The sequence below is a fragment of the Streptomyces sp. NPDC088124 genome, from assembly GCF_040685895.1.
Lineage (GTDB): Bacteria > Actinomycetota > Actinomycetes > Streptomycetales > Streptomycetaceae > Streptomyces.
Genome location: NZ_JBFBJB010000020.1, coordinates 1 through 56,920, shown reverse-complemented (window position 1 = coordinate 56,920; position 56,920 = coordinate 1). Strand labels below are relative to the sequence as shown.

Below are 56,920 nucleotides of genomic sequence, written 5' to 3'. Positions count from 1 at the left end.
CGGCGCGCGCCACATCGCGTACGTCGACGAAGTCGCGCTGCACGCCGAGGCCGCCGAGCTTCAGCTCGCCGTCGCCGGACTGCATGGCCCGGCGCATCGCCTCGGCGAGCCGGCCGAGCGGGGAGCCCGCCGGGGTGCCGGGGCCGACGGGCGAGAAGACCCGGAGGACGATCGCGTCGAGCCCGGAGCCGAGGACCAGCTCGGACGCGGCGAGCTTGGAGACGCCGTACGGGCCGCCGGGGCGGGGCACCGCGTCCTCGGCGGTCGACGAGCCCTGCGGGGAGGGGCCGTACTCGGAGGCGCAGCCGAGCTGGACGAGCCGGGCGCCGCAGCCGCTGCGGCGCAGGGCCTCGCAGACGGTGGCGACGGCGACGGTGTTGTGCCGGGTGAGTTCGCGGGCGCCGCCGCGGGTGGCTCCGGCGCAGTTGATGACCACTCCGGGGTGGACGGCGTCCAGGAAGCGGGTGAGCGCCCCGGGACTGCCCCCGGCGAGGTCGAACCGTACGTCGGCGTCGTCGCCGCGGCCGAGCGCGGTCAGGTGGACGGCGGGGTCGGCGAGCAGCCGGTCGGCCACGAAGCGGCCGAGGAAACCGTTGGCGCCGAGCAGCAGGACCCTCATCGCGCGCCCCCTTTGCGCGGACGGGCCGTCGCGGGGGCCGGTACTGGGGATTGCCGGGTCATGTCGTGCGTCTCCTTCTGTCCCTGGATACAGGGCTTCTGTCGGGGCGGGGTGTGTGAGAGGGGCGGGGTGTGCGGGCTGGTGTGCGGGCTCAGGTGTGGGCCGAGGCCCGGGAGAGGGCGACGGCGGCGTGGACGAGGAGGCCGAGGGCGGCGGCGCCGCAGGCGAGGGCGGGGACGGCGGCCGGGCCCGCGGCCTGGACGAGCCCCCGGACGGGCACGGCGAGGGCGTCGCAGCCGGGGATACGGCCGGCGAGCACGGACGCGCAGGCCAGGACCTCCAGGGCGCAGGCGGTGGCGAGCCCGGTGGCCGCGGATTCGGGGAAGCCGTGGACGGTGAGGAGCCGGGCCAGCAGGAACAGGGTGCCGAGGGTGACGGTGGGGGCGAGGGCCCCGTGCTCGGCGTGGAGCAGATTGGTCAGCGGGGTCAGCACGGCGAGGACACAGGCGTACAGCCCGACGACGCCGAGGAGCAGCGGGCGCGCCCGGGCGGCGAAGTCGGCCAGATCCCGGCTGGCGGTGAGTCCGCGGCGCGCCCGCACGGAGAAGAGGCGGGCGCACCAGGCGGCGGGCGCGATGGCGACGGCGAGCGTCACCAGGGGCGTCGCGGTGGCGGGCCAGGGTCCGTGGGGCCCGCCGTCGAGGAGCGCGGCGAGGAGGCCGTCGCCGCAGAGCAGATAGCCGAGCAGGGCATACGTCCAGAGCCCGGCGGCGGGTACGGTGCGGCCCGGGGCGCGCAGAGGGCCGCGGCGGAGGCAGACGGACACGGCGCCGGAGAGTGCGAGCGTGCCCGCCAGTGCTGTCGCGAGCTGCCCCTGCCCGGTGCTGTGCTCCAGACCGGCGAGGGTGAGGGAGGCGAGGGCGCCGGGCAGCAGCACGACCCCCGCCCACCCGGCCCGGGCGGCCCGCCCGCGGCTCTCGGTACCACCGCCGAGGCGGCTCGACGTACGGCTTTCTGTACGGCCCGCGGTACTGCCCTCCGTAAGGCCTTCCGTACGGCCCTCCGTACGGCTCCTGGTACGACTGCCCGTCAGGCCCTCGGCAAGGCCCCCGACGGGACGATCCGCGCCGTGCCCGTGGTCGCCGTGGTCGCCGTGATGCCCGTGGCCGGCGGCGTCCCGGTGGCCGGCCCGGCGGCCGGTGTCCTGCGGGACGCGTGCGTACAACTCCTCGGCGAGTGAGAAGACGTCCCGGTGCCGGAAGCGCGCGGCCGTGCGGTCGGTGATCCCGTGGGCTTCGAGCCCGGCGGCGATCTCCAGCGGATCGACGGCCCGCTCGCAGAGCCCGCGGTGCCGGTGCAGCAGCGCCTTGACGGGGTCCGCGGACCTCCGTCGTCCGGCTCCCTTCCCGCTGTCCGTACGCGGGTGGCCGGTGTCAGACATCGTGGTCCCCCGCTCCGGCGCCCGCCCCTACCCGTTCCGCCGGGGCGGACGGCCCGTCCGGTCGGCGGCGGACCGCCGTCCAGTGGCCCGGGACACGGGTCTCGGCCGGATGGGCGAAGGGGACGGGGGCTCCGTCGGCGTCCACCGAGTCGGCCGGGCGGCGCCCGGGGGCGTGCGAGATGAGTTCGAGGTAGAGCGCGCGGAACGCCGCCAGGTTCTGCTCGACGGTGAAGAGTTCCAGCGCGCGGGCGCGGGCCGCGGCCCCCAGGCGGGCACGGCGCTCGGGGTCGCGCAGCAGCCCCACGCACGCGTCCGCGAGCGCCCGCGGATTGCGCGGGGGGACGACGAGACCCGTACCGCCGATGACCTCGACGACCGCCCCGACGTCCGTCGAGACCGTCGCGCGCCCGCAGAACATCGCCTCGATCAGGCTGATCGGGAAGCCCTCGACCACGCTGGACAGCACGACCAGGCCGGCCGAGGCGTAGACGTCCGGCAGGTCGGGTGCCTCGGGGCCGCCGATCTCCTCGAAGGAGACCGGGTTGTCGCCGACGGCGTGCGCGTCGGCCGCCTCGTCGGGGAAGAGGTGGGCGGCCAGTCCCCGGCAGTGCGCGAGGTACGCCGCGCCCTCCGCGTCCCGCACCGGGGCGCTGACGATGCGCAGCCGGGTGCCCGGCTCCGCCCTGCGGATCGCGGCGAAGGCGTGCAGGAGCGAGATCAGGTCCTTCGCGGGTTCGATCCTGCCGATCCAGACCAGCGTCGCCGGATCGCCCGCGCCGTCGGGGTCGTCCGCGACCGCCGCGAACCGCTCCGCCTCCATCCCCGGGTAGACGGTCCGCAGCTTGGCGCGGTCGGCGCCGCACCGCTCCTGCCAGCGGCGGGCGTGCAGGTTGCCGGGGGTGATGGCGCCCGCCTGGCGGTAGGTCTCGGCGGCGAGCCGCCGGTGGAACGCGGCGAGCAGGGCGCGTACCGGCGCGCCGGAGGCGGTGTCCGCGTCCGCCGTCGCCAGGTAGTGCGCCCGCAGCCGCACGCCGTACTCGGTGAGGAGCAGCGGCACCCCGAAGAAGCGTTTGGCCAGCAGCCCCGGCAGGGCGGCCGGGCCGCCGGAGGCGGCGTGGCAGAGGTCGACCGCGCCCAGCCCGTCGTCCTCGCCGTACCAGTCGAGCGAGAGGGGGCGCAGCGCGCGCTCCAGATGGTCGGCGAAGGCGAGGAAGTCGGGCACGGTCGCGGTCCCTGCGCTCCGGCGTGCGCCGGGTGCCCGGCAGGCCGACTCCAGCAGTCGTACGGCGGTCTCCGAGCGGAGCGCCGCGTAGAGCCCGCCGCGCTCCCGGCCGAGGTCGGCCAGCCCGTACAGCCCCTCGGCGAAGGCCTCTTCGCTCCCCGTGCCGTCCGGACCGCCGTCGGCGCAGATCGCCTCGGCCAGCCGCCCGAAGTGGAGCGCGAACCGGCGCCGGTCGCGCCGTCCGTAGCCGTGGCCGTCGTCGGCCGGCGCCCAGAGCGGGGCGGTGCGCACCCGCTCGGCCGGAACGTGGGACGGCAGCAGGACCCAGCCGCTCCGCTCCTGCCGGGCGCTGCGGCTGAGTGCGTAGATGTGGAACTCGTGCGGTGCGAGCCCGCGTACGAGCCGGTCGCACCAGAGCCTGGACTCACCGGTCGCATACGGATAGCCACCGTCCGTGAGCAGTCCGATCCGCACGAGCGCACCCCCGATCTCCCTTGTGGGCGGCCGCCGTTGATCGGCGGCACGCAGACGGGACGACCGTAAACGGACAACCGGGTGGTACGACGGACGGTTGTCCGTCGCACCACCGGAAGGGGTGAATGCACGTAACTTTCTCGTAGCGGTGGCGTTCTGTGGCGCTACGAAAACGGATGCTTACGTACGGCGAACCTCGTGGGTCGGGTCAGCGCGGCTTCCCCGCGGGTGCGAAACGGAACCTCACGGGTCAGGCAAGGGCCGCCTCCCCGGCGGGCGCGACGGGTGCCGGAAGCTCCCTGCGGGCCGCTCGGCGGGCCGCGGCGAGCCCCGGGTCGAGCGCCGGGACGGCGGCCAGGAGCTGCTTCGTGTACGCCTCGGAGGGCGCCCCGTAGACCTCCTCGACCGTGCCCTGTTCGACGATCCTGCCGTCCTTCATGACGGCGATCCGGTCGCTGACCTGCCGTACGACGGCGAGGTCGTGCGCGATGAAGACCAGCGCGAGGCCCAGCTCCCGCTGGAGCTCCGCGAGGAGCGCGGTGACCTGCGCCTGGGTCGTCACGTCGAGCGCGGAGACGGGCTCGTCGCAGACGATCAGCCGGGGCTCGGCGGCGAGCGCGCGGGCGATCCCGACGCGCTGGCGCTGTCCGCCGCTGAACTCGTGCGGGTACCGGTCGTACCGGTCGGGGTCGAGCCCGACCCGCTCCAGCAGCCCCCGTACCCGCTCGACGGTCTCCCGCTCGTCCAGCACCCCCGCGGCCCGCAGCGGGTCCGCGACGGACTCGCCCACCGAACGGCGCGGGTTGAGCGACGAGACCGGGTCCTGGAAGATCATCTGGAGTTCGCGGCGGTAGGGCCGCAGCTCCTTCTCGGACGCCGTGCCGATCTCCGTGCCCCGGTAGCGCAGGGTCCCGGCGGTCGGGTCGAGCAGCCGTACGAGCATCCGGCCCAGCGTGGTCTTGCCGCTGCCCGACTCACCGACGATGCCCAGGGTCTCCCCCGGCGCGACGGTGAGCGAGACCCCGTCCACGGCGGTGACGGTCCGACGGCCGCGCCGGAACTCCCGGCGCAGGCCCGCCGCTTCGATCAGCGGCCCGTCTTCGATCAGCGGCCCGCCGGTGCCCCGGGCGGACGCACCGCCCGGCGCGCGCTCGACCGGCGCGTCCACCCGGGGCACCGCCGAGAGCAGGGTGCGGGTGTACGTGTCCTTCGGCGCGCCCAGGACGTCCGCGACGCCCCCGCGCTCGATCTCGCGCCCGTGCCGCATCACCAGCACCTCGTCGACGCTCTCCGCCGCGACCCCCACGTCATGGGTGACCAGCAGCAGCCCCATGCCCGTCTCGCGGCGCAGGTCGTGGAGGAGGTCGAGGATCTGCGCCTGGACGGTCACGTCGAGCGCCGTGGTGGGTTCGTCCGCGATCAGCAGGCGCGGCTCACAGGCCAGCGCCATCGCGATCAGCGCGCGCTGGCGCATTCCGCCGCTGAACTCGTGCGGCCGGGAGCGCGCGCGGCGCGCGGCGTCGGGGATGCCCACGCGGTCCAGCACCTCGACCGCCCGCGCACGCGCCGCGCGCCGGGTGGCGTCGGTGTGGACGCGGTAGACCTCCGCGATCTGGTCGCCCACCGCGTAGTACGGGTCCAGCGAGGAGAGCGGGTCCTGGAAGACCATCGCGGCCACCGCGCCGCGCAGCGCGCGCAGTTCGCGGTCGGTGGCGGTGCCGATGTCCGTACCGGCGACCCGGACCGTACCGCCGACGCGCGCGCCGGTCCCCCGGTGCAGCCCGAGGAGCGCGCCCGCGACGGTGCTCTTGCCGCTGCCGGACTCGCCGACCAGGCCGATCGCCCGGCCCGCGGTGAGCGAGAAGGAGAGCCCGTCCACGGCGCGCACGGTGTCGTCGGCGCCCGCCGTGAAGTCGACGGTCAGGCCCTCGACGAGGACCAGCGGCTCCGTGGCGGAAGCCCCGGAAGCCCCGGGAGTGCCGGAAGCCCTGGGAGCCCCGGAACTGCCGGAAGCCCCGGGGGTCGCAGAAGTCGTACGCGTCACAGGAGAGCCACCCTTCGGTCGGCCACGGCGTACAGCAGGTCCGCCACGACATTGGCCAGTACGACGGCCGCTCCGGTCACCAGCACCACGCCCACCACCACCGGCAGATCGACGTCCCGCACCGAGTCGATCAGCGTCTTGCCGACACCGGGGATGCCGAACAGGGTCTCGGTGAGCACCGCGCCGCCGATCACCGTGCCGAAGTCGTTCGCGTTGAGCGCGATGACCGGCGGCAGGGCGCCGCGCAGCGCGTGCCGCCCGACGACCGCGCGCTCCCCGACCCCGTAGGCGCGGAAGGTGCGGATATGGTCCTCGGCCAGCGTCTCCAGGGTCGAACTCCGCGTCAACCGCGCGTATTTCGCGCTCTCGAACAGCCCGAGCGTGAGCCAGGGCAGCAGCATGTTCCACGCCCACTGCTCGGGGTCGTCGCTCAGCGGTACGTACGACGGGAACGGCAGCCACTGGAGGTACGCGCAGACCACCATCAGGAGCAGCAGGCCCAGGATGAAGACGGGCGTGCCGGTCCCGGCGAGGGTGAGCACGGTCAGCGCGCGCTCGGTGATCCCGCCGCGCCGCAGCGCGGAGAGCAGCCCGGTGCCGACCCCGATGACCAGCCAGACGACCATCGCGCCGACGGCGAGGGAGACCGTCGCGGGCAGCCGCTCCAGGATGAGCTGGGTGACCTGCTGGTCGGTCTTGTACGAGAAGCCGAGGCAGGGCGCGTCGCAGTGGAGCACCGAGGTGCCGGTGGAGTAGTCGCGCCCGGCGACGATGCCGCGCAGGAAGTGCCCGTACTGCGCGAAGACCGACTGGCCGAGGCCGAGGCGTTCGCGCACCTGGTCGACCTGCTGGGTCGAGCAGCGCTCGCCGCAGGCGAGCCGGGCCGGGTCGCCGGGCGCCAGGTAGAAGAGCGCGTAGACGGCGATCGACAGCACGAGCAGGACCAGGAGCGCGCCGGCGAGCCGTTTGATCAGATAGCGCGTCATGAGGCGGTGTCCTTGAGGGGGGTACGGGTCTTCCCGGACGTACGGGCCTTGCCGGACGTACGGGTGCGCTCACGCGTCCCGACCCGGAGCCGGCTGGCCTCGCGCGGGTCGAGCGCCGTACGTACCGCGTCGCCCAGCACGGTGAAGGCGAGCACGGTCACGAAGAGCAGACCGGCGGGGAGCAGGACGTACATCGGGTCGGCGCGGAACCAGGTCTGCGCGGTCGACAGCATCACGCCCCACGACGGCGTCGGCGGTTTGACGCCGACGCCGAGGAAGGACAGCGACGCCTCGATGACGATGTTGGTGGGGAGCAGGATCGCCGCGTACGTGATGACGGGCGCCGCGAGCGAGGGCAGCAGTTCGCGACGTGCCACGCGCAGCCGCCCCGAGCCGCCGAGCCGGGCCGCGGCCACGAAGTCGAGCTGCTTCAGGGTGAGGGTCTGCGCCCGTACGATCCGCGACGTACCGCCCCAGTTGAGCAGGCCGATGACGAGGATCAGCAGCAGCGGGCGGGGGAAGTCCTGGGGCACGACGGCCGTCAGGGCGATGGCGAGCACCAGCATCGGCAGCGCGATCATCACATCGGTGACCCGGCTGAGAAAGCTGTCCAGCCACCGGTTGCCGAGACCGGCCGCGAGGCCGACGGTGACACCGATCGCCACCTGGACGACGGTGGCACCGACGGCGACGAGCAGCGAGATCCGGGCGCCGTAGAGCAGCCGTACGAACAGGTCGCGCCCGGTGCCGGGTTCGACACCGAGCCAGTGGTCGGCGCTCACCCCGCCGAACGAGCCGTGGGGCACGCCGCCGCGCGCCGAGTCGACGAGCGAGTCGTGGTACGTGTTCGGGTCCTGGCCCTCCAGCGCGGCGAGCAGCGGCGCGGCGAGCGCCAGCACCACGAGCAGCACGAGGACGCCCCCGGCCACCAGGGCCGAGGGGCGTCCGCGCAGCCGTCGCCAGACCTGGCCGGCGCCGGAGGAGGGAGCGGCCGGGGCGGGGGCCGAGGTGCCCGCCGCCCCCGCCGCCACCGGATCGGGAGCGGTACTCACTTGACCGCGACCTGCGAGATGTCGAGGACGCCGGTCCAGTCGCTGATCACGATGTTCTTGACGTCCTTGCCGTAGAGCCGCTTGTAGACGGGGTGGAAGAGCGGCACGTCGAGGGCCTGCTCACCGATCTTCTTGTCGAGCGCGCCCCAGCGCTTCGCGGCGGCGGAGAGGTCGGTCAGCTTGTTGATCTCGTCGATCTCCTTGTTGACCGCCGCGTCGTCGAACTGCGCGTGGTTGAAGTTGGAGCCGTCCTTGACGATCTGCCGTCCGTCGAAGATCGGCGCCAGGAACGGGCCGCCGGACGGCCAGTCGGCGCCCCACCGGGAGAGGAAGAAGCCGGGCGCGTTCTTGACGCTCCAGCGGGCCTCGTTGAAGGCGTTCGGCTCCAGTCCCACGAGCTTGACGGTGATGCCCGCCTTCTTGAGCCCTTCCTGGACGGCAGTGGCGACCTCGGGGCTGGTCTCGCGGTTCTGCGCGGTGGAGTGGATGAGGGAGATGGTCAGCCCGTCGGGGTGGCCGGCCTCCTTCAGCAGCTCCTTGGCCTTGGCCGGGTCGCCCGTCTTGCCGGCCGGGAAGTGGTCGTACGGCGTGTAGCCGAACGCCTTCTGCTCGGGCAGGAAGGTGGTGGCGGGCTCGGCGAGCGCGGAGCCGCCGGCCGCGTTGATCACGCTGGTGCGGTTGATGGCGTACGAAATCGCCTGGCGCACCTTCGGGTTGTCGAACGGCTTCACCTTCGGGTTGAAGGCGAGGTAGTTCGTGTAGCCGAAGTGGCCGGTGCCGACGCGGGCGGCGAGCGCCTTGTCGCTGCCGACCTCGGCCAGCTCGGCGGGGCCGAGGTTGGTGTCGGTGGTGATGGCGGCGGCGTCGGCGCCCGAACTGGTGGCGAGCCGCTGGTTGATGACGGCGGAGTCGAGTCCGGCCTTGACGTCGATCTTGTCGGGGTAGGCGTGGCGCTGGTCGTCGGTCTTCTCGGACCAGTGCGGGTTGCGCTCCAGCACCATGTGCTGGCCGTCGCCCTCGTTCTTGACAACCTTGTACGGGCCCGAGGAGAACGGGTGCTCCTCGTACTTGGCGCCCTTGTCCTTGGCCTTGGGCACCGGCGCGAACTGCGTCTGGGTGGCGACGAAGGGGAAGTCGCCCTCGGGCTTGTTCAGCTTGAAGACGATGGTGCGGGCGTCGGGCGTCTCGATCGAGGCGAGCCCCTTAGGGTCCTTGTACGGACCCTGGTACTCGGCGCCGCCGATCAGCCAGTCGCGCAGGTAGGGGGCGCCGCCGGAGAGTTCGGCGGCGAAGGAGCGCTCGATGCCGTACTTGATGTCGGCGGTGGTGATCGGAGAGCCGTCCTCGAACTTCAGCCCCTCTTTGAGGGTGTACGTCCACTCGGTGGCGTCGGCGTTGGGGCGGCCCGTGTCGGTGGCGAGGTCGGGGACGACCTTGGTGCCGGCCGCGCCGTCCTCCCGGTTGCGGGTGGTCAGCGTACGGAAGACCAGCGAGGGGACGTTGCCGCCGCCGGAGGTGTAGAGGCGCGCCGGGTCGAAGTCGGCCTGCGCCTCGGTGTTGAGCACCGAGAGCGTGCCGCCCTTCTGGGGCTTGCCCTGGGCCGAGCCGTCGCTCTTGGCATCGTTGTCCTGGGGGCCCGCGCAGGCGGCGGCGCCCGCTGTCACGGCCAGGGTGACGGCTGCCGCGGCCACGCGGCGGGTGATGACGGACGGTTGACGCATCGGAAGAAGCCTCTCGGTGGGCTGCGCGCACGGCGTGCACAGAGTGACGGAGTGCACAAGGGTGACAGGAGCGGGCGGGACGGGAACAGAGGGCGTGGAGCGCCCGGTGTCCGCGCAGGCGGCAGCGGCGGAGAGGAGAACAGGGAGATCAGGACGCCGCGCCCGCATACGGACGGCAGTACGCCCGGGCACACCGGTCCACCGCGGTGTGTGCGGTGGAAGGGGGCGCGCTCGGGCGGCGTCAGCTACAGAGAATGTCGGCCACGCACAGCGGCGTCACGCCGATGAGCGCGAGCTCAAAGACGGCGTGACGGTAGGCACGTGCGGAGGCGGACGACATGCGGAGAAATATGGATGAGGCAGTGTTCGAATGTCAACGCGGAGTGAGACAGCTCTCTCACCATACGGACGATCACCGAGCCCGCACCGGCGCTCGGCGGGTCTCGCGGGTGCTCTCCGGGGCGGGCTCGGGGCCCCCGGCGCTCCCCGCGGGGGCCGGGGCCGGGGATCACTCGTCCGGGTAGACCCAGGGGTTCGGCCGGCACTTCACACCGTCGATGTCGAGCGTCTTGGTCTGCTGCTGCATCACCGGCGCGAGGGCGCCCGGCGTGCGGCAGTTCACATGGCTGTGGCCGAGCCGGTGGCCGATCTCGTGGTTGATCAGCATCTGCCGGTAGCCGAACATCGCCTTGGCGCCGAAGGTCTCCGCGCCCTGGGCCCAGCGGAAGGCGTTGATCATCACGCGGTCGGTCGCGGCGGAGTCGCAGGACACGTTGTCGATGCTCGTGTCGAGTCCGGACTTCGCACACCAGACCGCCGTGGTCCCCGGGCTCGCCAGGGTGATGACGAAGTCGGGCTCGCCGCTGGAGATGCGTTCGAAGGCCATCTCGCCGTTGTGCGCCCAGCTCCGCCGGTCGTTCAGGGTCTTCTGGACGGCCTCCGCGAACAGCGCCCCGTCCAGGCCGAGTCCGTTCTCGATGTCCACGCGGTAGCGGACCTTCTGACCCTTGCCGGGCGCCTTGGCGAGGCCCGGCACGGCGGTGAAGGTGCCCGCCGCCTCCAGCTTCGGATCCAGCGGGAACTGACGGGCCATCATCTGTTCGTACGTCACCCTCGCGGCCGGGGGCTTCGCGTCGCCCTCTCCGGTCTCGGGGGCGTTCCGGTCGTCGGAGCGCGAAGCGCCGTCGCCGTTCTCGTCCGCCCGGTCGATCCCCTCGGCCGCCCGCGCGCCGGACGGGTCGGAGCCCGAGCCGGTGACCTGCCCGGCCACCACGACCGCGAGGACGGTGGTCACCGCGGCGGCGGCGATCCCGGTGAGCGCACGGCCCCAGCCGCCTCTGGCGGGCTCCTCCGCGTCCGGCCCCGCCTCGGAGCCTTCAGTGTCGTCGGTGGCATCGGGGCCGCCGCGCGCCGCGCCCGTACCGTCGCCGCCCCGGGCGCCGGGCTTCGGCACGGGCCGGGGCACCGGGGTGGCGGCCGGAGCGGCGACGGCGTCGAACGCGTCCACGAACTCCTTGCGCGGGCCCGGGATCAGCGGCGTCGACGTACCGCCCACGCCGCGCGGCGCCGCGCCCCGCGGGTCGCCGTAACGGCGTTCGCCGCCCCAACCGCCCCCGGACTCACGCTGCTCGGGATGGCCGCCCCGCACCTGCGGGGCGCCGTGCGCGGGGGTGCCGTACACAGGAGTCCCGTGTACGGGGGTGCCGTGCGCGGGAGTTCCGTGCTGCTCCTGCTCCTGCGCGTGGTCCTCGCCGGGGCCCCGGCGGCGGCCCTTCCCCGGCCCCTCCCGGTCCTGCCCGGGTCCACCTGCCGCGAGGTCGCCCGCACCCGGCGAGCCCTGGGGTACGGGGCCTTTGCGGCTGTGTCGTCCCACGCCCCGGATCAGCTCCTGCCGTGTTCGTCGATCGTCTCTGCATCCGAGCCGGATGCCGAATCGGATGACGGCCCCGGTTCCGATTCGGTTCCCGGGCCGGTCTTCGGGCGGTTCTCGTCGATGAGGTCCCGGCACGCCTGGGCGACCTGCCGCGGGTACTCCATCATGGCGACGTGCCCCGCGTCGGGGAGCGTCAGGAGCCGCGAGTCGCGGAAAGCGGCCGAGGCCCGGCGGGCCATACGGTACGAGACGAGCTGATCCCGCCCGCCGTAGACGAGCAGGGTCGGTGCCAGTACCCGTTCGGCCTGCCGCCACAGCGCGTGCTGTCCGCCCAGTGTGTACGCGTCGACGATACCGCGCGCGGAGCCCGTCATCGCCTCCCAGAAATGTGGCAGTTGAAGCCGGCGCTCCATCTCCGCCGCCGCGCGGCGCACATCCTCGTCCGCGACGGCGGAGGGGTTGCCGTAACAGAGCTCCATCACCCCGCGGGTGCGCTGCTCCGCCGTCCACTCCCGGGTCAGCCTGCCGAAGAGCCCGGCGACCCCCGGGACCGCGAGCAGCGCGGTGGGCAGCGCGGTGCGCTGCACCCGGACCTCCGGCAGCGCCGGGGAGATCAGCGTGAGTGTCCGCACCAGATCGGGCCGGGCGGCGGCCACCCGCGTCGCGACGGCGCCGCCGAGGGAGTTGCCGAAGAGATGCACAGGGGCGCGCCCGCCCGCGTCCAGCAGCCGGATCACCGCGCGGGCGTGCGCCGCGATGGAGTAGTTGCCGTCGGACGGCGGGGGCGAGTCCCCGAAGCCGGGCAGATCGACGGCCTCGCCGTCGATCAGGTCCGCGAGGTACGGCATCAGCGCCGACCAGTTCTGCGACGAGCCGCCGAGCCCGTGCACGTACAGCCCCGGCGCGGCTCCGGGTCCGGTCGCGGGCCGCGACCGGACGGTCAGGGTGAGCCCGGGCAGGGTGACGGAGCGCAGCTCCTCCCCCTCCGCGACCCGTACGGGACTCACCTTCGGAGCCACGGCGGCGGCTACGGTTTCCGGCAGCTCGGTCGACGACATGCGGCAATGTTACGAGACGATCACGCCGTGATTCACGTGTTCGCCGTCACAGGCCGTATGGCGCATGGCACCCCTGGCTTCTAGGCTCGGAGGGAGAGAAAGGGGGCCGGTATGAGAGTCGATCCCACGGACCCCGACACCTTCGAGCCGGAACACCGGTCCGGCCGGAGCGCCGGGGCGGCCGACGAGGTCCCGGAGGCCGACGCCGCCGAGCAGCGCAGGGAGGTGCGGCGGGGCCGTGACGAACCGCTGACGCACATCGACCCGGACACGGCGAGTGAGGGCGACGCCGCCGACCAGGCGAGAACGGTGGATCTGGGCGACGAAGAGGACTATCGCTGACCTGGGCTTTCCCCGGCCGGGCAGCGCACCGCGCCCGGCCCGGCTACCGTACGCGTCCGGTCCGTGAAATTCTGCCTCCTCACCACGCGCGGCCGGGTTACCCAAAAGTACGATGGCGGGGCGGCGCACTATGCGCACACAAACGAATTTTGGGAGGCGGCGTGACAGCCATAGAGCAGACCGAGGCGGCGCGCCCGCGAGGCACCCGCCTGCCGCGTCGCGCCCGGCGCAACCAGTTGCTGGGCGCCGCACAGGAAGTGTTCGTCGCGCAGGGGTACCACGCGGCCGCGATGGACGACATCGCCGAGCGCGCGGGCGTCAGCAAGCCCGTGCTCTACCAGCACTTCCCCGGAAAGCTGGAGCTGTACCTCGCCCTGCTGGACCAGCACTGCGAGGCGCTGCTGCTGGCGGTCCGCACGGCGCTGGCGTCGACGACGGACAACAAGCTGCGCGTCGAGGCGACGATGGACGCGTACTTCGCGTACGTGGAGGACGAGGGCGGCGCGTTCCGCCTGGTCTTCGAGTCGGACCTGACCAACGAGCCGGCCGTGCGCGAGCGCGTGGACCGGGTCGCACTGCAGTGCGCCGAGGCGATCTCGGACGTCATCGAGGAGGACACCGGGCTCTCCAAGGAGGAGTCCATGCTGCTGGCCGTGGGCCTCGGCGGTGTCTCCCAGGTGGTCGCCCGCTACTGGCTCTCCAGCGAGTCCCAGATCCCCCGCGAACAGGCCGTCCGGCTGCTCACCTCGCTGGCCTGGCGCGGTATCGCCGGCTTCCCGCTGCACGGCAGCGAGCAGCACTGAGCGGGGCGCCGGGTCCGGCGCCGCCCCGGCCGTGTTCGCTGCGGGCGTGCCCCCGCGGCGCCTTCCGGAGGGTCGCTCCGGGCTAATGTGTGCTGCGTACCGCGCGGCTGGCCGCGCAACGCAGACCGTTCGGAGGGACATAGCCGTGGAGGTCAAGATCGGCGTGCAGCACACGCCCCGCGAGATCGTTCTGGAGAGCGGGCAGTCCGCCGAGGAGGTCGAGCGAGCCGTGTCCGCGGCGCTGGCCGGCAAGGCGCAGTTGCTCAGCCTCACAGACGACAAGGGGCGCAAGGTGCTCGTACCGGCCGAGCGGATCGCGTACGTGGAGATCGGTGAGCCGGCGGCACGGCGGGTGGGCTTCGGCAACCTGTAGCCGCTGTCGTCGACCGACAGGAGAAGTGGCCCGGCGGGATTCCCGCCGGGCCACTTCGCGGTGGTGAGGGTTGTTCCGGGTGACCGCCGGGTAGTGACGTGACGGGCCGTGAGGTCCGGACCGCGTACCCACCCCTCGGTGTTGTGAGGTGATCGGCAGTGATCCTGGTAATCCTCGGATCGGTCCTGCTCGGACTCGGTCTGTCGTGGGCCGCCGCCCACCACCTGGCCGACCGGCTGCCCGCGCTCCGTACGGTGTACGCGGCGGGCCCGCTCGGCGCCCTCTTCGGCGCGTACGTGACGCACATGGCGCTCGGCACCGGCCATGTCATGGCGACCCTCGTGGGGGCCCTCCTGGTCGCCGCCGTGCTGCTCTCGCTGCTGCTGCGCCCGGCGGGCCGCCCGCTGCACCGCGCCATACCGTCCTGACGCGGACGGGCCGGCCCGCCGGAAAAAGGCGGGCCGGGTCAGGCGGCCAGTCCGAGCGCGGCCATCCGCTTCGTGTGCGCCTCGGTGATCCGGGAGAACATCCGGCCGACCTCCGCGAGGTCGAAGCCGTCGGCCACCCCGCCCACCAGCATCGTGGAGAGCGCGTCCCGGTCGGCCACCACCCGCTGGGCCTGCGAGAGCGCCTCGCCCATCAGACGGCGGGCCCAGAGCGCGAGCCGGCCGCCGACGCGCGGCTCCGCCTCGATCGCGGCCCGCACCTTCTCCACGGCGAAGTTGCCGTGCCCGGTGTCGTCCAGCACGGCGAGCACCAGCGCGCGGGTGTCGGTGTCGAGGCGGGCCGCGACCTCGCGGTAGAAGTCACTGGCGATCGAGTCGCCCACGTACGCCTTGACCAGGCCCTCCAGCCAGTCGGACGGAGCCGTCAGGTGGTGGAAGTCGTCCAGCGCCTTGGCGAACGGCTCCATCGCCTCGGTCGGCTCGGCGTCGATCGCCCGCAGCCGGTCGTTCAGCTGCTCGAAGTGATGGAATTCGGCGGCGGCCATCTTGGCCAGCGCCGCCTTGTCCGCCAGGGTCGGCGCGAGCTTGGCGTCCTCGGCGAGCCGCTCGAAGGCCGCCAGCTCGCCGTAGGCGAGCGCCCCCAGCAGATCCACGACCGCCGCGCGGTACTGCGGCTCGGCCGAGGCCGTCGCCCAGTCCTGGGCGGCGATAACGGTCGGCGCAGTCGGCTCGGAGGGGTTCGTGGGGTCGTCGGCTCCGGCTGCGGGCGCGGTGGCGTTGTCGGGCGTCTCCATGAGGGGCACAATAGCCCGCCCGGCCGAGGGTGTAAGGGCCGGTCGGAGCGGGCCGTCACACCGTTCCGACGAATTCGCCCAACACACATGCGCGATTCCGGGGTACAGTGGTAATGCGCCTGCCGAGTATTCGGCGGGCCATCGCATGTTTGACTTGCATGTTTGGCAGTGTTTGACGAGGTCCGTTCTTCACGGACAGGCCCCAGAGGATGCCCGGTCGGTGGCCCGATCGGCTCCGACCCCGACCGCCCTCCGCGCGGACCGTGCGCACAGCAGCGTACGACCGCAGATGAGGGGCCCCCTCAGCGGCATGAGCGCTCTGAGCGACGGCAGTGGTCCCGCGCCATCCGGCCAATCCACGGCCGGCCGAGTACCCAGGTGCGGTACGACCCCCCGCGTTCGCCTCGCGCCGCGTTTCACAGAAGAGGCAGCACCCTGACTACGACTTTCCGAGAACTCGGAATCCTCCCCGAGACGGCCGAGGCGCTTGAAGCCGTCGGCATCCTGTCTCCGTTCCCCATCCAGGAGATGACCCTCCCCGTCGCGCTGTCGGGCAAGGACGTCATCGGACAGGCCAAGACCGGCACGGGCAAGACCCTCGGTTTCGGTCTGCCGCTGCTGGAGCGCGTCACCGTCCCCGCGGACGTCGAGTCCGGCCGGGCCGTGCCCGAGCAGCTCACCAACGCCCCGCAGGCCCTGGTCGTCGTCCCCACCCGGGAGCTGTGCCAGCAGGTCACCAATGACCTGCTGACCGCCGGCAAGGTACGCAACGTACGCGTCCTCGCGATCTACGGCGGCCGGGCCTACGAGCCGCAGGTCGAGGCCCTCAAGAAGGGCGTCGACGTCGTCGTCGGCACCCCGGGCCGTCTGCTGGACCTGGCGGGGCAGCGCAAGCTGGACCTGTCGCACGTCCGCGGGCTGGTTCTCGACGAGGCCGACGAGATGCTGGACCTGGGCTTCCTGCCCGACGTCGAGCGGATCATCCAGCTGCTGCCGGCCAAGCGCCAGACGATGCTGTTCTCCGCGACGATGCCGGGCGCGGTCATCGGCCTCGCCCGCCGCTACATGTCGCAGCCGACGCACATCAGCGCCACCTCGCCGGACGACGAGGGCGCGACCGTCGCCAACACCACCCAGCGGGTCTACCGCGCCCACTCCATGGACAAGCCGGAGATGGTCGCGCGCATCCTCCAGGCCGAGGGCCGCGGGCTCGCCATGATCTTCTGCCGGACGAAGCGCACCGCCGCCGACATCGCCGACCAGCTCGCCCAGCGGGGCTTCGCCTCCGGCGCGGTCCACGGCGACCTGGGCCAGGGCGCCCGGGAGCAGGCGCTGCGCGCCTTCCGCAACGGCAAGGTGGACGTGCTGGTCTGCACGGACGTCGCCGCGCGCGGGATCGATGTCGAAGGTGTGACGCACGTCATCAACTACCAGTCGCCGGAGGAGGAGAAGACCTACCTCCACCGCATCGGCCGCACCGGCCGCGCGGGGGCGTCCGGTACGGCCGTGACGCTGGTGGACTGGGACGACATCCCGCGCTGGCAGCTCATCAACAAGGCGCTGGACCTCGGCTTCCCGGACCCGCCGGAGACGTACTCCACCTCCCCGCACCTGTTCGAGGAGCTGAACATCCCGGCCGGGACCAAGGGTGTCCTGCCGCGTGCCGAGCGGACGCGCGCCGGACTCGCGGCCGAGCAGGTCGAGGACCTGGGCGAGACGGGCGGCCGCGGCCGCAGGTCCGGACCGTCCGCCGCGCCGGTACGGGAGGAGCGCCCGGCCCGTACGCGCACGCCGCGCCAGCGCCGCCGCACCCGTGGCGGTGCGACGCTGGACGCGTCGGCGGCGACATCGGCCGCCACCGCTGCACCGGCAGCCCCGGCCACCCCTGCCCCGGCGAGCGCCCCGGCGGTGACCGCGCCGGAGGAGACGCCCGAGCCCCAGTTCCAGACGTCGTGGACGATGGTCCCGGCCGAGCCGCGTACCCCGCGCCGTCGGCGCACCCGCGCCCGGGCCGGTGCCGGTACGGACACGTCCCCGGAGACCGTGGCCGTGGACGCCGTGGCCGCGGCCGGGGCCCCGGCCGTCGCGGAGCCGGAGGCGGAGGCGGCGCCCAAGCCGCGCCGCCGCCGTACCCGCGCCGTGAAGCCGGAGGCGGACGCCCCCGCGGTGGCCGAGGCGGCCGTGGCGGCGCCCGAGGCGCCGGCCGCGGAAGCACCGGCCGGCGAGGAGCCGGCCGCGGAGCCCAAGCCGCGCCGCCGCACCCGCGTGGCGAAGGCCAAGGCGCCCGAGGCTCCGGTCACGGAGACCGCCCCGGTCGACGAGCCCGCGGAGGCCGCCGGGACGGAGGAGCCCAAGCCCCGGCGCCGTACCCGCGTCGCCAAGCCGAAGACGGAGCAGGCCGAAAACGCCGAGCCGGCCGAGAAGGCGGGGAAGGCCGAGAAGACCGAGAAGGTCTCGAAGGTCTCCAAGGCGGGCAGGGCGAAGAAGGCCACGGTGACGGAGGCCGTCGCCGAGGCGCCCGGGACGGAGCCGGAGGCGGTGCCCACACCGCGCCGCCGCCGCACCCGTACGGCCACGGCGAAGACCGCGCAGGCCCAGCCCGAGGAGAGCTGAGCCGGCCCCGGAGCCGAAACACAGAACAGCCCGCCGTGCCGCGACCGGCACCAGGCAGCACCGCCGATGGCCCGACGCCCCGTACCCAGGGGTGCCGGGCCACCGGCGGTTCCGGAGGCGGGGCGCCGGTCGGGCCCGTACGCGGTTAGCCTCGTCGCATGAGTCGGCCGCCCACTTTCACTCCGCCCCCCTGCGCCCGCGCCCGTATGCTCGCCACCCGCCGCGGGCGGTTCGCCGTCCTCGACGCGCGGCCCGCCGGGGAGCCGCACGGGACCGTGCTGATGCTGCCCGGGTTCTCCGGCAGCAAGGAGGACTTCATCGCGCTGCTCGAACCGCTCGCCGCGGCCGGGTACAGAACCGTCGCCGTGGACGGCCGAGGACAGTACGAGACCGACGGGCCCGACACCCAAGAGGCTTACACGCGGGCCGAGTTGGCGGCCGATGTGCTGGCGCAGGCGGCGGCGCTCGACACTCCCGTACATCTGCTCGGGCACTCCCTCGGCGGCCAGATCTCGCGCGCCGCGGTGCTGCTCGACCGGGACCCGTTCCTCTCCCTGACGCTGATGTCCTCGGGGCCCGCCGAGGTCGCCCCGGGCCAGCGGGAGCGGATCAAGCTGCTCAGCGACACGCTCGCGGTCATGACGATGGCGCAGGTGTGGGAGGTGATGGAGACGATGGAGCCCCCCGAAGACACCGCCACTGCCACCGCCACCGCCACCACCGCGGCGCCGGCCCCCGACAACGGCGCCGACCTGCGCGAGCGCTGGGTACGGACCAGTCCGGCGCAGCTCATCGCCACCGGCGCGCAGCTCAGCGCGGAACCGGACCGGGTGGCCGAGCTGGCAGCCGTACAGCGGCTGCCGCTGCATGTGATCTCCGGCGAGCGGGACGACGTGTGGCCGGTGCCGCTGCTGGACTCGATGGCGCGGCGGCTGGGGGCGCGCAGGACCGTCGTCGCGGGGGCGGAGCACTCCCCCAACACCGACCGGCCGGCGGAGACCGCGGCGGCGCTGGCCGACTTCTGGGACGGCCTCTACTGACCCCTGCCGACCTGCCAGGTCCGGTACGGGCCGCTCAGTACTGGGCCTGGAGATGCTGCCAGAAGCCGTCCCGCAGCGCCCGGCGCAGCAGGGCGTGGCCCCGCAGGGAGCGCTGGAGCAGCCTCTCCGCCTCGATCAGCAGGTCCTGGTCCACCGGTCCCGGCAGATACGGATGGCCCGGCAGCAGCTCGGCCAGCGCGTCCCTGCCGCGTTCGGTCAGCCAGGTCGCGGCGATCTGCGCGCCGATGAACCGGACCTGGTCGCGGGAGGGCGGCGGCTCGCCCTCGTGCTCGTACGTGGTGACCGGGCGGCGGGTCACGTACGGCTTGCAGAACTCCAGGTCGAAGGTGCGCTGGCTGTCGACCTCCCAGAGCAGCGGCTCCGCCTGGTTGCGGCCCTCGCCCGCCTCGATGCCCCAGAGGTGGACCCGTGCGCCGTACCCCTGCGCCGCCTCGACGGCCGACACCAGGTCCTCGTCGCCGCCGACCAGCGCCGCGTCGCTGATGGCGCGGTGCCGGGCGAGCGATTCGAGGTCGGTGCGGATCAGGGAGTCGACGCCCTTCTGCTGGTTGTTGGCGTTGAGGTTGCCGAGCCTGACCTTGACGTCGGGCAGTTCGGCGATGGACTGCTGCTCGGAGGTGTGGATCCGCCGCCTCGCGCCGTCGTACCAGTAGACGCGCAGCAGCCTGCTGTCCGCGAAGATGATCCGCGCCTTGTCGATGAAGGCCTCGATGAGCCCCTCGGCGTCCAGATCGAAGGAGCGCCGGTCCTCGGTGCCCGCCACAAGCAACCCGGCCGCAGCATAGACGTAACCGGCGTCGACGAAGATGGCATGGGTGGAGGGGGTCTTCGCGACCTCTGCGAGCATGCGCTGGAGCAGCTCGTTGGTGCGCTCCAGCCGCGCGCCGATCGCGGTTGTCTCTGCGGTCATCTCTGCCTTGATCTCCGCCTCGTTCGTAGGCTGTCAGTTTCCCGTGATGATACTTACCAGTCAGTAGTTAGACTCTCAAAAATTTTCCTTAGCGTAGGGAATGTTTGCAGAGGGCAAGCCGTTGATACGGATGTACCCGCCCGACATATAACCAACGACGGAGATGCCCGTCACTCACGCAGTTCTCCAGCAGGAGGATCAGACGAAGGGAGAAGCCTTGCGCTTCGAAATCATGCGACTCGACGACGTCGACGGCTCGGCCGTGGACAGCACCGTTGTGGACGCCGCCTCCGTCAACCGGATAGTGCAGCAGGCCGCGGCAATGGGCCAGCGCATCTACATCCGCCCGGCCGACACCCCGGCCTCGTAACGCGAACGACGAAGCGCCCCCGTACGGATCACCCGTACGGGGGCGCCGCCCGTTGCCCCGGCATCAGGCGCCCTGGACGACCTGGGTGACGCCGTTGATGATCTGCTGCACGGCGATGGCCGAGAGCATCATCCCGGCGAGCCGGGTCACCAGCACCACCCCGCCGTCCCTGATCACCCTGATGATCAGCAATGAGTAGCGCATCGTCAGCCAGAGCACCCCGTGCATCGCGATGATCGCGGCCCAGACCGAGATCCCGCCCGCCACACCGTCGGCGTGCTGGACGGCGAGGATGACGGAGACGATCGCGCCCGGCCCCGCGAGCAGCGGCATGCCCAGCGGTACGAGGGCGACGTTGACGTCCTTGGTCTGCTGCGGCTCGTCGGTCTTGCCGGTCAGCAGGTCCAGCGCGATGAGCAGCAGGAGCAGCCCGCCGGCGATCATCAGGGCCGGTACGGAGACATGGAGGTAGTCCAGGATCTGCTGTCCGAGCAGGCCGAAGACGGCTATCACCCCGAAGGCGACCGCCACCGCCTGCCAGGCCATGGCGCGCTGGACCTTGGCAGGGCGCCCGGAGGTCAGGGCGAGGAAGATCGGGGTGATCCCGGGCGGGTCCATGATCACAAAAAGGGTGAGAAAGAGGGATCCGAAGACAGCGAAATCAAACACAGTGAAGCCTTGAGGGGAGAAGAGAAGGAAGCGGAAGGGGAGAAAGCGGCCGGGGGCGGGCAGCCGGAGACCGGTGGGCGTGCGGGCGGCTGCGCCGGGAAATACGTCAGGCCCCCGGCAGGACCGCGCTACGGCAGAGGTACGGCGGGCGGGGCCGAGGGACGGCACGGCGGGGCCGGTCGTCCGTGCTAGTGCCGCGACCGGCAATGTTTGCCCCGAAGGAGCGTCGTCCGGTGCGTGCGATCGCAAGGCGGCCGAACGTCCTTGTAGCGGAGCTACCAGGACTTTTGGCCAACGCCGCGAGCGTGCGTGCTGGGCGGCGCGACGGGGCAAAGCTTGCCGGGAGGGGCACTAGGCACGTCCGCCCGTGCCCGGCACCGGGAAGGCGCCGGAGGCACGCCGGATGATCTCGCCGTAGATCTCCGGGTCGGTGGTGCAGGCGCCGAGCTCCACGGACTTCCGGGTGCCGTGGTAGTCGCTGGACCCCGTGGTCAGCAGCCCGAGTTCGGCGGCGAGCCCGCGCAGCCTCGCACGGGTGGGCGCGTCGTGGTCCATGTGGTCGGCCTCGACGCCGTCGAGACCGGCTTCCGCGAGGCGCCCGACGGCGGACTCGGGCACCACCGCGCCGCGTTTGACGGCCAGCGGATGGGCGAACACGGTGACCCCGCCGGCCGCCTTGACCAGCCGGATCGCCTCGAAGGGGTCGAGTTCGTGCTTCTCCGCGTAGGCCCGGCCGCCGTTCGCCAGCCACTGCGGGGTGAAGGCGTCGGAGACCGTCTCGACGACGCCCAGCTCGACGAGCGCGGTGGCGATGTGCGGCCGGCCCAGGGAGGCGTCGCCCGCGATCCGCGCGACCTGCTCCCAGGTGATCGGAACGCCCATCTCCTGGAGCCTGGCGACCATGGTGCGGGCGCGCGGCACCCGGTCGTCCCGTACGAGCTCGCGCTCGCGCAGGAACTCGGGCTCCTCCGGGTCGAAGAGGTACGCGAGCAGATGCAGCCCGACGCCGTCGAGCCGGCAGGAGAGTTCGGCACCGGTGACGAGGGTGAGCGGCCGGTCCAGCCCCGGGAGCGCCGCGATGGCCTCGGCGTGGCCCCGGGTGGAGTCGTGGTCGGTCAGCGCGACGACGTCGAGTCCGGCGGCCGCGGCCTTGAAGACCAGCTCGGCGGGGGTGTCGGTGCCGTCCGAGGCGGTGGAGTGGGTGTGCAGATCGATGCGCACGACGCGGACTCCGGGGACTCGGTACGGGCCAGGGGACGGGCCCTGGGGGACGCTCAAGGATAACGGCAGCCTTCACCCAGCCCCGTACGCCCCCTGCACGCCCCCTCGCACTTCTGAGCGCCGTCCCGCCGCGGGCGCCGTCCCCGTACGGTCGTAGTCACGGCCGGTTTCACGGTCAGTTCAGCAGTCGCGGGGAGAGCGCCCCGCAGGGCAGCAGCTCCACCTCCGTACCCTCTTCCCGCAGGTCGGTCAGGACCAGTTCGTCGTAGAGCAGCAGTCCCGACTGCTCCGGCCAGACGATCGCCCACAGCCAGAGCCCGAGCGCCTCGCCCACGAAGACGGCACGGTCCTGCGGCGCCTGTGGGACATGCCAGAGCGGTGTGGGCCGGCCCGCGGCCAGGAGTTTGGTCTGCGGTGGCTTGCCGACTCCGATACCGGGCCCCGGGTCGGGCCCCTCGATCCCCGCGTAGCGCGCCCCGAGTCCGACGCCCAGCTCCTCGGCGATCAGCAGCAGCTCACCGCTGCCGCCGAGCGGACCGGGGCCGGAGCAGGCGACGGCGGTGGCCCGGCCGCCGCTGCGGTCGTCACCGGCGTACGCCACGCCGGTGAAGAGCCAGCCGATGGGCAGCGGCCAGGGCATCCAGACCGGGACCCGCGCGCGGTGCACCACGACGTCAAGGGCCTCGACACTGGGCGGTATCACGGGCTGGAGCGGATGCACCGTGCCGTGCACATCGCACTGCCAGGAGTCGGCGAAGAGACCGGGCGCCCTGACCCGGCCACCGCACTTCGGGCAACTGGGTTCGCCCCTCATAGCGCCCCACGGTCCTCCGCGACCGCCGCCACGTCAAGGACGATCACCCGTCCGGCCCGGGGCGTCACGGAGCGAGGTAGGTGTATGTTGCATTTATTAGCCGGGCTAACTTAATATATGTACACACCAATCATCAGCTCGGAGAGCTTCGGAGAGCGAGGAGAACCCTCATGCGCGCAGAACCGGGAGGACCGGGGGAACCGGAAGAAGCAGCCCCGGAAGACCCCTTCGACGAGGGGCGGCCCGGCCTGCTGCGCCAGCCCAGGGCCGTCTGGGCCACGGCCGGGGCGTCCGTCGTGGCCTTCATGGGCATCGGACTCGTCGACCCGATCCTGCCGTCCATCGCCAAGGGGCTGGAGGCCACCCCGAGCCAGGTGTCCCTCCTCTTCACCTCCTACTTCCTGATCACCGCCGTGGCGATGCTGCTCACCGGCTGGGTGTCCAGCCGGATCGGCGGACGCGGGACCCTGCTCGCCGGCCTGGCCCTGGTCGTCGTCTTCGCCGGACTCGCCGGTACGTCGTCCTCCGTAGCGGAACTGGTCGGCTTCCGGGCCGGCTGGGGCCTCGGCAACGCGCTCTTCGTCTCGACCGCGCTCGCCGTCATCGTCGGGGCGGCGGCCGGCGGCTCGGCGGCGGCCATCCTGCTCTACGAGTCGGCGCTCGGCCTCGGTATGGCCTGCGGACCGCTGCTGGGCGCGCTCCTCGGCGACGCCAGCTGGCGCTACCCCTTCTTCGGCACCGCCGCGCTGATGGCCGTCGGCTTCGTCTGCATCACGGCGTTCCTCAAGGAGCAGCCCAGGCCCGCGCGCAGGACCGCGCTCCTCGACCCGATCCGGGCGCTCGGCCACGGCGGGCTCGCGTCGGCCGCCGCCGCCGCGTTCTTCTACAACTACGCCTTCTTCACGGTCCTGGCGTTCACGCCGTTCGTCCTCGACATGTCGCCGTACCGGTCGGGCGCCGTCTTCTTCGCCTGGGGCCTGCTCCTCGCGGTCTTCTCCGTGCTGGTGGCACCCCGGCTCCAGGCGCGCTTCGGCTCGCTGCGGACGCTGGGCGGCTCGCTCGTGCTGCTCGCCGGGGACCTGGTGGTGCTCGGGTACGGGAACCACACCGCGGCCGTGGCCGGCACGGTCGTCTCCGGCGCCTTCATCGGCCTGAACAACACCGTCTTCACCGAACTGGCGCTGGGCGTCTCGGACGCGCCGCGGCCGGTGGCGAGCGCGGGGTACAACTTCGTCCGCTGGTTCGCCGCCGCGGCGGCGCCCTTCCTCGCGCCGAAGATCGAGGAGTGGAGCGACGTCCATGTCCCGTTCCTGGTGGCGGCGGGAGCGGCGGTCGCCGGCGCCGTCGTCGTGGGCGCGCGGCGCGGGGCGCTCACCCACCGCGCCGAGGAGCTGCGGCCCGCGCACGCCACGGAGGACGGCGTCGGGGTCTTCGCCAACTGAGCCTCGGTCAGCGCGAACCGATCCTCGGTCAGCGCGAACCAACCTCAGTCCAGCGCGACCGAGCGGCGCAGCGGGTCGCGCAGGTCCGTGCCGCGCGCCAGCCAGCGCTCCTCCAGCTCCGCGGCGCCCCTGACCCGCTTCCACGCCGCCTCGTTGGGCGTCATCGGCAGCAGCGGCAGGAACCGTACGGGCTCCATCGGCGCCGCCAGTTCCAGGTCCGGTACGAGGCCGCCGGGCTCCCCGACCAGGACGGAGTGGAACGGCGCCCCCGGCCAGAGCGGCCCGCCGACGTCGAGCGAGCCGCCGGGCGCCACCACCACGCCCTCGACCTGCGGCGACGCGGCCAGCACCGCGAGCGTGCGCAGCACGCCGTCGGTGTCGGCGAGCCCGGCGCGTACGGAGAGGACCAGTTCGGCGCGGGGGCCGAACGGTTGGGGCGCCGCGAAGCGGCTCAGTGAGGGGTGGTGGTCGGGTGAGGGGCCGGCCGGGTCGGCGAGGAGTGCGGACGGGTCGGCCATCGGCTGCGCGGACATCCCGAGCGTGGCGTACCGCACGACGTCGGAGCCGTCCAGGAAGCGCAGGACCTCGATACGGTCCGTGCCCAGGAAGGTCACGGCGGCGCGCGCGTCCGGTTCCCCGAGGGCCGTACGGAGCCGTGCCTCGACCAGGGCGAGAATTTCTTCCATACGGCGAGCATAGAACGCGTAAGGATTGGGCAAGAGAACCGTTTGGTCCTGGGGCTGCTGATAGGCTAGGCCGCCGGTCGGGACAGCGCGCCGAAGCGTCGCTCTCCAGTCCCGACGACACGTCATCCCCCACGGGGGACAGACCGGAGGAGGTGGGGCTGCGGTGGACCGAAGTCACCCGGCCAGTACCAGCCGCTCTTCCGCCCCAGCCGTATCGGCCGTATCGCGTCCGTCCCGGTAGTCGGCACCTCTTCGTGAGCTGACACCTCCGGGCCGGGCTGCCGCCCGTACCGGGCACGGCCATGGCAGATCGCACGACGGAAGAGCACTTCTCGATCGCCGGTGTTTTTTTCCTGTCATTAGCGAACGCCGTCACCGCGAACCCCCGCGGTGCCGCCCGCTTTGCGGACGTCTCGCGACACGTCCCCATTCCGGGCTGTGCCACGCTCTCGCCGACGGCCTCTCCGTAGAGGAGTTCCCGCCATGTCGATGATCCGTGACCTGCGCGCGGCGGTCCGTCCCGCCCTGCGCAAGAACAACGCCGCCTACGGCACGTACGACGGCTACGACGCCACCCGTGACCCGTCCGCCTCGACCGCGGTCGTCGACTGCGCGGTCTACCGCGACGGCGAGCGCGTCCGTGAGGACCCCTGCCTGACCCCGCGTGAGGCGATGCTGCGGGTCCGCGAGGGCGGCGGCTTCGCCTGGATCGGGCTGCACGAGCCGACGGAGGCGGAGTTCGCCGGCATCGCCGCCGAGTTCGGGCTGCACCCGCTGGCGGTGGAGGACGCCGTCCACGCGCACCAGCGGCCGAAGCTGGAGCGGTACGACGACACCCTGTTCACCGTCTTCAAGACCATCCACTACGTGGACCACGCCGAACTGACCGCGACCAGCGAGGTGGTGGAGACCGGTGAGGTGATGTGCTTCACCGGCCGGAACTTCGTGATCACGGTCCGGCACGGCGGCAAGGGCTCGCTGCGCAGTCTGCGCCACCGTCTCGAATCCGACAGCGAGCTGCTGGCCAAGGGGCCCTCGGCGGTGCTGCACTCCATCGCCGACCATGTCGTGGACGGGTACATCGCCGTGGCGGCGGCCGTGCAGGACGACATCGACGAGGTCGAGATCGATGTCTTCTCGGCTCCGGCCAAGGGCGGCCCGCGGGGCTCGGACGCCGGGCGGATCTACCAGCTCAAGCGCGAGGTGCTGGAGTTCAAGCGCGCGGTCTCCCCGCTGCTGCGGCCGATGCAGCTGCTGAGCGAGCGGCCGATGCGGCTGATCGACCCCGACATCCAGAAGTACTTCCGCGATGTCGCGGACCATCTCGCCCAGGTGCACGAAGACGTCATCGGCTTCGACGAGCTGCTGAACTCGATCCTCCAGGCCAATCTGGCGCAGGCGAGCGTCGCGCAGAACGAGGACATGCGCAAGATCACCTCGTGGGCGGCCATCATCGCCGTGCCGACGGCGGTCTGCGGGGTGTACGGGATGAACTTCGAGCACATGCCGGAGCTCCAGTGGCGGTACGGCTATCCGCTGGTGCTCGGGGTCATCATCACGACGTGTGTGGTGATCCACCGCACGCTCAAGCGCAACGGCTGGCTGTAACCGGGCGGTGGCGCGGAAGGGACCGGGCCGGACCCGACGGTGGTCGGGTCCGGCCCGTACGGACAGCCGGGCCGCAGGCGCCGGTCGAGCCGTCAGTTCAGCGCGCGGAAGCCCGCCATGCCCGAGCCGACGCCGGTCCCGCTGCCCTTGATGTCCGGGTAGAACAGCAGGTCACCCGCGGCGTTGGTGGACCAGATCGCGGGCTTGCCGTCGCCGAGGACATTCGGTACGGCGGTGAGCAGCGGCCGGTTGGCGGGGGTCCAGCCGGTGCCGATGGCGGTGCGGTCCTGGCCGGAGCCGAGGCCCTCGCCGTTCGGGCCCTTGCCGGCGTACAGGAACAGCTCGCCGGTGTCCTTCTTGCGGGCGACGAGGTCCACACGGCCGTCGCCGGCCGTGTCGCCGGGGGCGGCGAGGTCGTAGTTGGACCAGCTTCCGTCGCCGATCAGCACCGGCGGCTGGTCGATGAAGTCGTCCAGGTAGTAGACGTAGTCGTCGAGGTAGCCGGAGGGTGAGCCGAAGTAGAGCCAGAGCTGGTCGCCCTGCTTGACCAGCAGGTCCGGGTAGCCGGGGCGGTCGTCGGGGCCGATGACGCCGTCGCCGTCGAGGTCGAGCGGTCCGTCGACGTCACCGATGGCGAGGATCTGGTCGGCGCCCTGCCAGTGGTCGTTCTCCGGCTCCCAGACGCGCAGTTCGCGCTTGTCGGACTCGTCGACGGCGGCGGAGCCGTCGTTGGGGTGGACCCAGAGGCGGTCGCGGCCCACGGCCGGGTCGCCGGACAGGGTGATCAGGTCCTCGTAGCCGTCGTCGGTCCAGTCGCCGCGGCGCGTCGTCTTCGTGTCCGTGTAGCGGCCGGCGGTGGAGGCGGCGCGGTCGGCCTTGACGGCCTTGCCGGTGCCGTCGCCGAAGTAGCGCTGGAGGGTGCCGGCGGCGTCGACCGCCCACAGGTCGGGGTGGCCGTCGCCGTTGAGGTCGCCCGCCTTGTCTGCGACCTTGGCGCCGTTGGCGTAGAAGAGGTAGGCGCGAGTGTCGGAGCGGTTGCCCGCCCGGTCGAGGCTGCGCACGTAGAGCTGGTGCGCGCCCGCCTTGGTGGGGGTCAGCTCGATGGTGACGCTGCCGCCGAGGGCGCCGGGCGCACGGGTGGTGACCGCCGGGTCGATCGTGGACCAGAACTCGTACGAGGCGATGTCGGTGGCGGCGCCGGGGCCGACGGTGAAGGTGCCCGGGGTGCGGACCGCGCCGGTGTCGACGGGCCAGCCGGCGGTGCCGTCCGGGAACTGCTGGGAGGTCACGCTCGGCGGGGTGCTGGGCCGGTCCGGCAGGTAGACGAAGCGGCAGCCGGGGGCGCCGGCCGTCGGGTTCCAGTCGCTGGTCAGGGAGCCGTCACTGGCCTGGACCTTCCAGGAGAAGTTCCCGTTGGCCGTGCCGACATGCGCCTTCAGGGTGGCCTTCGGGACGGTGACGCGGGCGACGGCGCCCGAGGTGACGGAGACCGTCTGATTGACGATCAGGACGCCGTTGGGGTCGTCGCCGGGGTGGTGGCCGGTCGCCCAGAGGTGGAACTTCAGCTGGACCGTGCCGCCGTCCGGGTCGGTGCCCTTCGCCGTGAGCTGGACGTCGGTGTCGCCGATCAGGCCGTACGGCGCGGTGTTGCCGCAGCCCGCCGCGTTCTTCGTGCTGGGCACGGTGTCGAGCGCGGACGGCACCGCCGGCGGGGTGTTGTACTCGGTGGTCAGGACGGCGGTGGACGCGTCGAACTTCTTCCAGCCGTAGGTGTCCGTCGTGCTGGCCTGGAGGCTGAGCGTCATCGTCGGCCAGTTGGAGGCGGCCGCCTTCACGGCGTTGCCCTTGACGCCGAACTCCAGGTTGCCCGCCGGGCAGCCGGTGCCCCAGCCCTTCGCGTCGGTCACCGTGGTGAGCAGCGCGCCGAGGGTGGGCTGCTTGGCCCAGGTGGTGGCGGAGCTGATGGGGTTCGAGGCGTACAGGTGCACCGGCTTCTTGGTGCAGGACCAGGAGACGGTGTTCTTGATCCGGAACGTGGAGTTCACGATGGTCTTGCCGGAGAGGTTCCTGGTGTCCATCGTGAAGTACGAGAACCAGGTGCCGCCGGTGTCGGACTCGTAGCCCGCGCGGGCGACGTTGTCCGACTTGTTCCAGTAGCTGGTCGTCGGGTAACTCTTGGCGACCGACGTCCAGTTGTTGCGCCCGCCGGAGACGTACGGGTCGATGTGGACCGGGAAGACCGTGTCGGGCGCGGTGAGCAGCCCCTGGTCGGGGGTGAGCTTGAGGGCGCCGCCCTCGACGACGGCGGGGACGGCGCTCTCCTTGGCGCCGGCCGCCGGGGCGAAGCCCTCGTCCTCGACGGCCGGGGCCTGCGGGGCGGTCCGCTTGTCGGCCGAGCCGGCGGCAGAAGCGGTGGCGGTGGCGAGCGCGGCGCCGAGCGAGGCGGCGCCCTTGGGCTCCTCACCGGCGGCGACGCCCGAGCTGTCCCACATGACGGGGGTGGGCGCGGCGAACACGTTCTGTCCGGCCGGGTCGACGGCGGTGAGGTTGCCGGCCGCGTCGGTACGGGCCCGTACGCCGTCCGTCTCCATCGGGAAGGTGAGCCGCTGCAGCCGGGGATCGGCGGCGGCCGCGCGGGACTTGACGACGAGGAGCTGCTGGAAGCCGGTGACCCCGGCGCGCAGCTTCAGATCGACCCCGGGAAACACCTCGGGGTACGTCGCGGTGTCGCCGTCGAGTTCGGGCTCGGGGAGCTTGCCCTGCCAGTCCAGTGACATGGTGCGGCCGTGCTGCTCGATGGTGGCCATCACCGAGTCGCCGCCGCCGGAGAACTCCAGGCCGACCGAGGTGGCGCGGGGCCGTACGGCACCGTCGGCGGCGCGCGCCAGGGTCGGATCGGCGTCCACCAGACGGCCGTTCTGCCGGACCCGGATCGGGACGATGTGCGTCTCCTGGGTGAAGGTGCCCGAGGGGTTGGCGTAGGTCGTGGAGAACTCACCGCGCTCCGCGACCACTTCGGCCCGTTCTCCGGTCTCGGCGGCCTTCTTGAGGGCGCGTTCGGCGGGGGTGGTCCGCTCGGCGGCGGCGTCGGCGGCCGTCGTGGCGCCGTCGGCGGCGGCCGGTACGGCGGAGAGCGGTATGACGGCGCCGGCCAGGCCGGTGGCGACGGCGGCGGCGATCAGGGGGCGCAGCCGCGCCCGGCGTCTGCGCAGCCGTGGTTGAAGTGACAAGACGTTTCCTCCCCGAAGCCCCGGCGGCCCGGCCCGGTGTCCGCGCACGCCAAGGGCGCGCGCGTCGCGCGGAACGGTGACCGAGGGGCCCAACAGTCTTTTGTGAATGAGCGGTGATGACCGACGAAAGGAGAGTAAAGCGCACACCAACACTGAATTAATCCGGCATGTTTCGGCAATTCTGACATTCCGCTTGTGCACATCACATCGGAAGCGAACAGATATGACCCCTTTCACCATGCTTTACGTAGCTCTTAGGCACGTATCCTCCACACGCGGTTATCAACATCACCACTAGGGGGATTCCATGAACGACCCTTCGAGCCGTGCCGTGCACAGCCGGCGCAGATCGAGACCAACACGTCGAAGAAGATGGACGAAAACCACCTCGGTCATCACCGCGTCCCTGCTCCTCGGGGGTTTTCTGAGCGCCGAGACCGCCTTCGCGATCAGCTCGCTGACCCTGCCGAAGCTGGACGAGACCAAGCCCGTACCGGTCTCACCGGTCGACCGGAAGCGGCCCGGCGGCAAGGACGACGCCGCTCAGGACGCACTGCGGTCCGTGCCCGGCGTCAGCTGGCCCGCACCCGGCTCGGCGGAGGTCGAACTCCCCGCCGCCCGCGGCACGGCGGAGCGCGCGGGCACGCTGCCCGTACGGCTCGGAGCGGCCGCCGGGAAGCCCGCGGCCGGCGCGCGCGGCAAGGCGCCCGGCTCCGCGCAGGTCCAGATACTCGACCGGAAGACCACCGAGAAGCTCGGCGTCGAGGGCGTCGTGCTCGCCGTGCGCGCGGCCGACGGCGGCAGCGACGCGAAGGTCCGGCTCTCCCTCGACTACTCCCGGTTCGCGGGCGCCTTCGGCGCCGGCTGGGCCTCCCGTCTCTCCCTCGTCCAGCTGCCCGCCTGCGCGCTGGAGACGCCCGGGGCGAAGGACTGCGGCGCGCCCGTCGCGCTCGACACCGACAACGACGCGGGCAACCGGACCCTGACCGCGGACGTCCCGGTCGACGCGGCGGAGCCGGCGGACACCGCCGACGGCGCGCCCGCCGGAGCCCCCGTCACGGCCGCGCCCAAGAGCGCCCGCTCCGCCACCGGACTGACCGCCGCCTCCGGCGTCACCCTGCTCGCGGCCACCGCGGGCCCCTCCGGCTCGGGCGGCGACTACAAGGCGACCCCGCTCTCCCCCTCCGGCAACTGGACGGCCGGCGACTCCTCCGGCGGCTTCGGCTGGGGGTACGAGATCCAGACGCCGGAGTCCCCCGGCGGCATGGACCCCGAACTGGCCCTGAACTACTCCTCCCAGTCGCTGGACGGCCGCACCGCGGCCACCAACAACCAGTCCAACGAGGTCGGTGACGGCTGGTCCATCACCGAGAACTACATCGAACGCCGCTACGTGTCGTGCAACGACGACATGACGGGCGGCACGAACAAGGCCAAGAACGGCGATCTGTGCTGGGGCACCTGGAACGCCACCATGTCGCTGGACGGCCAGTCCCACGAACTGGTCCGGGACGACACCCGCGGTGAGTGGAAGCTCAAGGACGACGACGGCACCAAGGTCGAGCGGCTGACCGACGCCGACGCCCCCTCCCCGCGCGGTAACGGCGACAACGACGGCGAGCACTGGCGGATCACCACCACCGACGGCACGCAGTACTACTTCGGCTACAACCGGCTGCCCGGCTGGTCGTCCGGGAAGACCGAGACCAACTCGGCCTGGACCGTGCCCGTGTACGGCAACCAGAGCGGCGAGCCCTGCTACAAGGCCGCCTTCGCCGACGCGTACTGCCAGCAGGCATGGCGGTGGAACCTCGACTACGTGGTGGACACCAACGACAACGCCACCACGTACTACTACACCCCCGAGAAGAACCGGTACGGCCGCAACGTCTCCGCGACCACCGGTCTCGGCACGCCGACCGAGTACACCCGGGGCGGCTACCTCTCCCGTATCGAGTACGGACTGCGCTCCGACAACCTGTACGGGACCAACGCGGCCACCGCCAAGGTCGACTTCACGGTCGCCGAGCGCTGCCTGCCCGACGCCTCCTTCGACTGCGCCCCGGCCAAGATGACCACGGCCAACGCCAAGCGCTGGCCCGACGTCCCGGTCGACCAGGACTGCAAGGCCGGCGAGGACTGCAAGAACCGGATCGCGCCGACCTTCTGGACCAGCAAGCGGCTGACGAAGATCACCACCTCGGCGCTGTCCGGCTCCTCCTACCAGCCGGTCGACTCCTGGACGCTGCGCCAGGAGCTGCCCGACCCGGGTGACGGCTCACCGGCCTCCCTCTGGCTGGCGGGCATCACCCGGACCGGTCACACCGGTGCGGAGCCGCTCAGCCTGCCCGAGGTCACCTTCAAGGGCCGGCAGCTCCCCAACCGCGTGGACACCACCGGCGACGGCATCCCCGCGCTGGTCCGCTACCGCGTCGACCAGATCGACACGGAGACCGGCGGCTCGATCGGCATCACCTACTCGGAGACCGACTGCAAGCCGGGCGATCTGCCCGCGGAGACGTCCAACACCCGGCGCTGCTACCCGGTCTACTGGTCGTCCGCGGACTCCCCCGCCGCCGACTACAAGCCGGTGAAGGACTGGTTCCACAAGTACGTCGTCACCCGTGTCCTGGAGAACGACCTGGTCGGCGGCTCGCCCACCGAGCAGACCGACTACACGTACGTGGGCGGCGCGGCCTGGGCGAAGAGCGAGGACGAGTTCACCAAGGCCGAGCACCGCACGTACAGCGACTACCGCGGCTACGGAGAGGTCCGCACCCAGAACGGCAACGGCGTGGACGGCCCGAAGCTGGACAGCCGGACGCGCTACTTCCGGGGCGTCGACGGGGCCAAGGTCGCCGACTTCGAGGGCAAGGAGGTCGCCGACCACCCCGCCTTCCAGGCCATGGAACGCGCCGAGATCGTCTACAACGGCACCGAGGTGATCTCCGAGGAGACCTCCACCCCCTGGCACAAGGGCCCCACGGCCACCCGCGCCAGGACCGGGCTGCCCGCCCTGACGTCGGGGATCACCGACGTCCAGGAGGAGACCACCCGCTCCCCCGCCAAGGGCGGCGGCTGGCAGCGCACGAAGACCGAGCGGACCTTCGACGCGTACGGCATGACCGTCACCGAGACCGACCACGGCGACACGTCGAAGACCGGCGACGAGACCTGTGACACCACCACCTACGCCCGGAACACGGCGGCCAACATTCTGGAGCTGGAGGCGACCGAGAAGACCACGGCGGGCACCTGCGCCGCGCCGGGCGAGCTGATCTCGGAGAACCGCAGCTTCTACGACGACTCCACCACTCTGGGCGCGGCGCCCACGCGTGGCAACACGACGCGTGAGGACGAGAACAACGCGGAGGGGACCGGGTTCTTCACCGCCGCGCAGACCTCGTACGACGGCTACGGCCGCCCGGTCAAGGTGACGGACTCGCAGAACCGTGCCATGCGCTCGGAGTACGTGCCGGCCACCGGCATGCCGACGAGCATGATCACCACCAACCCGCTCGGCCACACGCTGACCACGGAGATCGATCCGCGGCGCGGGGTGCCCGTCGCCGAGGTCGACGCCAACGACAAGCGCACCGAGCTGGGGTACGACGCGCTGGGCCGGCTGACCGGCGTCTGGGAGCCCGGTCGTACCAAGGCCAAGTTCCCCGACCACCCCAACGCCTCGTACGCGTACCGCATCTCCCGGACCGAGACCCCCGTCGTCACCACGCGTGAGCTGCGCGGGGACGGTTCGACGGAGACGAGCTACGAGATCTACGACGGTCTGCTGCGCGAGCGTCAGACCCAGGCCCCCTCGCTCACCGGCACGGGCCGCGTACTGACCGAAACGCTGTACGACTCGCGTGGACAGGAGTGGAAGTCGTTCGACGACTACTACACCACCGGCTCCCCCGAGGCGCGGCTCGCCGCCGGTGACGACACCAAGGCACCGGCGGTCGTCCGTACGGTCTTCGACGGCGCCGGCCGGCCCACCGAGACCATCGCGATGAAGTACGGCACGGAGACCCGCCGGACGAAGACGGTCTACGACGGCAACCACACCACGCTGATCCCGCCGAAGGGCGGCATGGCGAGCACCACGGTCACGGACGCGCAGGACCGGGCCGTGGAGGTGCTGGAGTACACCGACGAGGCCAGGACCGCCTCGCAGTCCCTCAAGTACACCTACGACACGCGTGGCCTGCTGGAGACGGTCACCGACCCGGCGGGCAACGTACGGAAGTTCGGCTACGACGGGCGGGGACGGGAGATCCGCGCGGACGACCCGGACAGCGGGGCGCTGCTCACCTCGTACGACTCGCTCGACCGGCCCGTCTCCACGACGGACGGCCGTGGCGTGAAGCTGTCGGTCGCCTATGACGAGCTGGGCCGCAGGACCTCGCTGAACCAGGGCGAGAAGGTCCTCTCCGAGTGGAAGTACGACACGGTCGCCAAGGGTGAGATCGCCGAGTCGCGGCGGTACGTGGACGGCAACGCCTACGTGCAGAAGATCACCGGATACACGGACGACTACCTGCCCACCAAGGTCGAGGTGACCATCCCCGAATCGGAGGGCGCTCTCGCCGGCACCTACTCCGTGGGATACGCGTACGACGAGCTGACCGGTCTGCCGACCGCCCTCAACCAGCCCGCGCTCGGCGATCTTCCGGCCGAGCGGGTGGTCACCCGGTACGGCGCCGACGACCAGGCGCAGGGTCTGACGGCCGGCGGCAGGACGCTGGTCAACTCGTCCACGTACGACGCCTTCGGGCGGCCGGTGCGGACCGAGTACAACGACGCGGCGCGGCGCCTCTACCGGTCCACCGTGTACGACGAGCACACCGGGGAGCTGCTGCGGACCACCACGGACCGCACCGCGGCGCCGACCCGGGTGGACGACACCTCGTACGCCTACGACCTGGCGGGCAACGTCACCCGGATCACCACGGTGACCGGCCAGGACGCGACGAAGCAGACGGATACGCAGTGCTTCACCAGCGACGCGCTCCAGCGGCTCACCCAGGCGTGGACGGCGGAGGACTCCTGCGACGCGCAGCCGACGCCGTCGAACGTCGGCGGGCCCAAGCCGTACTGGCTGACGTACAGCTATGACGCGCTGGGCAACCGGACCAAGGAGGTCCGGCACGATGTGGGCACCGACGGCGCGGCGGGCGACAGCGCGCTGGACTCGGTCCGTACGTACGAGTACGGGAAGCCGGACGGGGCCAAGCCGGCCGCGGTGACCTCGGTGAGCACCGAGCGCAACGGCGCCACGACGGGCACGGACACCTTCGGCTACGACGCCGCGGGCAACACGACCTCGCGGAAGACGGACGGCCGGGACCAGACACTGGTCTGGGACGCGGAGAACCAGCTCGCGAAGGTCGAGGAGCCGGGCCGGGTCACCGTCGAGTACACCTACGACGCCGACGGCGGCCGGCTGCTGAGGAAGGACCTCACCGGGACGACGCTCTATCTGCCGGGCGGCAACGAACTGCTGCTGCGCGCCGACGGCAAGAAGGCGGGAACGCGCTACTACGACTTCGACGGCGAGACGGTGGCCGCGCGGACCGACAGCGCGATCCAGTTCCTCTTCGAGGACCATCACGGCACGGCGTCGACGGCGATCGACGCGACCACGCAGGACGTACGGCACCGCGCACTCGCCCCGTTCGGCGAGGAGCGGGGGTCGCCCGGCGCGTCTCCGGCGCTCTGGCCGGGCGGTGACCAGGGCTTCGTCGGCGGGACGACGGACAGTACGGGGCTGACCCAACTAGGGGCCCGCTCCTACGATCCACGGCTCGGCCGGTTCCTGAGCGTCGACCCGATGAGCGATCTCGGCGAATCGCAGCGCATGAACGCGTACGCCTACGCCAACAACAACCCGGTCAGTTTCTCGGACCCCGACGGACTCTTCTGGGGCAAGATCAAGAAGGCCGTCAAGAAGGCGGCCAAGAAGGTCACCAAGACCGTCAAGAAGGCTGTGAAGAAGGCCGCCAAGAAGGTCAAGAAGGCCGTCAAAAAGGTGGTCAAGAAGGTCAAGAAGGTGGTGAAGAAGGCCACCAGGGCCGTGAAGAAAGCGGTCAAAAAGGTCGCCCGGGTCACGAAGAAATATGTGAAACGTGCCACCGCGACGGTCAAGAAGTACGCAAAGAAAACCTACCGCGCGGCGAAGAAGACCTATCGGGCGACCAAATCCGCGGTCAAGAGAGCGAGCAACAAGGTCGCTTCCGTCACCAAGAAGGCGGCAAAAGCGACGGCCGCGGGGGTGAAGGCCGCTTCCAAGCAGGTCACGCTCCACAGAGTGGCCAAGGTACTGGGCCATGTCAGTACCGTCACGGGGACATTGGCCGGAGTCGCGGCCATGGTGCCCTTCCTGCAACCGGCGGCGGGCGCCCTCGGCGCGGTCTCCGCCGTCACCGGTCTCGCCTCGGCCGGGGCCTACGCGGCCGACGGTGACAAATCCGCCGCCGTCAGCCAACTCGCCGGTACGGCAGCAGCCGTCATGCTGGGCGGGGCCGGTTCCGCGGCCAAGCTCATCCGGGGGTCCGGCGCCGTCGCACGAGGCTCCCGGGTCGCGCTCACGGACGGACTCGCGGGCGTGGGCGGCAAGTTGATGCAGTCGGGCGGCAAACTCGAGAAGGGGGTGGGCGTGGCGTCGATCGGACTGCACACGGCCGCCGCCAACACCGGGGGCCTGATCGGCATCCATGACGACGCCCAGAAGGTTATGGCACGCTGACCCGACGCCCGGCCGGGGAGGAGCCGACGCTCCTCCCCGGCCGGGCGGTACCACCGTCCATTCCCTCCGCGCGGCAGCGGTGCCGGTGCCGCTTTCTCCATGCCGCCCTCCTCAAGGGAAAATCCGTCCTCAAGGGAATACTCATGCTCGACATCTCGCGCGACATCATCTTCCTCGTCTTCATCCTCGGCATGGGCGTTTTCGCGCTGGTCTACTGCATGCTGACCGCCACCTGGGGTCAACGGTCGGTACTCCTGTGGATGCTCATCCCGCTGGGCGGTGGAATAGCGCTCGGACTCGCCAAGGGCGAATCGGTCGACGTGCTGCTCTTCAGTCTGGGCGGAGCCCTGGCGATGATGGCCGTCCTGATGGCTTTCCCCAGCGGAAAGAGAAAAGAGCTCTACCGGCGTCAGGCGGCCGGGGAGAAGGTCGACTGGAAAGAGGCCGAGCCGCCTGCCTGGGCGATCTGGGTCTTCATCTGCGCGGTCCTCATCTGGATCGCCTTCTCCTTCATCGCCACCGGGGGATGATCCCGCCCCGGAAGGGACCTCGGCGAGAGGACGCCGCGAAGCCGCGCGTGCTGCGGAGAACGGGCACCTTCGTCTTCATGTCGCTGCTCTGCTGCGGAATGTTCGCCCTGACAGTGACGGTCTGGTCGGCCGCGGGCTCCTCCGACCCGCCGGGTGACACGCTCCTGGTGTCCTCGGTGGCGCTGGCCATCGCCTGGCTGATGCTCCGCCTCGCCGGCGCGCGCGTGGAGATCCACGGCGGCGGGGTGCGCATCGTCGATGTCGTGCGCCGCACCTGGATCCCCTGGGGCGCGTACCGGATGGTCGGGACCGACGGCGGACTCACCGTCGTCTCCCGGGGTGAACAGCTGCACACCGCCGTCGCCTTCAGCGGCTCCCTGATGGAGGAGGCTCTGGCCCGCCGCGGCAGAAGCCGCACGGTCACGGCAGCCGCGGAGATCAGGGCCGCGAGCCGGAAAGCGTCCGCCGCGTCCCTCCGGGACATGGAAGTGACCGTCGAACGATGGGGGTTCACCCCCGCCGACCTGCTTCTGGCCCAGCTTCCCGGATGCCTGGTCCTCACCCTGTCGGGCATCGTCCCGATGTGAGAAACCCGTATCGCCCGGGTACGGGCGGCCGCCACCGCGCTTCCCGCCGGCTCACCCGGAAAGGCCGCATGTCTCTCTCCGCGCTACCCCTGCCCGTCCTGCTCGCCGTCGCCGCGCTCGCCGCCGCGGCGATGATCCGGGTCTGGGTCCCGCTCATGTCGACACGGGAGCAGAAGATCAAGGTCTGCGCGGCCGCCGCGGTCCTCCTCCTCGGCCTCGGCGCCTTCGGCGGGGCGAAGGCGGGCTGGTCGCCGCGGCAGATCCTGCTCTACTACGCCGTCATGGCGCTCTCCTTCGCGGCCGGTCCCCTCGGACAGCGCGAGAAGGTACGGAAGGTCGCGCGGCGGGAGGCCGAGGACGGGGCGAGCAAGGAGAACCAGATGCCCCCGCTGCTCTTCCTCCAGTGGTTCGGTTCCATGGGGGCGCTGTTCCTCCTCGTCGGCCGGCTCTTCGACGTCTCCTGACGCACAGCGCCGTACGCCGGTCGGTCTAAGCTGCGCGCATGACAGAACCACAGCTCGGGCGGGCGCTCGTCGAGGAGGCCACCAAGAAGTCCGGCCTCGTGTGGGTACGGGGCTCGGGGCCCGACCGGGCTCTCTGGCACGTCTGGCACGAGGGCGCCGCGCTGATCGTCGGGGACGGCCCCGGGGAGCAGCCGCTGCCGGGGCTCGCCGACGGCGCGTCCGCCGAGGTGACCGTACGCAGCAAGGACAAGGGCGGCCGGCTCGTCGCCTGGACGGCGGTCGTGGCCGAGCTGGCGCCGCACTCGGAGGCGTGGGAGAGCGCGGTCGCCGAGCTGAAGGGCAAGCGGCTCAACGCGCCGGACGCCGAGACGATGACCGAACGCTGGGCACGCGAGTGCCGGGTGGTGCGGCTGGTGCCCCAGGAGACGATCACCGAGCTGCCGCAGGGCTCGCTCGCCGCCGTACCCCTGGAGACCCCGGCGACGACCCGGGAGCCCGTACCCGCGTCGCTCGGCCGCCTGCTGCTGCGGCGCAAGAAGCGGACGGGCGGCGCCTGAGGCCCGGCGTCCCCGGTCAGCCGCCCCAGTCGGCTCAGTCGCTCCAGTCGGCTCAGTCGCCGGTCTTCGGCAGCCTGCTGCCGTAGTCGACCGTCTGGCCCTTCGCCGGGGCCTCCAGCTCGAAGTCCTTGCCCCACTCCGTCAGTGAGAGCGTCCCCGCGCCGCCCGCGCGCAGCAGTTGCAGCGGGTACGGCGTGCCCTCCAGCGAGACGTCCAGCGTCCCGCCCGCGCCCTTGGTGCCGTTGATCTTGATGGTCCGCACCCCGCCGATGCGGTCGCGGTCGCCCTTGTCCAGCGTGCCGTGGAGCGTCAGTATCCCGGCGAGCAGGACCTTCTTGTCCGTGAATCCGCTGAGCTGCTTGTACGCCGGATCGTCCTGCGGGACCTTCACGTACTTGTCCTTGAGCTTGCCCGCGGCCGCCGCGTCCGCGCTGCCGCCCGGCGCCGGGGTCGCCTTGCCGCCGGCGTCCCCGGAGTCCCCGGAGTCCTCCGCGTGGTTCCAGAAACCGGCGTCGGCCTTCAGGTACAGCTCGTCCTCGATGCGCAGCAGCTGGAAGGTGCTGTTCTTCGAGGTGACGGAGCCGGTGCCGCCGTTCTCCTTCAGCCGCATGTTGAGCCGGTACGTCCCGCCCTCGCTCACCAGCGCGCCGGAGAGGTGCACCGCGCCGGCCGCGTCCGCCGCCGCCTTGGCCTTTCTCTCGATCTCGACGGCGGTGAGCTTCCCGACCCCGTTCGTCCCCTTGTCCGGATCCTCGGTCTCGCCGCCACACGCCGTGAGCACCGCCGTGAGTCCCAGGCAGAGCGCCAGGGGAAGCGCTGCCCGTCGGGGGCGGTCGGACGACAGGGGAACGATCACAGACGCACTGCCTCTCATACGCTGCCGGAGGGTGGCAGACCGCAGCGTACCCGGGCCCCGGGGCACCCGCTCCGCCCCCCGAACAGCACGCGGTACGGACGTCCGGACGGACGGATCCGTCAGCGCGTGCCGCAGCGGTACGGGCTAGCCTGAACCCGTCATCACGCTGGATAGAAGGAAAAATCACGTACGTCGAGTACGCCACGTACGCCAAGGACAAGGAGGCGCTCGGCATGGCGGCAGGCGCCCCCCGGATCTTCGTCTCGCACCTCGCCGGCGTGCCGGTCTTCGACCCCACCGGCGACCAGGTCGGCCGGGTCCGCGACCTCGTCGCCATGCTGCGCGTCGGCGGACGGCCGCCGCGCCTGCTCGGCCTCGTCGTGGAGGTCCTGAGCCGGCGCCGGATCTTCCTCCCCATGACCCGGGTCACCGGGATCGAGTCGGGCCAGGTGATCACCACGGGGGTGCTCAACGTACGGCGCTTCGAACAGCGCCCCACCGAGCGCCTCGTCCTCGGCGAACTCCTCGACCGCCGGGTGCGGCTGGTGGAGGACGGCGAGGAGGTCACCGTCCTCGACGTCTCCGTGTCGCAGCTCCCGGCCCGCCGCGACTGGGAGATCGACAAGGTCTTCGTACGGCGCGGCCGCAAGGGCGGCAAGCTGCGGCGGCGCGGGGAGGCGCTGACCGTCGAGTGGTCGGCCGTCAGCGGTTTCTCGCTGGAGGAGGAGAGCCAGGGCGCGGAGAGCCTCGTCGCCACCTTCGAACGGCTGCGCCCCGTCGACCTCGCCAACGCGCTGCACCACCTCACGCCCAAGCGGCGCGCGGAGGTCGCGGTGGCCCTCGACGACGACCGGCTCGCGGACGTCCTGGAGGAGCTGCCCGAGGACGACCAGGTGGAGATCCTCGGCAAGCTGAAGGAGGAGCGCGCCGCCGACGTCCTGGAGGCGATGGACCCGGACGACGCGGCCGATCTCCTCTCCGAGCTGCCCGAGCCGGACAAGGAGCGGCTGCTGACGCTGATGCGCCCCGACGACGCGGCCGACGTGCGGCGCCTGATGTCGTACGAGGAGCGCACCGCGGGCGGTCTGATGACGACCGATCCGATCGTGCTGCGCCCGGACGCGACCGTCGCGGACGCGCTGGCCCGGGTACGGCAGCAGGACCTCTCCCCCGCGCTCGCGGCGCAGGTCTACGTGTGCCGGCCGCCGGACGAGACCCCCACGGGGCGGTACCTGGGCACGGTGCACTTCCAGCGGCTGCTGCGGGACCCGCCGTACACGCTGGTCAGTTCGATCGTGGACAGCGATCTGCGGCCGCTCGCCCCGGACACCCCGCTGCCCGCGATCACCAGCCACCTCGCCGCGTACAACATGGTCTCCGCGCCGGTCGTGGACGACAGCGGGGCGCTCCTCGGCGCGGTGACGGTCGACGACGTCCTCGACCACCTCCTGCCGGACGACTGGCGCGAGACCGGCTTCCACGGCGGGGAGGCGGCGCGTGGCGCCTGAGCGGCGGGACACCAACGAGGGCGCCGGGTCCCGCGCCCTGGAGCGGATGCGCTCCGGGGCCGGTTCGACGGCGCTGCTGCGCGGCGGGCGGAACCGGCTGGACCAGCCGCGTCCGCAGCGGCGCAAGCTGCTGCCCGAGTACGACCCGGAGGCGTTCGGGCGGCTCTCGGAGCGGGTGGCGCGCTTCCTGGGGACGGGCCGCTTCATCGTCTGGATGACGCTGTTCATCATCGTGTGGCTGGTGTGGAACGTCTGGGCCCCCGCCGACCTGCGGTTCGACCCGTACCCGTTCATCTTCCTGACCCTGATGCTGTCGCTCCAGGCCTCGTACGCGGCGCCGCTGATCCTGCTGGCGCAGAACCGGCAGGACGACCGGGACCGGGTCACCCACGAGCAGGAGCGCAAGCAGAACGAGCGGTCGATCGCGGACACCGAGTACCTGACGCGGGAGATCGCCGCGCTGCGGATCGGCCTGGGCGAGGTCGCGACCCGCGACTGGATCCGCTCGGAGCTCCAGGACCTGGTGCGGGAGATGGCGGAGCGGCGCGCGCTCCCCCCTGCGGGGCCCGGTGAACCGCCGCCCGCCGGGCGTCCGGAAACCGACCGCTGACGGGCCTTTCCTGCGGCGGTACGGATCGCCGTACCATCTCGGTATGGCTACCGACACGTACGGAACCGCCGTCCCCGCGGAAGAAGCGGTACGCGAAGCGCTGGCGACGGTGAACGACCCCGAGATCCACCGGCCCATCACCGATCTGGGGATGGTCAAATCGGTGGAGATCGCCGCGGACGGTGCCGTGGCCGTGACGGTCTACCTGACGGTGGCCGGCTGCCCGATGCGCGACACGATCACCCGGAGCGTGACGGACGCCGTCAGCCGGGTCGAGGGCGTCACGCGGGTCGAGGTCACGCTGGACGTGATGGGTGACGAGCAGCGGCGCGAGCTGGCGGCCTCGCTGCGCGGCGGCACCGCCGAGCGCGAGGTGCCCTTCGCCAAGCCGGGATCACTGACCCGGGTGTACGCGGTCGCCTCCGGCAAGGGCGGCGTCGGCAAGTCCTCGGTGACGGTCAACCTGGCGGCGGCGATGGCGGCCGACGGGCTGAAGGTCGGCGTGGTGGACGCGGACATCTACGGGCACAGCGTGCCCCGGATGCTCGGTGCGGACGGCAAGCCCACCCAGGTCGAGAACATGATCATGCCGCCGTCCGCGAACGGCGTGAAGGTCATCTCGATCGGCATGTTCACGCCGGGGAACACACCGGTGGTGTGGCGCGGCCCGATGCTGCACCGCGCCCTCCAGCAGTTCCTGGCGGACGTCTACTGGGGCGATCTGGACGTGCTGCTGCTCGACCTGCCGCCGGGGACCGGCGACATCGCGATCTCGGTGGCGCAGCTGGTGCCGAACGCCGAGATCCTGGTGGTCACCACCCCGCAGCAGGCCGCGGCCGAGGTCGCGGAGCGGGCCGGCTCGATCGCCGTGCAGACCCACCAGAAGATCGTCGGTGTGGTCGAGAACATGTCGGGGCTGCCGTGCCCGCACTGCGACGAGATGATCGACGTCTTCGGCACCGGCGGCGGCCGGCTCGTCGCGGAGGGGCTGACCCGGACGACCGGCGCCGAGGTGCCGGTGCTGGGCGGGATCCCGATCGACGTACGGCTGCGCGAGGGCGGCGACGAGGGCAAGCCGATCGTCCTCTCCGACCCGGACTCCCCGGCGGCGGCGGCGCTGCGCGCCATCGCGGGCAAGCTGGGCGGGCGGCAGCGCGGCCTGTCGGGCATGTCGTTGGGGATCACACCGCGCAACAAGTTCTGAGGCGTCCAGGGCGCCGTGGAGGGCGCTCCAGGATCGCTCCCGGATCCCTCCCGCGCTCCCGGATCGCTCCCCGTACGGGGACCCCTCCGGCGTACGGGATCCCTCCGGTGCAAGGGGGCGGCCGTTCGAGCGGTCGCCCCCGTCACGGCGCATGCGTCAGGGCGCGTACGACCTGATGTCGCCGATCGCCGAGAACCCGAGGCCGTACGCGCTCATCCCGCGCCCGTACGCGCCGAGGTGCACCTCGTCGCGCGCCGATCCCGCCAGCACCCAGCCGAACTCGGACTCGCGGTAGTGGAAGGGCGTCGGCTCGCCGTCGACCGGCAGGGAGAGCGACGACCAGGCCGGCCCGGCCAGATCGTCGGCCAGCTCGAAGGCGGTCTCCGTCTGCTGTTCCAGCCATTCGGCGCGCAGCGTGTGGTCGAGCTGCGCGGGCCAGGTGGTGGCCAGCAGCCCCGACCCGGCCAGCCAGGCCGCCGAGGAGGCCGTCGTGGCGTCCAGGTGCCCCGTACCGTCGCTGGTAGGGCGCAGCGCGGTGTTGGCGACCGTGACGACCACCGCGAAGCGTTCCCGGTGCGCGGCGGCCGCGTCCGGTCTTATCGACGGCTCTTCCCCGTGGCCCGTGGCGCCGTGCCGCACGGTGCCGTCGGCGGTCGCCCCGACCTGCAGCAGCCAGCGGGGCCCCGTGAACGCCTCGTCCAGCCCGTACCAGGGAAAAGGCGCCCGCAGATAGGCGGCGAGGGAACGAAGACCCGTCTGCCCTCCCTCGGACGGGGCTGGTCCGGCCGTGTCCCACGCACCCGCCCGACTCGTGGTCTCCATCTGCCCGCGCCTCCTCGATCTCGGTCGTCCGGCGCGAGCCGCCCCCGACGGGCGTTCCGCTGCCGGACAGATGGAGGATAGCCACCCGCTCCCGACTCGTAGGGATTGGTCGTGCTCAGGTGGCGTCCGAGTCGAAGGGGGGCCGTTCGACCGGAACGGGCTTTTCGCGCTTCTTGAGCAGGTCGGGCGTCTGGGGAGAAGTGGGGGATTTCTTGAGGAGATCGGGTGTGCCGGTCCCCCCGACGGACGTACCGCCCGCCGACGATCCGTTCACGGCCGATCCGTTGGCGGCGCTTATGGCGGGCGCGGGCGTCTCCGGCGCGTCGAGCTCGTCCGGGTCGCTCTCCCGGCCGTTCACCACGTCCGCGATGTCGTTCATCTCCTGGCGGAGGTCGAACGTGCTGCGGAGCTCCTTGAGCCCCAGCTCGTCGTTGTCCATGAGCTGTTTCCGGACGAAGTTCTTGGGGTTGAGGTCCTCGAACTCGAAGTCCTTGAACTCCGGTCCCAGCTCGGAACGGATGTCCTCCTTGGCGTTGTCGGAGAACTCACGGACCTTCCGTATGAAGCCTGCGACGTCCTGGATGACCTTGGGCAGCTTCTCCGGACCGAAGACGATCACGGCGAGGACGGCGATCGTGATCACCTCAAGGGCGCCAATGTCGTTGAACACCTTGCTGCTCCTTGTGTTCTCCATGCACGCCGGACGGGGACGGGACCGTCCTGGTCCGTACGGGGTCGAGGTGGGGCGGGGGCCGGGCCGCTCCACGGTACCTGCCCGAACTGTCCGGGCGGTACCTTCCGGTGACCGTCAGGTGCCGTCCGCGGAGCCGAGAACCAGACTGAGGGTGCGTTCGTCGCCGTCCCGTACGAGGGTCAGTTCCAGCTGGTCGCCGGGGCGGTGGGCGCGGATCTTCACGATCAGCTCCTCGCCGCTGTGCACCCGCTGCCCGTTGACCTCGGTGATGATGTCGCCGGGCCTGATGCCCGCCTTGGCGCCGGGGCCGCCCGTGGTGACGGCGGGGCCGCCGTCGGCGGCCTTGGCGCCGACCTTGGCGCCGTCGCCCCCGTACTCCATGTCGAGGCTCACGCCGATCACCGGGTGGGTGGCCTTGCCGGTGTTGATCAGCTCCTCGGCGACGCGCTTGCCTTGGTTGATGGGGATGGCGAAGCCGAGCCCTATCGACCCCGACTGGCCGCTGCCGAGCCCCGTACCGCTGTCGGCGGCGCGGATGGCGCTGTTGATCCCGATGACGCGGGCCCGGGCGTCCACCAGCGGGCCGCCGGAGTTGCCGGGGTTGATGGGGGCGTCGGTCTGGAGGGCGTCGACGTAGCTGATGTCGCTGCCGTCGCCCTTCTCGCCACCCGCCGTGATGGGGCGCTCCTTGGCGCTGATGATGCCGGAGGTGACCGTGTTGGAGAGGTCGAAGGGCGCGCCGATGGCCACCACCGGGTCGCCGACCTGGACGTTGTCGGAGTTGCCGAGCGGCAGCGGCTTCAGCCCGGACACACCGGTGACCTTGACGACGGCGAGGTCGTAGCCGCTGTCCTTGCCGACGAGCTTCGCCCGGGCGGTCTCGCCGCCGCTGAACGTGACGGATATCTCGCCGCCGGAGCCGGAGGTGGACGCGGGCTGGACGACGTGGTTGTTGGTCAGGATGTGGCCCTGCCGGTCGAGGACGAAGCCGGTGCCCGTGCCCTGCTCGCCGCCGCCGCTGACATGGAGGGTGACCACGCTGGGCAGGGCGCTGGCGGCGATGCCCGCGACGCTGTCGGGCGCCCGCCCGGCGGCCTCGGGGCCGGCCTGCGGGAGCTCGACACGGGTGAGGCCGCCGTTGCGCTCGATGTACGCGCCGACCGCGCCGCCCAGGACACAGGCGGCGAACCCGACGAGCACGAGGGCGGCGACCCCGGCCCGCCGCCGCTTCGGGGCCGGCTCGCCGGGCGCCGTGAGGGGCCGGCTTCCCGGGGCGCTCCAGGGGTCGTACTGGAGCCACTGGGAGGGCACGGGCTGCGGCTGGAGGGGCGGCTGGGGCTGGAGGGGCGGCTGCTGATGGGGCTGTACGTGGGGCTGCTGAGGGGCGCCCGGGCCGGGGTACGGCGGCGGCATCGGCGTGCCGCCCGCGGGGGTCGGCAGCTGCACCGGGGGCGCGGGGGCCCAGGGACCGGGGCCGCCGTACGGCGGGGTGCTGTAGGCGTCGGGCTCATGCAGCGGCCGGGGCCGCTCCGGGGGCGCGTCCGACGGCTCGGGCGCGACGGGCGGCGCCATGGGGGCGGGGTGCCCGGCGGCGGTGGCGGACGGCTCGGCGGGCGGCCCGGCCGGGGCCGCGACCGGCTCCGTAGGCGCGACCGGCTCCGTAGGCGCGACCGGCTCCACGTGCGCGATCGGTGCCGTGGGCGGCTCGGCGGAGGGTCCGGCGGGCGGTGCGGCCGGCGGTTCCGCCGTCACCGCGGGCAGTTCCGCCGTGACCTCGGCGCTTCCCGCCGGCCCTGACGGCCCGTCGGGTTCCTGCGGCGGCGCGCCGACCGCGGAGGGCCGGCTCCACCACTTCGCCTTCGGTCCGGTCGGCTTCCCGTCGTCCATGCTCTCCCCGCAACTACCGTTCCGTGCCCTGACAGGGGCACCCCTGCCCTGGATTCAACCAGGTTTACGAATGTCCGCGCAGGGAACCGGTCAGCGCCTGGCCGAAAGCGGCGTGGAAGGCAGCGTCGGGGCGTCGATCCGGGTGGGATCGGGGGTGTCCGGGGAACCGGCCTCCGGCGTCCCGTCGTCGAACCGGACGGCGGAGCCCGTGGTCCCGCTCCACGGCAGCGGCGAAGCACCCGTCAGCAGCCCCTGCGAGAAGGGGTGCTCGGAGAGCATCTGCGACTGGAGCACACCGGCCGGGGCGGTGCCGGCGGGCCGGTCGGCGGAGCGCGAGGACGTTCCGCCGCCCTGGCGGCGGGAGGAGTCGCTGATGGTGGAGGCCGGGGCCGTCGGGCCCGGGGCCCGCATGGGGGTCACGCTGTTGCCCGCGCCGCGCGGCTGCACATCGGCGGCGGTGCCCAGCGGCATCGTCCCGCCGAGGGCCATCGCGGCGAACGACACGGCACTGGCCGCGGCGAAGGCGAACCGCCGGCCGCGCCACGGGGAGCGCTCCTCGTCCCGCCGCGGGCCGGGGCGGGCGACCTCGTGGATCCGGAAGCCGGAGCCGCCCGGCAGCAGCCCGGCGCCCGATCCGGCCGGGACATAGCCGAAGCCGTCCGTTCTGACGCCGAAGGCGCCGTCACCGAAGCGCCCCCCGTCGAAGAGCCCTTTTCCGTCGTCGTCATCCCCGGAGCCGGGTCCGGAACCGGGGCCGCCGGGCAGCCCCTGGAGCCGTGCGAGCAGCCCCGCCGAGAGCTGCGGCGGGGCGGCCTGCGCGAACGCGTTCTTCAGCCGGCGCTGGGCGTCGGCCTCCGCCTTGCACTTGGCACAGGTCGCGAGATGGGCCAGCACGCGCTCACGCGCGTCGTGATCCAGCTCCCCGTCCACCAAGGCGGCGAGTCGGTCCCCCAGATGCTGCTCGGCGGGGGTGGGCCCTGTGCCACTCACGCCGCTCCGCCCTCCCCGGCCACGCTCGCGAAGGCGCGCTGCTCGGCCCGGGCCTCGGGGGAACGGTGCTGGAGGGCCTTGCGCAGGTGCGAACGGCCGCGGTGGATCCTGCTGCGTACGGTGCCGAGCTTCACGCCCAGCGTGGCGGCGATCTCCTCGTACGACAGCCCCTCGATGTCGCAGAGCACCACGGCGGCACGGAATTCGGGCGCGAGGGTGTCCAGCGCCTGCTGGACGTCCGCGTCGAAGTGCGTGTCGTGGAAGACCTGCTGCGGCGAGGGCTCACGGCTGGGCAGCCGCTCCGCCGCGTCGTCGCCGAGCGCGTCGAACCTGATCCGCTGCTTGCGGCGGACCATGTCGAGGAAGAGGTTGGTGGTGATGCGGTGCAGCCAGCCCTCGAACGTGCCGGGCGTGTAGGTCGACAGCGACCGGAAGACCCGCACGAAGACCTCTTGGGTAAGATCCTCGGCGTCGTGCTGGTTGCCGGTGAGGCGGTACGCGAGGCGGTAGACACGTCCGCTGTGCGTGCTGACGATCTCCTCCCAGCTGGGAGGCGTCCACGCCTGCGATTCCGCATCCGATGCGAAGGTCGCCGTAACTGCGGAGTCGGTGGAGCGGGAACGGTCAGCAATGTTGGTCACGGATTTCGGCTCGCCGGCTGACCTGAGAAAGCGCCGGAGCACTCCTCCCCGATCCACAGGCGCAGCCGCACCTCCCCTGTCGGCTCTGGTGGTGTCCAGTGGAGCCCCTACCATAGCCACTCCGCCCGTTAGCTCCGGATAAGAATCTTTACGTGAATTTGGAGGCGGTCCCGGGCCCCTTCCAGGGGCTGTTCGGGGGTTTCACCCGCCTCGCGCTCTGCCTTTCTTAACGCCCGGTCCCATCTGCGGGTTCCCGGGCGCAGCGGATACAGTCACCGTTGCGCCGCCAACGGGGACAAGGAGAGGGTCATTACCGCCAACCGGCAGACGAGCTGGGCGTTCGCCGACGCCTTTGTCGCCGAGGACGAAGCTCTGCACTGGGCCCGGGAACGGGCGCGGGAGACAGGGCTCCGCTCGGTGTCACCAGGCACCGGCGCCGCGCTGCGTCTGCTGGCCGCCACGCTGGACGCGAAGGCGGTCGCCGAGATCGGCACGGGCACCGGTGTCTCCGGTATCTACCTGCTGGAGGGCATGCGCCCGGACGGCGTGCTGACCACGGTCGACACGGAGCCCGACTGCCAGCAGTTCGCCCGGCAGGCGTTCCGCGCCGCGGGCTTCACCGGGAACCGGGCACGGTTCATCCCCGGCGGCGCCCTGGACGTACTGCCGCGGCTCGCGGACGGCGCGTACGACCTCGTCTTCTGCGACGGGGACCGGCTGGAGTGCCTCGACTATCTCGCTGAATCGTTGCGGCTGCTGAGGCCCGGCGGTCTGGTCTGCTTCGAGGGCGTCTTCGCCAACGGCCGGACGGTGGACTCGGCGGCCCAGCCCTCGGAGGTACTGCGGCTGCGGGAGCTGCTGCGGACCGTTCGGGAGAGCCAGGAGCTCCAGTCGACGCTGCTGCCGGTGGGGGACGGTCTGCTCTGCGCGGTACGGCGCGGCTGAGTCCTCCGGGAGGGGCCCGTGCTCCCGGGGCGGGCGGTCCGGCCAGCCCCCGTACGTACGGCGAACAGTCCTCTGCCCCGGTACGGACTGATCCGTACCGGGGCAGAGGACTGTTCGTCCGGGGGTGACTCCACACCCCGAAGACCGTGATCGTTCCGCTCAGCCGACGACCTTCTTCAGCGCGTCGCCGAGCGCATCCGCCTCATCCGGAGTCAGCTCGACGACAAGCCGACCGCCGCCTTCGAGCGGAACGCGCATGACGATGCCCCGCCCCTCCTTGGTCACCTCGAGCGGGCCGTCGCCCGTTCGCGGCTTCATGGCCGCCATGCTCGTTCCCCTTCCTGAAACCAGCTCATCGCAGCCGGCGGCCCCATGACAGGCGCTGTGTCACCGGCATCGAACACATTGCTTCCAGCCCATTATCCCGCATGGCGGGAGCCGATGACCAACATCGGACGGCATCGCTTACGCAACGCGCTCTCGCAAAACGCCGCATTTCGGGGATCCGGCTGCGATACTTCGCCGCCGCGTGCTCCGCCGGCGGCCGACTTTCTTAGACGCAGGTCACATGCCCGGCGCCGGTGATCTCCGCCATGCTGGGGCCGGACAGGACCGCCCGAGCCGCGAAGGAGACCCGATCATGGCCGACACCGTGCTCTACGAGGTGAGTGACGGACTCGCAACGATCACGATCAACCGGCCCGAGGCCATGAACGCGATGGACGTCGCGACCAAGGTCGCGCTCCGTGACGCGCTGACGGCGGCGGGGGACGACGACGCCGTGCGGGGCGTGCTGCTGACCGCCGCCGGGTCCCGGGCGTTCTGCGTGGGCCAGGATCTGAAGGAGCACACCGCGCTGCTGGCGGAGGACGCCAGGACCGGCGCCGGTCAGACGATGAGCACGGTGCGCGAGCACTACAACCCGATCGTCCGGGCGATCACCGGGATGCAAAAGCCGGTCGTCGCCGGGATCAACGGCGTCGCGGCGGGCGCGGGCCTCGGCTTCGCCCTGGCGGCGGACTACCGGATCGCGGCGGACACGGCCGCGTTCACGACATCCTTCGCGGGCGTGGCCCTGACAGCCGACTCCGGCATCTCCTGGACGCTGCCCCGCCTGATCGGCCGGGGCCGCGCGACGGAACTGCTGCTCTTCCCGCGCTCGGTACCGGCGGCGGAGGCCCACGCATGGGGCCTGGTGGACCGGCTGGTCCCGGCGGCCGACCTGGCGGCCACGGCCGCCCGGGTGGCGGCTGAGCTGGCCGCGGGCCCGACCGTGGCGTACGCGGCGCTGAAGGAGTCCCTGGCGTACGGCGCGGAGCACTCACTGGCCGAGACGCTGGAGAAGGAGGACGAACTCCAGACCCGGGCGGGCATGTCGGAGGACCACGGGATCGCCGTGCGCGCGTTCCTCGCGAAGGAGAAGCCGCGGTACGTGGGCCGCTGAGGCCGCACGGGTACACAGGTACACGGATACACGCGTACACGCCCCCCGATGCCGGCCCTCGATGCCGGCCGCCCGCGCGGGCGGCCGGCCCGGGACGCCCGCGCCGGTCGGTATCGGGTCAGGCCGTCCGGCGGCGGGCCGCGCACGCCTCCAGGTGGTCGTCGACCAGGCCGCACGCCTGCATCAGCGCGTACGCCGTCGTCGGGCCCACGAACCGGATGCCGCGCTTCTTCAGCGCCTTCGCCAGCGCCGTGGACTCGTCCGTCACGGCCGGGACGTCGGCCGTCGTCACCGGGGCCGGGCGCCCGGCCGCCTCGGGCGCGTACGACCAGATCAGCTCGTCCAGGGCGCCCGCGGGCCAGTCGGTCAGCACGCGCGCGTTCGCCAGGGTCGCGTCGATCTTCGCTCGGTTGCGGATGATGCCCGGGTCCGCGAGGAGCCGCTCGCGGTCGGCGTCGGTGAACTCCGCCACCGACGCGATCTTGAACGAGGCGAACGCCGCGCGGAAGCCCTCGCGGCGGCGGAGGATCGTGATCCAGGACAGCCCGGACTGGAAGGCCTCCAGGCTCAGCCGCTCGAACAGGGCGTCGTCGCCGTGGACCGGACGGCCCCACTCCTCGTCGTGGTACGCGAGGTAGTCCTCCGTGGAGACGCCCCAAGGGCAGCGGGGCCGGCCGTCGGGGCCCGCCACCGCACCGCCGGGGAGCTCGCTCATCGGTCGCTCTCCTCTCCCGGCTTCTTGAAGAGGTCGGGCGAGGAGACGGCCGTCGCCTGCGCGCCGGCGAGCGCGGACTCCAGCTCCGCGATCCGCGCGTCCCGCTCCGCCAGCTCCGCGCCGAGGCGGCTGAGCACGTCGTCCACCTCCGCCATCCGGTAGCCGCGGGCCCCGACGGGCAGCCGCAGCGCCTCGACGTCCGCGCGCCCCACCGGGCGCGTCACCGGCAGCGGGTCCACCAGCCGTTCCGGAGCGGCCTCCGGCAGGACCGCGCTGTCGCCCCCTCCGACGACGGCGAGGGTGACAGCGGCGACGACCACGACCATCGCGATGAGCAAGAACAAGAACACGAGCTTCTCCCCGGGCAGGAAACGTCCAGTGCCGATCGTGCCACGAGCCACTGACACCGGGCGCCGCCGAAGACGGTTAGGGTCGGTTCCGGCCCCAGGACCTGTCGTCCGGCCGAGCCCGGTGAGATCCGTACGACGCACGACGCACGACGCACGGCGCACGACGGACATCGGACAACGGACAACGGACAACGGACGACAGGACTGAGGCCGCGGACGTACCGAACGCTGGGAGGAACCACGGGATGCGCGCCACCGACGGGACGCTGCGGCTGGGACGCCGGGAGTTCGGCCCGCACGAGCCGGTCATCATGGCGATCGTCAACCGGACTCCGGACTCCTTCTACGACGGGGGCGCGACCTTCCGCGACCAGCCGGCCCTCGACCGGGTCGAGCAGGCGGTCTCCGAGGGCGCCGCGATCATCGACATCGGCGGGGTGAAGGCGGGCCCCGGCGAGGAGGTCACGGCCGAGGAGGAGGCCCGCCGTACGGTCGGCTTCGTCGCGGAGGTGCGCCGCCGCTACCCGGACGTGGTGATCAGCGTCGACACCTGGCGCCACGAGGTCGGCGAGGCGGTCTGCGAGGCGGGCGCCGATCTGCTCAACGACGCCTGGGGCGGGGTGGACCCCCGGCTGGCGGAGGTCGCCGCGCGGTACGACGCGGGGCTGGTGTGCACGCACGCGGGCGGCGCGGAGCCACGGACCCGGCCGCACCGGATCGCGTACGACGACGTGATGGCGGACATCCTGCGGGTGACGCTGGGACTGGCCGACCGCGCCGTGGAGCTGGGGGTACGCCGCGACGCGATCATGATCGACCCGGGCCATGACTTCGGGAAGAACACCCGGCACTCGCTGGAGGCGACCCGCAGGCTCGGCGAGATGGCGGAGACGGGGTGGCCGGTGCTGGTCTCGCTCTCCAACAAGGACTTCGTCGGGGAGACGCTCGACAGGCCGGTCAAGGAGCGGCTGATCGGCACGCTGGCGACCACCGCGGTCTCGGCGTGGCTCGGCGCACGCGTCTACCGCGTCCACGAGGTCGCGGAGACCAGGCAGGTGGTGGACATGGTCGCGTCCCTCGCGGGCCACCGGCCGCCCGCCGTGGCCCGCCGCGGCCTCGCCTGAACGAGCACCGCGGCGGAGCGGAGGTCGCCCCCGGCTCGGATCACCCGGCGGGGATCACTCGTCGGGGATCACTCGGCGAGGATCGGTGGCCGGTCTCCCTCAGTTGCCGGTCTCCTTCGTGACCAGCGCGACCGCCTCTTCCACGTCGTCCGTGACATGGAAGAGCAGCAGGTCCTTCTCGGACGCCTTGCCCTGTCCCACGACCGTGTCCCGCAGCCAGTCGACCAGACCGCCCCAGTACTCCGTGCCGAACAGCACGATCGGGAAGCGGGTGACCTTGCGGGTCTGCACCAGGGTGAGCGCCTCGAACAGCTCGTCCAGCGTGCCGAGGCCGCCCGGCAGCACCACGAAGCCCTGCGCGTACTTCACGAACATCGTCTTGCGGACGAAGAAATAACGGAAGTTGACGCCGATGTCGACGTGCGGGTTGAGCCCCTGCTCGAAGGGGAGCTCGATCCCCAGCCCGACGGAGATGCCCGACGCCTCCCGCGCCCCCTTGTTCGCCGCCTCCATGGCACCGGGGCCGCCGCCGGTGATCACCGCGAAGCCCGCGTCGACCAGCGCACCGCCGAGCCGCACGCCCGCCTCGTACTCCACCGTGCCGGCCGGGGTGCGCGCGGAGCCGAAGACCGCGATGGCGCTGGGCAGTTCGGCGAGGGCGCCGAAGCCCTCGACGAACTCCGACTGGATCCGCATCACCCGCCAGGGGTCGGTGTGCACCCACTCCGAGTCGCCCTCGGTGTCCAGCAGCCGCTGATCGGTCGTGCCGGGCTGCACCTGCTCGCGTCGCCGGATCACCGGTCCGAGCCGCTGTTCCTCCGGCCTGCGCGCTCCGTCAGGCATGCCCATGAGCTGCTCCCTCCGCTGCTGTGCGTTGTTCTGGGCAAGGGTAGATCGGCGGACGTGACAAACGGCGAAATTCCGGCAGTCGATCAGGCCCCCGGGGGATGAGCCGGGGCGAGGACCGGGATCTGGGCGCTGCCGTCTGGATCTTGCCGGGCTCGCGTGCCCTAGGCCCTGTCTGACAAATAGCGCCGTCCGCCCCTTGGGGCGGGGCGCGCGGCGTCTGGTGCGTGCAATCGCAAGGCGGAGGATCGCCCGTGTACTGGACGTACTCGGGCGACTCCGACAACGCAGCGAGTGTGCGTGCCAGGCGTCGCGAGCCAGGCGGGATTTTTCAGACAGGGCCTAGCGCGTGAGCCACTCCCGGAGCCGGTCCTCGCAGTGCGTGATCCGCTCGACGGCGACCCGCTCGTCCCGCTTGTGGGCGAGCAGCGGGTTGCCCGGCCCGTAATTGACCGCGGGCACGCCGAGCGCGCCGAAGCGCGAGACGTCCGTCCAGCCGAACTTGGGCCGCGCCGTCCCGCCGACAGCTGCCATGAAGGCCGCGGCGGCCGGGTGCGAGAGGCCGGGCAGGGCGGCGCCGGAGTGGTCGTCCACGGTGAACTCCGTCACGCCGCACCCCTCGAAGACCTCGCGGACGTGCGCCAGGGCCTCCTCCTCGCCGCGGTCCGGCGCGTAGCGGTAGTTGACGACGACGGTGCAGGCGTCGGGGATGACGTTGTTGGCGACGCCCCCCTCGATGCGTACGGCGTTGAGCCCCTCGCGGAACTCCAGCCCGTCGATGACCGGCCGGCGCGGCTCGTAGGCGGCGAGGCGCTGGAGGATCGGCGCGGCGGCGTGGATGGCGTTGGACCCCATCCAGCTCCGTGCGGAGTGCGCCCGCTCCCCCGCCGTGTGGAGGAAGACCCGCAGCGTGCCCTGGCAACCGCCCTCGACCTCGCCGTCGGAGGGCTCCAGCAGTACGGCGAAGTCGCCCTCCAGCCAGTCGGGGTGGGCCTCCGCGACATGCCCGAGTCCGTTGAGGTGCGCGGCGACCTCCTCGTTGTCGTAGAAGACGAAGGTCAGGTCGCGGTTGGGGGCGGGGACGGTCGCGGCGATACGGAGCTGTACGGCGACGCCCGACTTCATGTCGCTGGTGCCGCACCCCCACAGCACCCCGTCGGCGTCGAGCCGGGAGGGCACGTTGTCCGCGATCGGGACGGTGTCGATGTGTCCGGCCAGGACGACCCGCTCGGCGCGCCCGAGCCGGGTCCGCGCCACGACGTTGTTGCCGAACCGGTCGACGGTGAGATGGGGCAGCGTGCGCAGCGCCTGCTCGATCGCGTCGGCGAGCGGCTTCTCCTCCCCGCTGACCGAGGGGAAGTCGACCAGCCACGCGGTGAGCGCGGGGCCGTCCAGGGTGAGGTCGAGCGGGGTCTCAGGCATGCTTCGACCCTAATACGCCCCGCCGGCGCCCCGGCCCTACGCCATCGCGACGGCTCCGCCCGACCGGGCGGCCGGGGCCGTCCGACTCCAGTACGGTGGGCCCGTGCCCGAGCCCGTCTCCCCCTCCGCCTCCCCCTCGCGCGCTTCCTTCGGCCGTGGCCGTCTGATGCGCGCCGCGGGCGCTCTCCTCGTGCTGCTGGCCGTCGCCGGTTATGTGGTGGTGCAGTACCTGAGCGGCGGCGGAGGCGCCCCGCGCTGTGTGGCCCGCGCCGGGGACGACGCCGGCCAGGGCAGCTCGACGTACGAGATGACACCCGAGCAGGCGGCCAACGCGGCCACGATCTCCGCCGTCGGCACCCGGCGCGGACTGCCGGAGCGCGCGGTGACCATCGCGCTCGCGACCGCTCTCCAGGAGTCCGCGCTGCGCAATCTCGACCACGGTGACCGTGACTCGGTCGGTCTGTTCCAGCAGCGCCCGTCGAAGGGGTGGGGGACGATCGCGCAGATCCGGGACCCGGTCTACTCGGCGGGTGAGTTCTACGACCACCTCGTCAAGGTTCCCGGCTACTCGCGGCTGCCCCTCACGGAGGCGGCGCAGCGCGTCCAGCGCAGCGGTTTCCCGCAGGCGTACGCGAAGCACGAGCCGGACGCCACGCTGCTGGCCGCCGCGCTCACCGGCCGGTCCGCCGCGTCGCTGACCTGTTCGGTGCCGTCCGGCAGCACGCCGGGGGACCCGGCGAAGGTACGGGCCGCGCTGACCAGGGACTTCGGGGCCGAGGTACGGCCCGCGGACGCCGCGCACGAGGTCTCCGTGCCGGTTCCGGCCGAGGCCGGAACCGGCACGGGCGGCGAGCGCGGCGCCTCGGTGGCCGGTCAGGCGGGCGGGTCGGACAGTTCGGGTGGTTCCGGTGACTCCGGCGGATCCGCGGACGGCGGTGCGGCCTCGCGGCGCGGCTGGGAGCTGGCGCACTGGGCGGTGGCCCAGTCCTCGGTGCTGCGGATCGACAAGGTGACCTACGCGGGCCATGTGTGGCGCGCCGGGCGCGCGGACCAGGGGTGGCAGCGGGCGGACGGTTCCGCGGGCAGCCGGACGTCCGGCACGGACGCCGGCGGATCCGCTTCCGGTGCGGAAGTCGTCCGTATCAGCACGGCGCGCTAGTCGTCCGTACCGGCTGGTCATTCGTACCGGCTGGTCGTCCGTACCGGCATGGCGCGGCAGCCGTACGGCACGGCGCGGCAGTCGTACGGCAGGACGCCCAGCCGTACGAGCCGTCACCCGGACGGGCGAGTCTGCACCGGCCTGGATCCCCGGCCCGACGGCCGCCCCGAAGCAGCGGTCAGATGCGGTGATTCGCTTGCGGGACAAGGGAAGTGACGATTCTGCGAACATCCCGGAACCGCACCGTTTACCCGATTTTATCCGCAGCGACCCCCCGCGCGCATTACCTACTCTTTACCCGCGCTCACCGCATCCTCCGGGGCCGTTCGAGGTGTTGTCACGACGTCCGATCGACGGATCTGCCGATCTGCCGATCGACGGACAAGCGACACGCATCACACCGTTGCCCTCAAGCCCCAAGGAGCCAAGATGTCCGCGAACCTCCCCCTCACCCGTCGGATCGCCCGTGCCGCGCTGCTCATCGCCGCGGGCGCCGCCCCGGTGATCGGCGCGGCCGGGTCGGCGAGCGCGGCGGCACTTCCGCAGACCACCGATCTGGGCGCGGTCACTGCGCTCGACGGCGCCACCGTGGGCGGCACTGTCGACAGCGGGGCGCAGAAGGCCACCCAGGCCGTGGGAAGCACCGGCGGCGCGGCCGTCGCGAAGGGCGTGCCCGCCGCGGGCAAGACCGTCGGCAAGGCCGTCAAGACGGCGCCCCCCGCCGTCCAGAAGACGGCGGGCGAGACCGCGGGCAGCGCGGGCACCGTACTGGGCGAGACCGCGAAGACCGCCACGGAGGGCGCGGCCCCGGCCCGGCAGACCGCCCAGGGCGGTCTTCCGCTGGGACAGCTCCCGGTCAAGGGCCTGCCGATCGGCTGACCGGTACCGCCGAAGAACACCACCGACACCAGTCCGAGCCCCAGCGCGTTGCCCATCTGCTGCGTGGTG

General features: G+C 72.2%; 50 protein-coding genes (1 of these 50 cut by a window edge). 22 read left to right on the top strand and 28 right to left on the bottom strand.

The window, feature by feature from the left end:
• The 10 genes from AB0P17_RS18295 to AB0P17_RS18250 form a co-directional block, all read right to left on the bottom strand.
• Positions 1-619: the 5' portion of an NAD-dependent epimerase/dehydratase family protein gene (locus AB0P17_RS18295; protein WP_365812108.1), read on the bottom strand. 362 nt of this gene lie to the left of the window's left edge; the window shows 619 of its 981 coding nt (coding positions 1-619); it begins with the start codon at positions 617-619; its stop codon lies off the left edge, out of view.
• A 151-nt stretch (positions 620-770) separates the two neighbouring features.
• Complete coding sequence (locus AB0P17_RS18290) at positions 771-2,060, bottom strand: hypothetical protein (RefSeq protein WP_365812106.1); 1,290 nt, start codon at positions 2,058-2,060, stop codon at positions 771-773.
• Entirely contained in the window at positions 2,053-3,756 is a 1,704-nt protein-coding gene (locus AB0P17_RS18285) for a DUF3492 domain-containing protein (protein ID WP_365812105.1), read from the bottom strand. The genes AB0P17_RS18290 and AB0P17_RS18285 overlap by 8 nt, the downstream gene beginning before the upstream one ends.
• Before the next feature lie 250 nt (positions 3,757-4,006).
• Positions 4,007-5,698: an ABC transporter ATP-binding protein gene (locus AB0P17_RS18280; protein WP_365812238.1), complete on the bottom strand. Its 1,692-nt coding sequence runs from the start codon at positions 5,696-5,698 to the stop codon at positions 4,007-4,009.
• Positions 5,699-5,796: 98 nt separating this feature from the next.
• Complete coding sequence (locus tag AB0P17_RS18275; RefSeq protein WP_365812103.1) at positions 5,797-6,786, bottom strand: ABC transporter permease; 990 nt, start codon at positions 6,784-6,786, stop codon at positions 5,797-5,799.
• Positions 6,783-7,739 (bottom strand): ABC transporter permease, encoded by a 957-nt coding sequence (locus tag AB0P17_RS18270; RefSeq protein ID WP_365812237.1) that lies wholly within the window; start codon positions 7,737-7,739, stop codon positions 6,783-6,785. The genes AB0P17_RS18275 and AB0P17_RS18270 overlap by 4 nt, the downstream gene beginning before the upstream one ends.
• 95 nt (positions 7,740-7,834) lie before the next feature.
• Positions 7,835-9,559 carry an ABC transporter substrate-binding protein gene (locus AB0P17_RS18265; protein WP_365812102.1) on the bottom strand — a complete coding sequence of 575 codons (1,725 nt, stop codon included), beginning with the start codon at positions 9,557-9,559 and terminating at the stop codon, positions 7,835-7,837.
• Positions 9,560-9,800: 241 nt separating this feature from the next.
• Positions 9,801-9,899 (bottom strand): Ms4533A family Cys-rich leader peptide, encoded by a 99-nt coding sequence (locus AB0P17_RS18260; protein ID WP_365812100.1) that lies wholly within the window; start codon positions 9,897-9,899, stop codon positions 9,801-9,803.
• Positions 9,900-10,067: 168 nt separating this feature from the next.
• Positions 10,068-11,432, bottom strand: a complete 1,365-nt coding sequence (locus tag AB0P17_RS18255) for a DUF3152 domain-containing protein (protein ID WP_365812099.1) — start codon at positions 11,430-11,432, stop codon at positions 10,068-10,070.
• 8 nt (positions 11,433-11,440) lie between these two features.
• Positions 11,441-12,490, bottom strand: coding sequence for an alpha/beta hydrolase (locus AB0P17_RS18250; RefSeq protein WP_365812096.1), 1,050 nt, complete (start codon positions 12,488-12,490; stop codon positions 11,441-11,443).
• 111 nt (positions 12,491-12,601) lie between these two features.
• On the opposite strand from AB0P17_RS18250, the gene AB0P17_RS18245 reads away from it, so the two are divergent.
• The 4 genes from AB0P17_RS18245 (at position 12,602) to AB0P17_RS18230 (ending at position 14,436) form a co-directional block, all read left to right on the top strand.
• Positions 12,602-12,832, top strand: coding sequence for a hypothetical protein (locus tag AB0P17_RS18245; protein ID WP_365812094.1), 231 nt, complete (start codon positions 12,602-12,604; stop codon positions 12,830-12,832).
• A gap of 161 nt (positions 12,833-12,993) precedes the next feature.
• Positions 12,994-13,635, top strand: a complete 642-nt coding sequence (locus AB0P17_RS18240; RefSeq protein ID WP_365812092.1) for a TetR/AcrR family transcriptional regulator — start codon at positions 12,994-12,996, stop codon at positions 13,633-13,635.
• Positions 13,636-13,780: 145 nt separating this feature from the next.
• On the top strand, positions 13,781-14,008 hold the full coding sequence (locus AB0P17_RS18235; RefSeq protein ID WP_329829234.1) for a DUF3107 domain-containing protein: 228 nt from the start codon (positions 13,781-13,783) through the stop codon (positions 14,006-14,008).
• Between the two features lie 158 nt (positions 14,009-14,166).
• Positions 14,167-14,436, top strand: coding sequence for a hypothetical protein (locus AB0P17_RS18230; RefSeq protein ID WP_365812090.1), 270 nt, complete (start codon positions 14,167-14,169; stop codon positions 14,434-14,436).
• 38 nt (positions 14,437-14,474) lie between these two features.
• Here the strand turns inward: AB0P17_RS18230 and AB0P17_RS18225 are convergent, their stop codons facing one another.
• The gene (locus AB0P17_RS18225) at positions 14,475-15,257 is read right to left on the bottom strand and encodes a ferritin-like fold-containing protein (RefSeq protein ID WP_365812089.1); all 783 of its coding nucleotides are present in this window, start codon (positions 15,255-15,257) and stop codon (positions 14,475-14,477) included.
• Between the two features lie 519 nt (positions 15,258-15,776).
• On the opposite strand from AB0P17_RS18225, the gene AB0P17_RS18220 reads away from it, so the two are divergent.
• Both AB0P17_RS18220 and AB0P17_RS18215 read left to right on the top strand, forming a co-directional pair.
• Complete coding sequence (locus AB0P17_RS18220; RefSeq protein WP_365812087.1) at positions 15,777-17,861, top strand: DEAD/DEAH box helicase; 2,085 nt, start codon at positions 15,777-15,779, stop codon at positions 17,859-17,861.
• A 158-nt stretch (positions 17,862-18,019) separates the two neighbouring features.
• Positions 18,020-18,901, top strand: a complete 882-nt coding sequence (locus tag AB0P17_RS18215) for an alpha/beta hydrolase (protein WP_365812085.1) — start codon at positions 18,020-18,022, stop codon at positions 18,899-18,901.
• 34 nt (positions 18,902-18,935) lie between these two features.
• Here the strand turns inward: AB0P17_RS18215 and AB0P17_RS18210 are convergent, their stop codons facing one another.
• Complete coding sequence (locus AB0P17_RS18210; protein ID WP_365812083.1) at positions 18,936-19,832, bottom strand: NYN domain-containing protein; 897 nt, start codon at positions 19,830-19,832, stop codon at positions 18,936-18,938.
• A 217-nt stretch (positions 19,833-20,049) separates the two neighbouring features.
• Between AB0P17_RS18210 and AB0P17_RS18205 the strand changes: the two genes are divergently transcribed.
• Positions 20,050-20,202: a hypothetical protein gene (locus AB0P17_RS18205; protein ID WP_365812081.1), complete on the top strand. Its 153-nt coding sequence runs from the start codon at positions 20,050-20,052 to the stop codon at positions 20,200-20,202.
• 63 nt (positions 20,203-20,265) lie between these two features.
• Here the strand turns inward: AB0P17_RS18205 and AB0P17_RS18200 are convergent, their stop codons facing one another.
• The 3 genes from AB0P17_RS18200 to AB0P17_RS18190 all read right to left on the bottom strand — a co-directional run bounded on the left by AB0P17_RS18200 (position 20,266) and on the right by AB0P17_RS18190 (position 22,906).
• Entirely contained in the window at positions 20,266-20,871 is a 606-nt protein-coding gene (locus tag AB0P17_RS18200) for a MarC family protein (protein WP_365812079.1), read from the bottom strand.
• Positions 20,872-21,222: 351 nt separating this feature from the next.
• A complete protein-coding gene (locus tag AB0P17_RS18195; RefSeq protein WP_365812077.1) occupies positions 21,223-22,092 on the bottom strand; it encodes a PHP domain-containing protein in 870 nt (289 codons plus the stop codon).
• A 175-nt stretch (positions 22,093-22,267) separates the two neighbouring features.
• Positions 22,268-22,906: a DUF6758 family protein gene (locus AB0P17_RS18190; protein WP_365812075.1), complete on the bottom strand. Its 639-nt coding sequence runs from the start codon at positions 22,904-22,906 to the stop codon at positions 22,268-22,270.
• A gap of 170 nt (positions 22,907-23,076) precedes the next feature.
• Here AB0P17_RS18190 and AB0P17_RS18185 point away from each other — a divergent pair, with 170 nt between their 5' ends.
• A complete protein-coding gene (locus AB0P17_RS18185; RefSeq protein ID WP_365812073.1) occupies positions 23,077-24,348 on the top strand; it encodes an MFS transporter in 1,272 nt (423 codons plus the stop codon).
• Between the two features lie 44 nt (positions 24,349-24,392).
• Here AB0P17_RS18185 and AB0P17_RS18180 read toward each other — a convergent pair whose 3' ends face one another.
• Positions 24,393-25,034, bottom strand: coding sequence for a suppressor of fused domain protein (locus AB0P17_RS18180; RefSeq protein WP_365812071.1), 642 nt, complete (start codon positions 25,032-25,034; stop codon positions 24,393-24,395).
• A gap of 483 nt (positions 25,035-25,517) precedes the next feature.
• On the opposite strand from AB0P17_RS18180, the gene AB0P17_RS18175 reads away from it, so the two are divergent.
• The gene (locus tag AB0P17_RS18175; RefSeq protein ID WP_365812069.1) at positions 25,518-26,642 is read left to right on the top strand and encodes a magnesium and cobalt transport protein CorA; all 1,125 of its coding nucleotides are present in this window, start codon (positions 25,518-25,520) and stop codon (positions 26,640-26,642) included.
• A gap of 92 nt (positions 26,643-26,734) precedes the next feature.
• Here the strand turns inward: AB0P17_RS18175 and AB0P17_RS18170 are convergent, their stop codons facing one another.
• Positions 26,735-29,872: a VCBS repeat-containing protein gene (locus AB0P17_RS18170; RefSeq protein WP_365812068.1), complete on the bottom strand. Its 3,138-nt coding sequence runs from the start codon at positions 29,870-29,872 to the stop codon at positions 26,735-26,737.
• Between the two features lie 307 nt (positions 29,873-30,179).
• Between AB0P17_RS18170 and AB0P17_RS18165 the strand changes: the two genes are divergently transcribed.
• From AB0P17_RS18165 to AB0P17_RS18145, 5 genes are all read left to right on the top strand, one after another.
• Entirely contained in the window at positions 30,180-36,617 is a 6,438-nt protein-coding gene (locus AB0P17_RS18165) for an RHS repeat-associated core domain-containing protein (protein ID WP_365812066.1), read from the top strand.
• A 143-nt stretch (positions 36,618-36,760) separates the two neighbouring features.
• Positions 36,761-37,147 carry a hypothetical protein gene (locus AB0P17_RS18160; RefSeq protein WP_365812064.1) on the top strand — a complete coding sequence of 129 codons (387 nt, stop codon included), beginning with the start codon at positions 36,761-36,763 and terminating at the stop codon, positions 37,145-37,147.
• Positions 37,148-37,194: 47 nt separating this feature from the next.
• Positions 37,195-37,734 carry a hypothetical protein gene (locus tag AB0P17_RS18155; RefSeq protein ID WP_365812062.1) on the top strand — a complete coding sequence of 180 codons (540 nt, stop codon included), beginning with the start codon at positions 37,195-37,197 and terminating at the stop codon, positions 37,732-37,734.
• Between the two features lie 68 nt (positions 37,735-37,802).
• Complete coding sequence (locus tag AB0P17_RS18150; RefSeq protein ID WP_365812060.1) at positions 37,803-38,198, top strand: hypothetical protein; 396 nt, start codon at positions 37,803-37,805, stop codon at positions 38,196-38,198.
• A 38-nt stretch (positions 38,199-38,236) separates the two neighbouring features.
• The gene (locus tag AB0P17_RS18145; RefSeq protein WP_365812058.1) at positions 38,237-38,755 is read left to right on the top strand and encodes a hypothetical protein; all 519 of its coding nucleotides are present in this window, start codon (positions 38,237-38,239) and stop codon (positions 38,753-38,755) included.
• A 52-nt stretch (positions 38,756-38,807) separates the two neighbouring features.
• On the opposite strand, the gene AB0P17_RS18140 is transcribed toward AB0P17_RS18145, so the two are convergent.
• Positions 38,808-39,629: a hypothetical protein gene (locus AB0P17_RS18140; protein ID WP_365812057.1), complete on the bottom strand. Its 822-nt coding sequence runs from the start codon at positions 39,627-39,629 to the stop codon at positions 38,808-38,810.
• Positions 39,630-39,844: 215 nt separating this feature from the next.
• Between AB0P17_RS18140 and AB0P17_RS18135 the strand changes: the two genes are divergently transcribed.
• Genes AB0P17_RS18135 through AB0P17_RS18125 form a run of 3 tightly spaced genes read left to right on the top strand, consistent with a single transcriptional unit; the run spans position 39,845 to position 42,933 of the window.
• Positions 39,845-41,119 (top strand): CBS domain-containing protein, encoded by a 1,275-nt coding sequence (locus tag AB0P17_RS18135; RefSeq protein ID WP_365812055.1) that lies wholly within the window; start codon positions 39,845-39,847, stop codon positions 41,117-41,119.
• Positions 41,120-41,165: 46 nt separating this feature from the next.
• A complete protein-coding gene (locus tag AB0P17_RS18130; RefSeq protein WP_365812236.1) occupies positions 41,166-41,729 on the top strand; it encodes a DUF1003 domain-containing protein in 564 nt (187 codons plus the stop codon).
• Positions 41,730-41,772: 43 nt separating this feature from the next.
• Positions 41,773-42,933 (top strand): Mrp/NBP35 family ATP-binding protein, encoded by a 1,161-nt coding sequence (locus AB0P17_RS18125; RefSeq protein ID WP_365812054.1) that lies wholly within the window; start codon positions 41,773-41,775, stop codon positions 42,931-42,933.
• Positions 42,934-43,089: 156 nt separating this feature from the next.
• Here AB0P17_RS18125 and AB0P17_RS18120 read toward each other — a convergent pair whose 3' ends face one another.
• The 5 genes from AB0P17_RS18120 to sigE all read right to left on the bottom strand — a co-directional run bounded on the left by AB0P17_RS18120 (position 43,090) and on the right by sigE (position 48,081).
• Positions 43,090-43,755: a hypothetical protein gene (locus AB0P17_RS18120; RefSeq protein WP_365812053.1), complete on the bottom strand. Its 666-nt coding sequence runs from the start codon at positions 43,753-43,755 to the stop codon at positions 43,090-43,092.
• A gap of 115 nt (positions 43,756-43,870) precedes the next feature.
• A complete protein-coding gene (locus AB0P17_RS18115; RefSeq protein ID WP_365812052.1) occupies positions 43,871-44,425 on the bottom strand; it encodes a sec-independent translocase in 555 nt (184 codons plus the stop codon).
• Between the two features lie 138 nt (positions 44,426-44,563).
• On the bottom strand, positions 44,564-46,336 hold the full coding sequence (locus AB0P17_RS18110) for a trypsin-like peptidase domain-containing protein (protein ID WP_365812050.1): 1,773 nt from the start codon (positions 46,334-46,336) through the stop codon (positions 44,564-44,566).
• 90 nt (positions 46,337-46,426) lie between these two features.
• On the bottom strand, positions 46,427-47,326 hold the full coding sequence (locus tag AB0P17_RS18105; protein ID WP_365812048.1) for a zf-HC2 domain-containing protein: 900 nt from the start codon (positions 47,324-47,326) through the stop codon (positions 46,427-46,429).
• Positions 47,323-48,081 carry an RNA polymerase sigma factor SigE gene (sigE, locus tag AB0P17_RS18100; RefSeq protein WP_365812046.1) on the bottom strand — a complete coding sequence of 253 codons (759 nt, stop codon included), beginning with the start codon at positions 48,079-48,081 and terminating at the stop codon, positions 47,323-47,325. The genes AB0P17_RS18105 and sigE overlap by 4 nt, the downstream gene beginning before the upstream one ends.
• A gap of 129 nt (positions 48,082-48,210) precedes the next feature.
• Here sigE and AB0P17_RS18095 point away from each other — a divergent pair, with 129 nt between their 5' ends.
• Positions 48,211-48,912: an O-methyltransferase gene (locus AB0P17_RS18095; RefSeq protein ID WP_365812234.1), complete on the top strand. Its 702-nt coding sequence runs from the start codon at positions 48,211-48,213 to the stop codon at positions 48,910-48,912.
• Between the two features lie 159 nt (positions 48,913-49,071).
• Here AB0P17_RS18095 and AB0P17_RS18090 read toward each other — a convergent pair whose 3' ends face one another.
• Positions 49,072-49,239 (bottom strand): DUF3117 domain-containing protein, encoded by a 168-nt coding sequence (locus tag AB0P17_RS18090; protein ID WP_003966491.1) that lies wholly within the window; start codon positions 49,237-49,239, stop codon positions 49,072-49,074.
• Between the two features lie 313 nt (positions 49,240-49,552).
• Between AB0P17_RS18090 and AB0P17_RS18085 the strand changes: the two genes are divergently transcribed.
• Positions 49,553-50,356: an enoyl-CoA hydratase-related protein gene (locus AB0P17_RS18085; protein WP_365812045.1), complete on the top strand. Its 804-nt coding sequence runs from the start codon at positions 49,553-49,555 to the stop codon at positions 50,354-50,356.
• Positions 50,357-50,474: 118 nt separating this feature from the next.
• Here AB0P17_RS18085 and AB0P17_RS18080 read toward each other — a convergent pair whose 3' ends face one another.
• The gene (locus tag AB0P17_RS18080) at positions 50,475-51,071 is read right to left on the bottom strand and encodes a DNA-3-methyladenine glycosylase I (RefSeq protein WP_365812043.1); all 597 of its coding nucleotides are present in this window, start codon (positions 51,069-51,071) and stop codon (positions 50,475-50,477) included.
• A complete protein-coding gene (locus tag AB0P17_RS18075; RefSeq protein ID WP_365812041.1) occupies positions 51,068-51,421 on the bottom strand; it encodes a hypothetical protein in 354 nt (117 codons plus the stop codon). Before AB0P17_RS18075 ends, AB0P17_RS18080 begins: the two co-directional genes overlap by 4 nt.
• A gap of 245 nt (positions 51,422-51,666) precedes the next feature.
• Between AB0P17_RS18075 and folP the strand changes: the two genes are divergently transcribed.
• Entirely contained in the window at positions 51,667-52,545 is an 879-nt protein-coding gene (folP, locus tag AB0P17_RS18070; RefSeq protein WP_365812040.1) for a dihydropteroate synthase, read from the top strand.
• A 99-nt stretch (positions 52,546-52,644) separates the two neighbouring features.
• On the opposite strand, the gene AB0P17_RS18065 is transcribed toward folP, so the two are convergent.
• Together AB0P17_RS18065 and dapE are read right to left on the bottom strand one after the other, a co-directional pair.
• A complete protein-coding gene (locus AB0P17_RS18065) occupies positions 52,645-53,394 on the bottom strand; it encodes a TIGR00730 family Rossman fold protein (RefSeq protein ID WP_365812038.1) in 750 nt (249 codons plus the stop codon).
• A 339-nt stretch (positions 53,395-53,733) separates the two neighbouring features.
• A complete protein-coding gene (gene dapE, locus AB0P17_RS18060) occupies positions 53,734-54,813 on the bottom strand; it encodes a succinyl-diaminopimelate desuccinylase (protein ID WP_365812036.1) in 1,080 nt (359 codons plus the stop codon).
• Between the two features lie 166 nt (positions 54,814-54,979).
• Here dapE and AB0P17_RS18055 point away from each other — a divergent pair, with 166 nt between their 5' ends.
• Positions 54,980-55,972 (top strand): hypothetical protein, encoded by a 993-nt coding sequence (locus AB0P17_RS18055; protein ID WP_365812233.1) that lies wholly within the window; start codon positions 54,980-54,982, stop codon positions 55,970-55,972.
• A 429-nt stretch (positions 55,973-56,401) separates the two neighbouring features.
• A complete protein-coding gene (locus tag AB0P17_RS18050) occupies positions 56,402-56,851 on the top strand; it encodes an ATP-binding protein (protein ID WP_365812034.1) in 450 nt (149 codons plus the stop codon).
• The last annotated feature ends 69 nt before the right edge of the window (positions 56,852-56,920 follow it).

Excerpts from the sequence above, each read along its gene's own strand:
- AB0P17_RS18165 (WP_365812066.1), top strand. The coding sequence starts at position 30,180 with ATGAACGACCCTTCGAGCCGTGCCGTGCACAGCCGGCGCAGATCGAGA.
- AB0P17_RS18110 (WP_365812050.1), bottom strand. The coding sequence starts at position 46,336 with ATGGACGACGGGAAGCCGACCGGACCGAAGGCGAAGTGGTGGAGCCGG.
- AB0P17_RS18210 (WP_365812083.1), bottom strand. The coding sequence starts at position 19,832 with ATGACCGCAGAGACAACCGCGATCGGCGCGCGGCTGGAGCGCACCAAC.
- AB0P17_RS18215 (WP_365812085.1), top strand. The coding sequence starts at position 18,020 with ATGAGTCGGCCGCCCACTTTCACTCCGCCCCCCTGCGCCCGCGCCCGT.
- AB0P17_RS18290 (WP_365812106.1), bottom strand. The coding sequence starts at position 2,060 with ATGTCTGACACCGGCCACCCGCGTACGGACAGCGGGAAGGGAGCCGGA.
- dapE (WP_365812036.1), bottom strand. The coding sequence starts at position 54,813 with ATGCCTGAGACCCCGCTCGACCTCACCCTGGACGGCCCCGCGCTCACC.
- AB0P17_RS18190 (WP_365812075.1), bottom strand. The coding sequence starts at position 22,906 with ATGAGGGGCGAACCCAGTTGCCCGAAGTGCGGTGGCCGGGTCAGGGCG.
- AB0P17_RS18220 (WP_365812087.1), top strand. The coding sequence starts at position 15,777 with ATGACCCTCCCCGTCGCGCTGTCGGGCAAGGACGTCATCGGACAGGCC.
- folP (WP_365812040.1), top strand. The coding sequence starts at position 51,667 with ATGCGCGCCACCGACGGGACGCTGCGGCTGGGACGCCGGGAGTTCGGC.
- AB0P17_RS18245 (WP_365812094.1), top strand. The coding sequence starts at position 12,602 with ATGAGAGTCGATCCCACGGACCCCGACACCTTCGAGCCGGAACACCGG.
- AB0P17_RS18265 (WP_365812102.1), bottom strand. The coding sequence starts at position 9,559 with ATGCGTCAACCGTCCGTCATCACCCGCCGCGTGGCCGCGGCAGCCGTC.
- AB0P17_RS18125 (WP_365812054.1), top strand. The coding sequence starts at position 41,773 with ATGGCTACCGACACGTACGGAACCGCCGTCCCCGCGGAAGAAGCGGTA.
- AB0P17_RS18175 (WP_365812069.1), top strand. The coding sequence starts at position 25,518 with ATGTCGATGATCCGTGACCTGCGCGCGGCGGTCCGTCCCGCCCTGCGC.
- AB0P17_RS18120 (WP_365812053.1), bottom strand. The coding sequence starts at position 43,755 with ATGGAGACCACGAGTCGGGCGGGTGCGTGGGACACGGCCGGACCAGCC.
- AB0P17_RS18260 (WP_365812100.1), bottom strand. The coding sequence starts at position 9,899 with ATGTCGTCCGCCTCCGCACGTGCCTACCGTCACGCCGTCTTTGAGCTC.
- AB0P17_RS18140 (WP_365812057.1), bottom strand. The coding sequence starts at position 39,629 with ATGAGAGGCAGTGCGTCTGTGATCGTTCCCCTGTCGTCCGACCGCCCC.
- AB0P17_RS18145 (WP_365812058.1), top strand. The coding sequence starts at position 38,237 with ATGACAGAACCACAGCTCGGGCGGGCGCTCGTCGAGGAGGCCACCAAG.
- AB0P17_RS18080 (WP_365812043.1), bottom strand. The coding sequence starts at position 51,071 with ATGAGCGAGCTCCCCGGCGGTGCGGTGGCGGGCCCCGACGGCCGGCCC.
- AB0P17_RS18135 (WP_365812055.1), top strand. The coding sequence starts at position 39,845 with ATGGCGGCAGGCGCCCCCCGGATCTTCGTCTCGCACCTCGCCGGCGTG.
- AB0P17_RS18160 (WP_365812064.1), top strand. The coding sequence starts at position 36,761 with ATGCTCGACATCTCGCGCGACATCATCTTCCTCGTCTTCATCCTCGGC.
- AB0P17_RS18250 (WP_365812096.1), bottom strand. The coding sequence starts at position 12,490 with ATGTCGTCGACCGAGCTGCCGGAAACCGTAGCCGCCGCCGTGGCTCCG.
- AB0P17_RS18150 (WP_365812060.1), top strand. The coding sequence starts at position 37,803 with ATGTCTCTCTCCGCGCTACCCCTGCCCGTCCTGCTCGCCGTCGCCGCG.
- AB0P17_RS18090 (WP_003966491.1), bottom strand. The coding sequence starts at position 49,239 with ATGGCGGCCATGAAGCCGCGAACGGGCGACGGCCCGCTCGAGGTGACC.
- AB0P17_RS18180 (WP_365812071.1), bottom strand. The coding sequence starts at position 25,034 with ATGGAAGAAATTCTCGCCCTGGTCGAGGCACGGCTCCGTACGGCCCTC.
- sigE (WP_365812046.1), bottom strand. The coding sequence starts at position 48,081 with ATGGTAGGGGCTCCACTGGACACCACCAGAGCCGACAGGGGAGGTGCG.
- AB0P17_RS18065 (WP_365812038.1), bottom strand. The coding sequence starts at position 53,394 with ATGGGCATGCCTGACGGAGCGCGCAGGCCGGAGGAACAGCGGCTCGGA.
- AB0P17_RS18130 (WP_365812236.1), top strand. The coding sequence starts at position 41,166 with ATGCGCTCCGGGGCCGGTTCGACGGCGCTGCTGCGCGGCGGGCGGAAC.
- AB0P17_RS18050 (WP_365812034.1), top strand. The coding sequence starts at position 56,402 with ATGTCCGCGAACCTCCCCCTCACCCGTCGGATCGCCCGTGCCGCGCTG.
- AB0P17_RS18275 (WP_365812103.1), bottom strand. The coding sequence starts at position 6,786 with ATGACGCGCTATCTGATCAAACGGCTCGCCGGCGCGCTCCTGGTCCTG.
- AB0P17_RS18085 (WP_365812045.1), top strand. The coding sequence starts at position 49,553 with ATGGCCGACACCGTGCTCTACGAGGTGAGTGACGGACTCGCAACGATC.
- AB0P17_RS18185 (WP_365812073.1), top strand. The coding sequence starts at position 23,077 with ATGCGCGCAGAACCGGGAGGACCGGGGGAACCGGAAGAAGCAGCCCCG.
- AB0P17_RS18055 (WP_365812233.1), top strand. The coding sequence starts at position 54,980 with ATGCGCGCCGCGGGCGCTCTCCTCGTGCTGCTGGCCGTCGCCGGTTAT.